Source organism: Rhodococcoides fascians A25f (genome assembly GCF_000760935.2).
GTDB lineage: Bacteria > Actinomycetota > Actinomycetes > Mycobacteriales > Mycobacteriaceae > Rhodococcoides.
This window is the reverse complement of sequence record NZ_CP049744.1, coordinates 5342871-5400541: the sequence shown is the minus strand read 5'-3', so window position 1 is coordinate 5400541 and position 57671 is coordinate 5342871. Positions and strand designations below refer to the sequence as shown.

At 65.2% G+C, this 57671-nt stretch carries 49 protein-coding genes (2 of these 49 cut by a window edge); 24 read left to right on the top strand and 25 right to left on the bottom strand.

Annotated elements, in window-relative coordinates; genetic code table 11:
- From nhaA to BH93_RS25310, 5 genes are all read right to left on the bottom strand, one after another.
- Positions 1-660 carry the 5' portion of a Na+/H+ antiporter NhaA gene (nhaA, locus tag BH93_RS25330; protein WP_037171096.1) on the bottom strand. The gene continues 657 nt to the left of window position 1, outside the view, so only the first 660 of its 1317 coding nucleotides appear in the window; its start codon is at positions 658-660; the stop codon falls past the left edge of the window.
- A gap of 150 nt (positions 661-810) precedes the next feature.
- Entirely contained in the window at positions 811-1140 is a 330-nt protein-coding gene (locus BH93_RS25325; protein WP_052064776.1) for a DUF3054 domain-containing protein, read from the bottom strand.
- Positions 1141-1344: 204 nt separating this feature from the next.
- Complete coding sequence (locus tag BH93_RS25320; protein ID WP_037171099.1) at positions 1345-1896, bottom strand: YceI family protein; 552 nt, start codon at positions 1894-1896, stop codon at positions 1345-1347.
- Positions 1897-2005: 109 nt separating this feature from the next.
- Complete coding sequence (locus BH93_RS25315; RefSeq protein WP_032405260.1) at positions 2006-3136, bottom strand: lysylphosphatidylglycerol synthase transmembrane domain-containing protein; 1131 nt, start codon at positions 3134-3136, stop codon at positions 2006-2008.
- 9 nt (positions 3137-3145) lie between these two features.
- Positions 3146-4621: an adenylate/guanylate cyclase domain-containing protein gene (locus BH93_RS25310; protein WP_032378364.1), complete on the bottom strand. Its 1476-nt coding sequence runs from the start codon at positions 4619-4621 to the stop codon at positions 3146-3148.
- A 73-nt stretch (positions 4622-4694) separates the two neighbouring features.
- Here BH93_RS25310 and BH93_RS25305 point away from each other — a divergent pair, with 73 nt between their 5' ends.
- Genes BH93_RS25305 through BH93_RS25290 form a run of 4 tightly spaced genes read left to right on the top strand, consistent with a single transcriptional unit; the run spans position 4695 to position 8010 of the window.
- A complete protein-coding gene (locus BH93_RS25305; RefSeq protein WP_052064771.1) occupies positions 4695-5942 on the top strand; it encodes an AI-2E family transporter in 1248 nt (415 codons plus the stop codon).
- Positions 5929-7098: a MacS family sensor histidine kinase gene (gene macS, locus BH93_RS25300; protein ID WP_037171101.1), complete on the top strand. Its 1170-nt coding sequence runs from the start codon at positions 5929-5931 to the stop codon at positions 7096-7098. The genes BH93_RS25305 and macS overlap by 14 nt, the downstream gene beginning before the upstream one ends.
- A complete protein-coding gene (locus BH93_RS25295; RefSeq protein ID WP_037171103.1) occupies positions 7095-7754 on the top strand; it encodes a response regulator in 660 nt (219 codons plus the stop codon). The genes macS and BH93_RS25295 overlap by 4 nt, the downstream gene beginning before the upstream one ends.
- A 37-nt stretch (positions 7755-7791) precedes the next feature.
- Positions 7792-8010, top strand: coding sequence for a hypothetical protein (locus BH93_RS25290; RefSeq protein WP_032405263.1), 219 nt, complete (start codon positions 7792-7794; stop codon positions 8008-8010).
- Between the two features lie 2 nt (positions 8011-8012).
- Here the strand turns inward: BH93_RS25290 and BH93_RS25285 are convergent, their stop codons facing one another.
- Positions 8013-8402, bottom strand: coding sequence for a hypothetical protein (locus BH93_RS25285; RefSeq protein WP_032378365.1), 390 nt, complete (start codon positions 8400-8402; stop codon positions 8013-8015).
- Between the two features lie 110 nt (positions 8403-8512).
- Here BH93_RS25285 and BH93_RS25280 point away from each other — a divergent pair, with 110 nt between their 5' ends.
- The 5 genes from BH93_RS25280 (at position 8513) to BH93_RS25260 (ending at position 13784) form a co-directional block, all read left to right on the top strand.
- On the top strand, positions 8513-9625 hold the full coding sequence (locus BH93_RS25280) for a glycosyltransferase (RefSeq protein ID WP_037171171.1): 1113 nt from the start codon (positions 8513-8515) through the stop codon (positions 9623-9625).
- A gap of 21 nt (positions 9626-9646) precedes the next feature.
- Entirely contained in the window at positions 9647-10297 is a 651-nt protein-coding gene (locus tag BH93_RS25275; RefSeq protein WP_037171105.1) for a DUF1707 SHOCT-like domain-containing protein, read from the top strand.
- A gap of 78 nt (positions 10298-10375) precedes the next feature.
- Positions 10376-12322 (top strand): DUF2339 domain-containing protein, encoded by a 1947-nt coding sequence (locus tag BH93_RS25270; protein ID WP_197914493.1) that lies wholly within the window; start codon positions 10376-10378, stop codon positions 12320-12322.
- 122 nt (positions 12323-12444) lie between these two features.
- The gene (locus BH93_RS25265) at positions 12445-12933 is read left to right on the top strand and encodes a helix-turn-helix domain-containing protein (protein ID WP_037171107.1); all 489 of its coding nucleotides are present in this window, start codon (positions 12445-12447) and stop codon (positions 12931-12933) included.
- On the top strand, positions 12930-13784 hold the full coding sequence (locus BH93_RS25260) for an IS3 family transposase (RefSeq protein WP_037171110.1): 855 nt from the start codon (positions 12930-12932) through the stop codon (positions 13782-13784). Before BH93_RS25265 ends, BH93_RS25260 begins: the two co-directional genes overlap by 4 nt.
- Positions 13785-13869: 85 nt before the next feature.
- Here BH93_RS25260 and BH93_RS25255 read toward each other — a convergent pair whose 3' ends face one another.
- The 4 genes from BH93_RS25255 to trmB form a co-directional block, all read right to left on the bottom strand.
- Complete coding sequence (locus tag BH93_RS25255; RefSeq protein WP_037173247.1) at positions 13870-16023, bottom strand: MMPL family transporter; 2154 nt, start codon at positions 16021-16023, stop codon at positions 13870-13872.
- A gap of 133 nt (positions 16024-16156) precedes the next feature.
- On the bottom strand, positions 16157-19375 hold the full coding sequence (locus tag BH93_RS25250) for an MMPL family transporter (protein WP_037173246.1): 3219 nt from the start codon (positions 19373-19375) through the stop codon (positions 16157-16159).
- Positions 19376-20062: an NYN domain-containing protein gene (locus BH93_RS25245; protein WP_230592732.1), complete on the bottom strand. Its 687-nt coding sequence runs from the start codon at positions 20060-20062 to the stop codon at positions 19376-19378.
- A gap of 14 nt (positions 20063-20076) precedes the next feature.
- The gene (trmB, locus tag BH93_RS25240; protein WP_032377552.1) at positions 20077-20835 is read right to left on the bottom strand and encodes a tRNA (guanosine(46)-N7)-methyltransferase TrmB; all 759 of its coding nucleotides are present in this window, start codon (positions 20833-20835) and stop codon (positions 20077-20079) included.
- 209 nt (positions 20836-21044) lie between these two features.
- Between trmB and BH93_RS25235 the strand changes: the two genes are divergently transcribed.
- From BH93_RS25235 to BH93_RS25220, 4 genes are all read left to right on the top strand, one after another.
- On the top strand, positions 21045-22094 hold the full coding sequence (locus BH93_RS25235; RefSeq protein WP_037173245.1) for a hypothetical protein: 1050 nt from the start codon (positions 21045-21047) through the stop codon (positions 22092-22094).
- Complete coding sequence (locus BH93_RS25230; RefSeq protein WP_155290923.1) at positions 22091-23569, top strand: hypothetical protein; 1479 nt, start codon at positions 22091-22093, stop codon at positions 23567-23569. The genes BH93_RS25235 and BH93_RS25230 overlap by 4 nt, the downstream gene beginning before the upstream one ends.
- Positions 23570-23603: 34 nt before the next feature.
- The gene (locus BH93_RS25225) at positions 23604-23906 is read left to right on the top strand and encodes a DUF6802 family protein (protein ID WP_052065037.1); all 303 of its coding nucleotides are present in this window, start codon (positions 23604-23606) and stop codon (positions 23904-23906) included.
- A 309-nt stretch (positions 23907-24215) separates the two neighbouring features.
- Positions 24216-26045, top strand: coding sequence for a phosphoenolpyruvate carboxykinase (GTP) (locus BH93_RS25220; RefSeq protein WP_037173241.1), 1830 nt, complete (start codon positions 24216-24218; stop codon positions 26043-26045).
- Positions 26046-26102: 57 nt separating this feature from the next.
- Here BH93_RS25220 and BH93_RS25215 read toward each other — a convergent pair whose 3' ends face one another.
- Entirely contained in the window at positions 26103-26981 is an 879-nt protein-coding gene (locus BH93_RS25215; protein ID WP_037173239.1) for an ROK family protein, read from the bottom strand.
- A 9-nt stretch (positions 26982-26990) separates the two neighbouring features.
- Entirely contained in the window at positions 26991-27749 is a 759-nt protein-coding gene (locus BH93_RS25210; protein ID WP_037173238.1) for a class I SAM-dependent methyltransferase, read from the bottom strand.
- Positions 27750-27843: 94 nt separating this feature from the next.
- Here BH93_RS25210 and BH93_RS25205 point away from each other — a divergent pair, with 94 nt between their 5' ends.
- Positions 27844-29085: a glycosyltransferase family 4 protein gene (locus BH93_RS25205; RefSeq protein ID WP_037173561.1), complete on the top strand. Its 1242-nt coding sequence runs from the start codon at positions 27844-27846 to the stop codon at positions 29083-29085.
- On the opposite strand, the gene BH93_RS25200 is transcribed toward BH93_RS25205, so the two are convergent.
- The gene (locus tag BH93_RS25200) at positions 29005-30768 is read right to left on the bottom strand and encodes a hypothetical protein (protein ID WP_037173559.1); all 1764 of its coding nucleotides are present in this window, start codon (positions 30766-30768) and stop codon (positions 29005-29007) included. The genes BH93_RS25205 and BH93_RS25200 overlap by 81 nt on opposite strands.
- Before the next feature lie 25 nt (positions 30769-30793).
- On the opposite strand from BH93_RS25200, the gene BH93_RS25195 reads away from it, so the two are divergent.
- Positions 30794-32017 (top strand): lipopolysaccharide biosynthesis protein, encoded by a 1224-nt coding sequence (locus BH93_RS25195; RefSeq protein ID WP_197914491.1) that lies wholly within the window; start codon positions 30794-30796, stop codon positions 32015-32017.
- Here the strand turns inward: BH93_RS25195 and BH93_RS25190 are convergent.
- Complete coding sequence (locus BH93_RS25190) at positions 31989-33065, bottom strand: substrate-binding domain-containing protein (protein ID WP_037173237.1); 1077 nt, start codon at positions 33063-33065, stop codon at positions 31989-31991. The genes BH93_RS25195 and BH93_RS25190 overlap by 29 nt on opposite strands.
- A gap of 104 nt (positions 33066-33169) precedes the next feature.
- On the opposite strand from BH93_RS25190, the gene BH93_RS25185 reads away from it, so the two are divergent.
- The 3 genes from BH93_RS25185 to BH93_RS25175 all read left to right on the top strand — a co-directional run bounded on the left by BH93_RS25185 (position 33170) and on the right by BH93_RS25175 (position 36933).
- Positions 33170-33607 (top strand): MarR family winged helix-turn-helix transcriptional regulator, encoded by a 438-nt coding sequence (locus BH93_RS25185; protein ID WP_032377561.1) that lies wholly within the window; start codon positions 33170-33172, stop codon positions 33605-33607.
- A gap of 168 nt (positions 33608-33775) precedes the next feature.
- Positions 33776-35218: a purine-cytosine permease family protein gene (locus BH93_RS25180; RefSeq protein ID WP_052065036.1), complete on the top strand. Its 1443-nt coding sequence runs from the start codon at positions 33776-33778 to the stop codon at positions 35216-35218.
- Positions 35215-36933: a nitrilase-related carbon-nitrogen hydrolase gene (locus BH93_RS25175; RefSeq protein WP_037173236.1), complete on the top strand. Its 1719-nt coding sequence runs from the start codon at positions 35215-35217 to the stop codon at positions 36931-36933. The genes BH93_RS25180 and BH93_RS25175 overlap by 4 nt, the downstream gene beginning before the upstream one ends.
- Positions 36934-37029: 96 nt before the next feature.
- Here BH93_RS25175 and BH93_RS25170 read toward each other — a convergent pair whose 3' ends face one another.
- A complete protein-coding gene (locus tag BH93_RS25170) occupies positions 37030-38151 on the bottom strand; it encodes a DUF3068 domain-containing protein (protein WP_037173235.1) in 1122 nt (373 codons plus the stop codon).
- Between the two features lie 167 nt (positions 38152-38318).
- On the opposite strand from BH93_RS25170, the gene BH93_RS25165 reads away from it, so the two are divergent.
- On the top strand, positions 38319-39467 hold the full coding sequence (locus BH93_RS25165) for an acyltransferase family protein (protein WP_037173234.1): 1149 nt from the start codon (positions 38319-38321) through the stop codon (positions 39465-39467).
- On the opposite strand, the gene BH93_RS25160 is transcribed toward BH93_RS25165, so the two are convergent.
- The 3 genes from BH93_RS25160 to BH93_RS25150 all read right to left on the bottom strand — a co-directional run bounded on the left by BH93_RS25160 (position 39445) and on the right by BH93_RS25150 (position 44456).
- A complete protein-coding gene (locus BH93_RS25160; protein WP_037173233.1) occupies positions 39445-43692 on the bottom strand; it encodes an alpha-(1->3)-arabinofuranosyltransferase domain-containing protein in 4248 nt (1415 codons plus the stop codon). The genes BH93_RS25165 and BH93_RS25160 overlap by 23 nt on opposite strands.
- Before the next feature lie 22 nt (positions 43693-43714).
- The gene (locus tag BH93_RS25155) at positions 43715-43885 is read right to left on the bottom strand and encodes a DUF2613 domain-containing protein (protein ID WP_080730504.1); all 171 of its coding nucleotides are present in this window, start codon (positions 43883-43885) and stop codon (positions 43715-43717) included.
- Positions 43886-43988: 103 nt separating this feature from the next.
- The gene (locus BH93_RS25150) at positions 43989-44456 is read right to left on the bottom strand and encodes a universal stress protein (RefSeq protein ID WP_032377566.1); all 468 of its coding nucleotides are present in this window, start codon (positions 44454-44456) and stop codon (positions 43989-43991) included.
- 154 nt (positions 44457-44610) lie between these two features.
- Here BH93_RS25150 and BH93_RS25145 point away from each other — a divergent pair, with 154 nt between their 5' ends.
- Together BH93_RS25145 and BH93_RS25140 are read left to right on the top strand one after the other, a co-directional pair.
- A complete protein-coding gene (locus BH93_RS25145; protein ID WP_037173232.1) occupies positions 44611-45786 on the top strand; it encodes a glycoside hydrolase family 3 N-terminal domain-containing protein in 1176 nt (391 codons plus the stop codon).
- 62 nt (positions 45787-45848) lie between these two features.
- Positions 45849-46451 carry a TetR/AcrR family transcriptional regulator gene (locus tag BH93_RS25140; protein ID WP_032377568.1) on the top strand — a complete coding sequence of 201 codons (603 nt, stop codon included), beginning with the start codon at positions 45849-45851 and terminating at the stop codon, positions 46449-46451.
- Positions 46452-46528: 77 nt separating this feature from the next.
- Here BH93_RS25140 and BH93_RS25135 read toward each other — a convergent pair whose 3' ends face one another.
- Both BH93_RS25135 and BH93_RS25130 read right to left on the bottom strand, forming a co-directional pair.
- On the bottom strand, positions 46529-47386 hold the full coding sequence (locus tag BH93_RS25135) for a MaoC/PaaZ C-terminal domain-containing protein (RefSeq protein ID WP_032405280.1): 858 nt from the start codon (positions 47384-47386) through the stop codon (positions 46529-46531).
- Positions 47383-48729, bottom strand: a complete 1347-nt coding sequence (locus BH93_RS25130) for a 3-oxoacyl-ACP reductase (protein ID WP_032378373.1) — start codon at positions 48727-48729, stop codon at positions 47383-47385. Before BH93_RS25130 ends, BH93_RS25135 begins: the two co-directional genes overlap by 4 nt.
- An 83-nt stretch (positions 48730-48812) precedes the next feature.
- Between BH93_RS25130 and BH93_RS25125 the strand changes: the two genes are divergently transcribed.
- On the top strand, positions 48813-50156 hold the full coding sequence (locus tag BH93_RS25125) for an acetyl-CoA C-acetyltransferase (RefSeq protein WP_052065035.1): 1344 nt from the start codon (positions 48813-48815) through the stop codon (positions 50154-50156).
- Positions 50157-50292: 136 nt separating this feature from the next.
- Here BH93_RS25125 and BH93_RS25120 read toward each other — a convergent pair whose 3' ends face one another.
- The 5 genes from BH93_RS25120 to BH93_RS25100 are packed head-to-tail and all read right to left on the bottom strand — an operon-like array spanning position 50293 to position 55092.
- Positions 50293-51612: an ABC transporter substrate-binding protein gene (locus BH93_RS25120; protein WP_032377571.1), complete on the bottom strand. Its 1320-nt coding sequence runs from the start codon at positions 51610-51612 to the stop codon at positions 50293-50295.
- Positions 51609-52652, bottom strand: coding sequence for a branched-chain amino acid ABC transporter permease (locus tag BH93_RS25115; RefSeq protein WP_037173231.1), 1044 nt, complete (start codon positions 52650-52652; stop codon positions 51609-51611). The genes BH93_RS25120 and BH93_RS25115 overlap by 4 nt, the downstream gene beginning before the upstream one ends.
- A 1-nt stretch (position 52653) precedes the next feature.
- Positions 52654-53532: a branched-chain amino acid ABC transporter permease gene (locus tag BH93_RS25110; RefSeq protein WP_032405283.1), complete on the bottom strand. Its 879-nt coding sequence runs from the start codon at positions 53530-53532 to the stop codon at positions 52654-52656.
- A 26-nt stretch (positions 53533-53558) separates the two neighbouring features.
- Entirely contained in the window at positions 53559-54281 is a 723-nt protein-coding gene (locus BH93_RS25105; RefSeq protein ID WP_032377574.1) for an ABC transporter ATP-binding protein, read from the bottom strand.
- Positions 54271-55092, bottom strand: a complete 822-nt coding sequence (locus BH93_RS25100; protein ID WP_242459067.1) for an ABC transporter ATP-binding protein — start codon at positions 55090-55092, stop codon at positions 54271-54273. Before BH93_RS25100 ends, BH93_RS25105 begins: the two co-directional genes overlap by 11 nt.
- A gap of 148 nt (positions 55093-55240) precedes the next feature.
- Here BH93_RS25100 and BH93_RS25095 point away from each other — a divergent pair, with 148 nt between their 5' ends.
- Together BH93_RS25095 and BH93_RS25090 are read left to right on the top strand one after the other, a co-directional pair.
- Positions 55241-56563: a PucR family transcriptional regulator gene (locus BH93_RS25095; RefSeq protein ID WP_155290922.1), complete on the top strand. Its 1323-nt coding sequence runs from the start codon at positions 55241-55243 to the stop codon at positions 56561-56563.
- 232 nt (positions 56564-56795) lie between these two features.
- Positions 56796-57671, top strand: the 5' end (the start) of a protein-coding gene (locus tag BH93_RS25090; RefSeq protein WP_037173228.1) for a VanW family protein. It continues 1314 nt past the right edge of the window; only the first 876 of its 2190 coding nucleotides appear in the window; its start codon is at positions 56796-56798; the stop codon falls past the right edge of the window.

Here is a 57671-nt window from a genome sequence, read left to right as displayed (position 1 = left end):
GCGCATCTGCACGGCAACGGCGAACAGGGCAAGCGGAATCAGCGTCAGTCCGAGCGCGACGAAGTTGATGTCGTCGGTGTAGAAGATCGCGATGACACTGACGGCCAGGAGGTCGTCGACTACAGCCAGGGTCAGCAGAAAGGTGCGCAACGCGGTCGGAAGATGCGTGCTGATCACCGCGAGGACGGCGACGGCGAACGCGATGTCGGTTGCGGTGGGAATGGCCCAGCCGAGGAGAGCGCCGTCCCCGGTGCCTAGGTTGAACAACACGAAAATAACTGCGGGAACGATCATTCCGCCGACAGCCGCGGCCACCGGCAATGCGGCGCGTGCCGGATCGCGCAGATCACCGGCAACGAATTCGCGTTTGAGCTCGAGTCCGACGACGAAGAAGAAGATGGCCAACAACCCGTCGGCGGCCCACGTCGACAGCGTCAGATCGAGATGCAGTGCCGAGGGCCCGACGCGGGTGCTCATCAGCGAGTCGTATGCCGCGGACCACGGTGAGTTGGCCCAGATCAACGCGACAAGAGTGGCGACGAGGAGCAATGCGCCACCGACGGTTTCCTTGCGGAGAATCTGCGCGACGCGGTCGGCCTCGGACCAGGAGCCGCGAGAGAACAGCGGCAATCGCGTCTTGGAACTGGATGAATCTGTCACGGTGACAACGCCTTTCGGTAGCTTCGTCGCGTTGCGAACCGACCGAACCTTATATGGCAGGTACGCAGCACAAAGTTGTTGCCGACCAGACTTCCCGGCGCACCGTGGATGATCCTATCGCGCCGAGGCCGATCTCGACGAACTCTTCATTCAGCGGACGCTGGGTACGAACTTCGCCAGCGCGCGCCAGCCGAGCAGCAGAACGGCGGTGGACAGGGTTGCCACGACGATGAACGACCCAGCTGTTCCTTGCCCGGTCACCGCCCGCAGGACCATGCCGAGAGCGACCGTCATCACCCATACGACGATGCCCGTCGGGACGATGAGGAACGCGTCGAACTTGTTGCGGTACAGCGCGAATGTGACGATCCAGCCGATGGCCGCACCGACGACGAACGGCCAGGCGGTGTGGAACAGGCCGGACAGCGCGGTGGCCTCGGCGTGGCTGCGACGGCCGATCGCGGCGAAGAGCAAGACCATCAGCAGGTCGAGGACGGCAGCAACTGCGGGGGATCGAAACTTCACGCGCCCCACTGTAGACACCGACAGCGAACGGCCCGTACCGCGAATGCGATACGGGCCGTTCGGTGGGCCTCCCGGCATGGATCAATGCGGGTTTCAGTCGCTTGGACTGCAACAAAGCCGCATTGATCCGAAGGGGGAGGGGTGTGAAGCGGGGCAGAATTACGCCTGCAGTCCGGCTTCGATTTCCAGGTTCAGCGTGATCTTGTCGCCGACGACTGCGCCGCCGCCTTCGAGGGGCATGTCGATGCTGATGCCGAAGTCCTTGCGGTTGATGACGGTGCTGGCCTCGAAGCCGGCAACCGGTCCGTTGCCCATGCCGGCGTTGACGCCGTTGAACTCGAGCTTGAGATCGATGGAGTTGGTGACGCCGTGGAGGGTGAAGTCACCGGTGACGATGAAGTCTCCGCCGTCGGCCTTGACCGAGGTGGACTTGAACGTTGCGGTGGGGAACTTCTCGACCTCGAAGAAGTCGGCGGTCTTGAGGTGGCCGTCGCGCTGGGCGTTGTCGGTCGTGATCGAGGTGACGTCGATCTCGGCGTCGACGGACGGGGTGCCGTCGGCAGCGACGGTGATGGTGCCGGTGAAGGCCTGGAAACGGCCGCGGACCTTGCTGACCACCAGGTGGCGGACGGTGAATCCGACGGTGGAGTGGGTTGCGTCGATGGCCCAGGTGCCTGCGGTGAGCTCGGGAAGTGCAATGGCGGTGGTCATGGTGACTCCTAGTGGGTTGAAGTTTCAATGCTCATAGTACACAAGCGGACCAGGGTCCGTATATATTCCGGGTGAACGGAAAGTGACGAACGCCACTGAACGTCTGCGTTTATGCCGGTTCCGGATCGCCCTTCGCGTCCCGGCTGTTCTCGGTGCGCCGCAGCTCGGCGGTCTCCTGCTGTTCGAGCGCAATATCGAATTCGAGATCGGCGTGCTGATGCTTACGAAAGAGCACCAGAAACACGATCCACCCGACGATGGCGACAAGGATGAAACTGACCCCGCGATAGACCAGCGCCGACGCGACCGCCTGCGATGCGGTGATCGATGCAGCGCTGGTCAAGAACGCGATGAGGGTGGCGTCGACGACAACCAGGCCGCCCGGCGCGAGTGGAACGGATCCGACGGCTTTGCCGGCCGCGAAGGCGATGAGCAAACCGGACAGTCGTGGATCCGCGCCGACGGCGAAGCACGCGAACGCCAGGCACGCCACGTCGCCGAGTCGATGTACCGCCGACCACGACAGCGTGAGCGCCCCGTCGCGTTTGCCGAGTTGGACGGACTGAATCTGACCGATGATCTTGTCGATGCCCTCGGCCCCGGCATCGAGCTCGTGGTTTCGGAACGCGTTGTAGCGACGCAGTCCCCAGCGCGCGACGGTCTTGATCGACTGGGGGTGATTCGAGATGTAGCGGACGGCGACGACGATCGCGATGACTCCGGCGATCGGCAGCACCACGGTGAACGTGTTGAACGAACTGCCGACGACCAATCCTCCGGCCACCCCGAGGACGGCCAGTCCAGCTGCGGCGATGACGCCGGAGATGGCCAACTGCCATGACGCCACCACCGGGCTCGCGCCCCAGCGACGGGTCTCGCGATAGGTGAACGCCGTCGAGAAGACCTGCCCGGCGGGGAGGGTGAGCGCCATCGCGGTACTGCCGTAGATGACGGCCACGGACTTTCGCTGACGTACTTTCACGCCGCCTGCGTCGAGTAGTTGTTTCTGTACTCGGCCGAATGCGCTCAGCGACACTGCCTGCGCGAGGATGCAGGCCGCCAGCCAACCCCAGTGGATTTCGCGAACGGCGGTCCAGGATTCGTGCAGCCGTGGCCACAGGTAGATCGCCTCGCCCACCAGCAGCGCAACCAGGGCGATTCCAGCGATCCACTTGAGCCACCGGAGCCGGTTTCGCGGACGCCGCACTCCGGGTCCGCGGGTGGAGCTGGGGTCGGGCACCTTGTCAGACTAACCGTCGCCGGGTGTGGCGTCGGGATACTCGACCGGCCAGGCCAGGTGGGTGGCTCGTCGTCGACCACGCAGTTGAACCTGGTCTCCCAACTCCCACTGTTCCTGTTCCTCGTCGTCGGCGAAGTACAGGGCCGAGGTCGACGCCAGGACGCGTCCAGGGCGCAGTTTCGCCAGCTCGGTGAGTCGCGATGCCTCGTTGACCGGGTCTCCGATGACGGTGTACTCGAAGCGTTCCGAGGCTCCGATGTTGCCGGCGACGGCAAGACCCGCCGAGACGCCGATGCCGATGTCGAGGCCGGTGATCTCGTTCAGTGCGAATCGCAGTTCACGGGCGGCGGCGAGCGCGGCGGTGGGGGCGTCCGGACGATCGAGTGGGGCTCCGAATATCGCGAGGGCCGCGTCGCCCATGAATTTGTTGACGAAGCCGTGATGACGCCCGACGACATCGACCACGACGCGGAAGAACTCGTTGAGCAACACCACGACCTCGCTCGGTGGGCGCTCGGAGGCGGTGGCGGTGGAGCCGACCATGTCCACGAACAGCACCGCGACGAATCGTGTCTCGCCGCCGAGTTCGGTTCCGAACTGCAATGCGCGACGCGCCACGTCCTCGCCGACGTGCTGGCCGAACAGCTCCCGCAGGACGCGTCGTTCGGCGGATTCCTCCATCATGCGGTTGAAGCCGACCTGCAGGCGCCCGATCTCGCTGCCGTCGAACACGTCGACCTCGACGTCGGTCTCGCCGCGCTGAACGCGTTCGATGGCGCTGTGCAGCTGGCTGATGGGGTCCGAGATCTGGCTCGCGGTGAGCATCGACAGTACGAACGCCTGCACGATGGCGAGAACACTGAGCAGGATGATGGCGACGGCGAGGGCGTTGGGGGAGAACACCAGATCGGTGGTCAGCTGGGTGGCGCACAGCAGGATGATCCCGATGACGGGCATCAACGTTCCCAGCCCCCACGTCATGGCCATGCGGGTACCGACGCCGGGCGTCATCGTGCGATCGAAGCGGCCCTCGCTCAGAGCCATCGCCGCGACCGGCCGCAGGATGCGCTCGCCGAGCATGTAGGTGAATCCGAAGGTGACCGTCGCGGCCATTCCGACGGTGACGATGACCGCGATCGACAGCGACGGCATCTCTGCGATGGTCAGCAACACGAAGATGATGCCGCCGATGATCCACAGAATCAGGTGCACGATCGCCTGACGCAACGGCGCGTGCAGCGTCGTCATCTGTTCCTTGCGGGTGGGCGGACCACCGCGGAGCTGCCACCTGATGACCGAGCGCAGCAGTGTGTATGCGTAGATCAGGCTGACCACCAGGGCGACACCCAGATAGGCACCGAAGATGTACACGTTGCGGACACGATCGGCGACGATCGATTGCGATTCGGGGATGGGCAGGCCGTAGCGCACGAACGCGAACACGAGCACGGCCCCGAAGACATTGGCGATGAGCATCGAGAACATATAGAGCGGCCAGCGACTCTTCAGAGTGAGCGAGACCGCTCGGAAAGATGCCAGCACAGGTTAAATTTAGCGGGTGAGCACCGACGAGTTGCGGGCGCAAGGTACGGGGGCGTCCCCGGGCCCCACTTCGGCGGCAGATTCGGTGCACCCGCTGGTGCGGATCGGGGCGGAATGGACGTGGCGAATACTTGTCCTGTTCGCCGGATTCATCACTTTTGCGTACGTGGTGGCGAAGCTGAGCACGGTCGTCATACCGTTGGGTCTTGCACTGTTGGCGTCGGCGATGCTCGTGCCGGTCGTCGACTGGATGCATCGACGCGGAGTGCCGCGGGCCGTCGCCGTGATCATCGTGATCATTGCCAGCATCGGCGTCGTCGCCGGGATCATGACCTTCATCGTCGAGCAGTTCATCGAAGGTCTGCCGCAGGTGGGCGATCAGTTCACCCAATCGATCAACGGCGTCGAGGAATGGCTCAGCAGCGGACCGCTGCACATCAGCGAGGACCAGATTCGGCAGGCCACCGACAACCTCGTCAAGGTCATTCAGGACAACCAGGAAGCCGTCACCAGCGGAGCACTGACGACCGCCGCGGTGATCGGTGAGATTCTCACCGGCGCACTGTTGACACTGTTCACGCTCATCTTCTTCCTGTACGGCGGCGATCAGATCTGGCAGTTCGTCACCCGGCTCGCGCCGACCGGAGCTCGCAGGAAGATCCGCACCGCGGGCATTCAAGGTTTCGGGTCGCTGGTGGGATACGTCCGCGCGACGGTTGCCGTCGCGGCCGCGGATGCCATCGGCATCGGCGCCGGTCTCGCCATTCTCGGTGTACCACTGGCTCTCCCACTGGCCTCGTTGGTGTTCATCGGCGCGTTCATCCCGATCATCGGTGCCGTGCTGACCGGATTCGTCGCCGTGTTCATCGCCCTGGTGACCAAGGGCCTGATCACCGCCGTCATCACCCTCGGCATCGTGGTCGCCGTCATGCAGCTCGAAGGGCATGTGCTGCAACCACTTCTGCTCGGACGCGCGGTACGGCTGCATCCACTGGCGGTGGTGCTGTCCATCACCGTCGGAATTCTGCTCGCCGGCATCGTCGGTGGCCTGCTCGCAGTACCGATCGTCGCAGTGCTCAACACCGCTGTGCGGTCGCTGCTCGCCGACGATCCGGAGGAGGTCTACGAAGAACTCGAACCGACCGACCCGCTGTACGCAGCCGAAGCGAGTGATCCGCACACACCTCCCGGTGCCGACGAGCCCGATCGACTTGCCAAGGGAGAACTGAAGATTCCGGGCCAGAACACCGATGCGGACGGCTGATCGGGTGCGGACCACGCTCACCTCGTCCGATCCCGACACCCCGCTGTGGCGGGCCTCGCAGGCCTTTCGCCTGATCACCCTCGTCTACGCCGTCAGCTACCAGGTCGCCACCGTCGACAACTACACCAATCCCCGCTTGAGCTGGGTGTTCGTTTCCCTGATGGCCGTGTGGTCCGGGGCATCGGCGTTGATGCTCGCGCGCGCATCGCTGCCACGGTGGCAGGTGGTGCTCGCCGATCAGGTGATCGTCATCGCACTGATGGCCTCGACGCGGCTGGTGGCCGATTACGACTGGTACAGCACCCGCCAAACCCTGCCCACCACGCTGTGGGCCACCAATGCCGTCATCTCCGCGGCAATCCTGTTGGGCCCCAAGGGAGGGATTGCATCCGGTGTCGTGATGTCGGTGGTCAGCGCGCTCGTTCGCGATCGCTTCGACTCCGACCTCTGGTCCGACGCCACCGCTCCGGTATTGCTCTCGGCCGGGCTGGCGCTGGGAATGGCGTCGAACACTGCCCGGCGCGCTCACGAAGAACTGCGTCGCGCAGCTCGATCGGCCGCGATCACCGAGGAACGTGAACGACTCGCCCGGCAGGTGCACGACGGGGTACTGCAGGTACTGGCCCTCGTGCGCCGGCGAGGGCTCGAAATAGGCGGGCCTGCTGCAGAACTCGCGAATCTGGCCGCTGAGCAGGAAGTCGCGCTGCGCGTGTTGATCTCGGAACAGGCCGCTCCGCGCGGTGATCACACCGGTTCGATCGTGGACGTGCGCGCGTTGCTGCGCACGCAGGCCGGTACTGCTGTCTCCGTCTCCACTCCGGCCGATCCGGTGCTCGTCGAATCCGAAGTGGCCGAGGAACTCGCCGCGGTGGTGGCGACGGCGCTGTCCAACGTCGAACTCCACGCCGGGTCCGAGGCCAAGGCGTACGTGTTGCTCGAGGACGTAGACGGAGAGCTGATCGTCAGTATTCGAGACGACGGCCACGGAATCCCGGACGGACGGCTCGCCGCCGCCGAAGCCGAGGGCCGGATGGGTGTGTCGAAATCCATTCTGGGCCGCGTCGAATCCCTCGGTGGCACAGCACTGCTCGATACCGCCGACGGCGAGGGGACCGAATGGGAGATTCGTCTTCCGAGAACGAAGGGACTTCGATGACAGAGGAAACGAATTCCGAGATCGCGGTGATGGTCGTCGACGATCACCCGATGTGGCGTGACGGCGTCGCCCGAGATCTCGAGGCCGCCGGATTCGGGGTCGTCGCTACCGCGGACGGCGTCGCCGCTGCCGGACGCCGCGCCCGAGCCACCACTCCCGACGTTGTGCTGATGGACATGCACCTGCCAGACGGCAACGGGGCCGACGCCACCGTCGCTGTCCTGGAGGCGTCGCCCGAGACCAAGATCCTGGTGCTCTCGGCCTCTGCCGAACGCAGCGACGTGCTCGACGCGATCAAGGCGGGCGCGACGGGTTACCTGGTCAAGAGTGCATCGGCGGAGGAGCTGTTCGACGCCGTCCGCGCCACCGCAGCCGGGCAAGCGGTGTTCACTCCCGGTCTCGCGGGCCTGGTCCTCGGGGAGTTCCGGCGGATGTCGTCGTCGCCCGAACCGGAATCCGATACGCGCCCCACGCTCACGGACCGGGAAACCGAGGTATTGCGACTGGTGGCAAAGGGTCTGAGCGCCAAGCAGATTGCGACGCGATTGACGCTCAGTCACCGCACCGTCGAGAACCATGTGCAGGCGACGTTGCGGAAATTGCAGCTGGCCAACCGTGTCGAACTGACTCGCTACGCCATCGAGAAGGGCCTGTAGGGGTTTGCGTCTCGGGCCGACGGGCACTCTTGACCCCATGACCGACAACAAAGCAGTGGACACCACCGTCGACCCGGCGAAGCACTCGAAGGGCGTCGACGCCGATCTCGATCAGACCGGTGCCGAGCGCGACGAGGCGGTCGACGAGTTCGACGGCCATCTCGACGGATCGGGTGACGAGCCTTCGCTACCGACCCCCGAGCCGACCCACGTGGCCGACAAATCCGACGAGAAGACCGTCACGCGCTCCGAGTAGCGCTACGGCGCACACAGTTTGCCGAGCGCGAACTTGGCGACCGGTACGTACGGCAGGACGAGGGGCATCGGACCGTCGATCGTCAGCCAAGCCCTGGTCCCGTTGGGCCGTGAGACGACGCCGTGCGTCAGGTCGACTCCGATGGCCTGGTTCTGGAACCACGCCGACCATGCCCAGGTCCACGAGCGCTCGTCGACCGAATGCACCCGAAAGTCGATCGGCAACCCTAGCGGCCCCAGCACCCTGCCGGTGCTGTCCGCAGTGAGTCGCTCGCCACGATATTCGACGCCGATGATCTGGGGAGCCCAGGTCTTCCATGCCGTCGGCTCCATGTAGCGCTCCCAGACCTCGGGCGCTGCGGCGTTTCCGGTGGATTGCAGTGTCACTCGCATCTGTTCCACCTACCCGCTGGTAGCGATCCCCACACAGAAATTTCGCGAGGGTTCGGCCACTGTCCATCGCTGCGGTGCCCGGTGGACGCGCGGATGAGAAGACTGGTCGGGTGCGCATCGTGCAGGTGGCCAACTTCTACGGACCGCGGTCCGGCGGTTTGCGGACGGCCGTCGACCAGCTGGGATCGGGCTACGTCGCAGGCGGCCACGAGGTGACGCTGATCGTGCCGGGAGCGCAGTGGAGCGAGGAACTGCTGCCCTCGGGGGTGGTGCGCATCGAGGTGCCCGCCCCGCAGATCCCGTGCACCGGCGGCTACCGGGTTGCCGACCCACGCCGAGTGTCGGCGGTGGCGTCCGGGCTGCGGCCGGACGTGATCGAGGTATCGGACCGGCTGACGCTGCGCGGCATGGGTAGCTGGGCCGCGCGGCGGGATGTACGCAGCGTGATGATCTCGCACGAACGCCTCGACCGGCTGCTGGCACAGACGATGCCGATGCGTTGTGCGCGTCCCATTGCCGATCTGGCCAATCGCCGCACCGCCGAGCAGTACGACGCCGTTGTGTGTACCACCGAGTTCGCGCAACAGGAGTTCGAGCGCATCGGGGTTCAGAACGTGCATCGGGTGCCACTCGGGGTGGATCTCGACCTGTTTCATCCGCGGCGTCGGCACGTGGGTGATCGGTCGGCATGGTTGGGCAACGCGGATCGTCTGCTGGTGCACTGCGGCCGGTTGTCGGTGGAGAAGCACGTCGAGCGAAGTATCGATTCGCTTGCTGCACTCAATGATTCGGGCATACGTGCTCGATTGGTCATTGCCGGGGACGGTCCCCGCCGGGCCGGCCTGGAACGACGCGCCCGAGGCCTCCCGGTGGACTTCCTGGGCTTCGTCACCGGCCGGTCGACCGTCGCCGCGCTGTTGGCCTCGGCCGATATCGCTCTTGCCCCCGGCCCACACGAGACGTTCGGACTCGCCGCGCTGGAATCACTGGCAGCAGGTACACCCGTCGTCGTCTCCGAGACCTCGGCGCTGGCGCAGATCGTCACCCCGCACTGCGGAGGATCCTCGAAGAACACTGCCGACGGGTTCGCTGCGGAGATCGAGCGAGTACTCGAACTACCGGTGGACGGCCGTCGTATCGCCGCCAGGTTGCGTGCCGAGGAGTTCGGCTGGCCCGCATCGGTGTCCGGAATGCTGTCGGTTCTCGGCGGTCGCGCAGCCTGAGATCTTCGCTACCCTGAGTGCATGGAGGCAAGGGATCTGCGAGTGTCCGATGCCGAACGTGAACACGTCGGGCAGTTGCTGCAACGCGCCGTGGGGCAGGGCATGCTCTCGCTCGGTGAGTTCACCGAGCGAATGGACACCGCCCTGGCGTCGAAGACCCGCGGTGAGCTGAACTCGGTTCTCGTCGACCTGCCCGGTATGCACCTGGCCGAGGAGCATGGCCCGGCACCGAAACCCGTCGCCGCGCCGACCCCGCATCAGCCTCCACGCCGTGTTGTTCAGGAGCATTGGGGGCACGGCGGCGGCGCGTCGGACACACTGCGCGGCACCATGTCCACCATCACCCGCAAGGGACCGTGGAACGTGCCGCCGAGCCTGCGCGTCTCCACTCGCATGTCCACGGTGACGCTCGACTTCACCCAGGCAGTCATGTCGACGCAGGTGGTCGAGATACACGTCGACGACTACTGCAGCACCGTGACACTGATCGTGCCCACCGAAGCGACCGTCGACCTCAACGGTGTCGACACGGTGGCGGGCAGCGCCACCAACAAGGTCCGTACCGGACCGCCCTACGGGCCGCTGCATCTTGTCGTGTCGGGCAAGGTTCGGTTGGGCTCGGTGACCGCAAAACATCCCTTCGGCAGCTCGATCCGCAGGATGTTCGGCTAGAGATTCGGCTGTTCTACTCGAGAGAACCGAGTAGCACTACTCACGCTTTTCGGCGGCAATGCTCGCAGTATCTAACCCATGACTTCTTCCCAGAACTCCGGGCTGGATCCGCAACTCGTCGCGCGACTGTCCAGTCGCTTCGATTCCCTGGGCGACCATATGCGTCAGGTGGCCGTCGATCTGCAGACCCTGCAGTCGCAACTCGGTGCCGCTCCCCAGGCTCCTGCTCGTGCTCCTCAGGCCCCTGCCCCGGTGCCGCCCGCTCCCGTTGCGCTGTCCTATGCGCCGCCTTTCGTGCCGCAGCAGCTCCCACCGCAGAACTACGGTCAGCCGACGTATCGGACCATGGGGCAACCCGCGGGTCAGCCTGCGGGTCAGCCGGTGGGCCAGCCGGTGGGTCGCACTCAGCCGGCCGCCCCTGGTCCGGTTGCAGCGCCACGTGGGCCGGTGGTTGCGCCGCGTCCGCCCGCTCCGCCGAGGGAGCCCTGGTGGCAGCGCGACGGGGTCATCAGTCGTCTGCTGGCCGTCGCCGGGGCCGGCGTCACCCTCGTCGGTGTCGTGATGCTGTTGGTGCTCGCGGCGCAGGCCGGGTGGTTCGGCCCACCGCTGCGGGTCGCGGCCGGAGCCGTCTTCTCCCTCGCGCTGATCGGTGCGGGCGTTCGGGTGTTCGGGCGCTCCGGTGGACGCGTCGGCGGAATTGCTCTCGCTGCCACCGGCATCGCGGGCCTGTACCTCGACGTGCTTGCGACGTCCGTTCTGTACGGCTGGCTCGATCCCGTGATCGGGCTGATCGTTGCATTCGGAATTGCAGCTGCCGGAACAGCTCTGGCGGTGCAGTGGAAGTCGCAGCCGATGGCAGTATTGATTCTGGCCGGCGTCGCGGTGTGCGGCCCGGTACTGACCGAGGGCCTCACCCTGGCGTTGATCGCATTCTTCATCGCCACCTATGTCGCCGGCTTCCCCGCCCAGATCGGTCGGAATTGGCAGATCCTGCAGGTTGTTCGGACCGTTCCCCTCGTCGGCGCGGTGTTGACTGCGGTCGCCACTGCCGACATGAACGGCTCGACCGATAACTACTGGCTGCTCCTGGCCATCGTGCTCACGGCGGTACTCGGTATCGGAATGTCGCTGGAGCTGTTGCGCCGCAACGTCTCCGATGTGGTTGCGACCGTGATGATCGCTCTGCCGGCGCTGCCGGTCCTGCTCTCCGTCGACATCTTCGACCGCGGTGTTGCCGTCACCCTTCAACTGGTTCTCGCTGCTGCCGCGGTGGCGATCGTGGCTGTGGTGAGCTGGTTGCCGGGACACGCTCGCATCACGGTCGCGGTGATCGGTGCCCTGGCCACGTTGCAGGCTGCAGTCGAGTCGACGACCCTCGAAATCCGTCCGGTCGTGCTGTTCGCTGTCGCCCTCGCTCTGCTCGCAGTGGCGCACAGCACTCGCTCGACACTTGCGTACCTGATCGGCAGCGGATTCGGCGTGATCAGTGCACTGATGTTCGTATCGGTCTGCCCGCCCCGGGCGCTGTTGGACTCCGATTTCGCCGTCGGCAGTGCAGGCATCGTGATCGGTGGAATCCTGCTCGCGGCAACGGCCTTCGCCTTCGCCTATGTACTGGCCGAGTTGAACCTGGTCGACGACGGAATGCAGACCCTGGCCATCGTCTCCGGTGTACTCGCGCTCTACGGACTGACGGCGGCAACGGTCACGCTCGGTATCGGAATCGGCGGCGAAACAACAGGATTCACGGCAGGTCACACTGCCGCGACCATCGAGTGGATGATCGCAGCCTTCGCGCTCCTGGCCTTCGGGCTGCGTAGCGTCACGCACGCCCATGCGGCACTCGTGGCCGGACTGGCCCTGACGGCGGCGGCCATCGCGAAACTGTTCCTCTTCGACCTCGTCGCGCTGGACGGACTGTTCCGCGTCATCGCCTTCATCGCAGTAGGGCTGCTGCTGCTGATCGCGGGCACCCGATACGCCAAGGTGTTCGCCGATCGCGAGAGTGCGGCAGTTTCGTCCTGATCCCCGTCCGACCTGGGCCGGCTACACCGCGTGAATGGACCATTGCATACGTCTCGACGGTGTGCACCGCTCCCCAGAAGTTGGACTGAGTAATTCAGTTCCGACTACTGGGGAGCGTGTGTATGCGTGTACGAAGTTCACTTACCGAGGATCAGCGGGTCGCGGCGGTAGCGTTGTTCGAGGACGGGCTGGGTGCGGTCTCGGCGGCTGCGAAGGTCGGTGGCGGTAGGTGCGCTGTGGTCTTGCTGTACGACCGGTGGCGGGTTCGAGGGAGACATGCATTGGTGGAGAAACCGGATCGACAACACTTCTCGTTCGAGTTCAAACTCGCTGTGGTGCAACGTGTTCTGGCTGGGGAGAACAAGATCGAGCTCGCCCGCGAGTACGGTCTGTCGTCGGCGAGAATCATCGATCCGTGGGTGCGTGGATACCGCCGCGACGGCGACGAGGCGCTTCGCCCGAAGCGGGCGGGACGTCGACCTGCGGCGTCGGGAGCGGATCTCGGGGAGGCCAGCGAGCTCGACCGGCTCCGTGAGGAGAACGAGCGGCTGCGCACTCAGGTGGCGTACCTGGGAAAATTGCGGGCCTTGAGGGAACAGGGACGACGGTGAAGGTTCTCGCTGTCATCGCCCTCAAGGCCCAGTACCGACTCGATGTGCTGCTCGACGTCGCCGGCCTGGCTCGGTCGACGTTCTTCTACCGTCAAGCACAGTTGCGCAGACCCGATCCGAAGGCCGCATTGAAAGCGGCGGTGAGCAGGGCGTTCGAGAAAAACCACCGACGCTACGGGCATCGACGCGTGCACCGAGTCCTCGTCGAGGCGGGGTGGCGGGTGGCGAAGAAGACGGTGTTGGCGTTGATGCGTGAACTCGGGTTGGCCTGCCCTGTGCGGCGCCGTCGACGGTATGTCTCGTATCGGGGACAGGTCGGGGCGGTCGCTGCGAACATCCTCGGCCGCGACTTCTCGGCGGAGGCCCCGAATCAGAAGTGGGTCACCGATGTCACCGAGTTCCGGGTTGGGGAGGCGAAGTTGTATCTGTCTCCGGTGATGGACTTGTTCGATCGTCAGATCATCTCGTATTCGATCGGTCGGTCTCCGACGACGGAGTTCACCAACCGTTCTCTACGGGACGCGTTGAGTACCCTCGGTGGCGGTGAGTGTCCAATTGTGCACTCGGATCAGGGATTTCACTACCAGCATCACTCGTGGAGTCGGTTGCTCACCGATGCGGGAGCGATCCAATCGATGTCACGCAAAGCCAACTGTTACGACAACGCGATCATCGAGAACTTCTTCGGTCACCTCAAAGAAGAGATGTTTCATCACACCCGATACCTGAACCTCGGCGCCTTGCACACCGCGATCGAGGACTACATCGACTGGTTCAACAACGACCGCATCTCGCTACGCCTCGACGGCCTGAGCCCGGTGCGATACCGAGCCCAGGCCCTCGCGGCCTAGGCTTTGCATTAGCAGTCCAACCCACGGGGTCCAGTGCAGTGCAGTGGTCCATTCACGCGTTGCGGTGGGGTGGGGGACAGGCGCGTCAGTCGTCTTTGGGGACGGTCTCGCCGAGTCCGAGCTTGCGCTGCATTCGTTTCATTCCGGCCGGTGCCCACCAGCTGGCGTCGCCGAGCAGTTTCATCGTCGCGGGCACCAGGAACATGCGGATGACGGTCGCGTCGATGATCAGAGCGGCGATCATGCCGTACGCGATGTACTTCATCATCACCAGATCGGAGAACGCGAACGCCCCCGTGACGACGATGAGGATCAAGGCCGCGGCGGTGATGATGCGACCGGTGTGCGAGGAGCCGATATGGATGGCTTCGCTTGTACTGGAGCCCTTTTCGCGAGCCTCGACCATCCGGGACAGGAGGAACACCTCGTAGTCGGTGGAGAGTCCGAAGACGATAGCCGCGATCAGCAACAGAATCATTGCCATGATCGGTCCGGGGGTGAAATTCATCCAACCGGCTCCGTGGCCGTCGATGAAGATCCACGTCAGGATGCCCATCGTGGAACCGAGCCCGAGCGTCGTCATCAGTACCGCCTTGATGGGCAACACCAGCGATCCGAACGTCAGGAACATCAGTACGGTGACAACGATGACGACCAGTGCCGCCATCAGAGGTAGGCGGTCCACCATCGCATCGATCGAATCCCGTTCGATCGCAGGCGTTCCCGTCACCTGCATCGTCGTGCCGTCCGGAGTGTCGATGCTGCGGAGGAATTCGATGGCGGGCGCGCTGTCGTTCCGATCGATCAACCCGGCCTTGAAGACGATGATGCCGTCCTTGCCGGCACCGACCGGGGTGAATTGCTCGATCAGGCCGGGTGCGTTGTTCGCCTGGGTGGTGATGGCTGCGAGTGTGGGACCCTGCGCGTTCTGGATGACCAGCTTGATGGGCTCGGTGCGTTGGCCGGGGAACAACTCGTCGAACTGTTCCTGAGCCACTCGCGTCGGATTGTCCGGTGGTAGATACGTTTCGTTGATTCCGCCGAACGCGAGATTGCCGATGGGCAGCGTCAGGGCGAGCAGTCCGAGAACGATGGTGACGACCACTTTGATGGGGTTGCGCATCACCCAGTGCGTGAGCTTGCCCCACCTGCCGTTCTCGATCTCTTCCGAGGACTTCGTCTTGCGCATGAACGCGAGGCCGAGGGCATCGACGCGTGGGCCGAGAATCGACAGAATGGCGGGCAGGATGGTGATCGCGTTCAATGCCGCGAGAGCAACCGTCGCAATCGAACCCAGGGCGACCGATCGCAGAAACCCGTGCGGAAACAGCAACAGGCCACCGAGGCACGCGACGATGATCGTCGCCGAGAATGCCACCGTGCGACCGGCAGTCATGACTGTTCGACGGACCGCATCGGGCGTCGATCTGCCGTCGCCCAGCTCCTCTCGGAAACGGGAGACGATGAACAGGCCGTAGTCGATGGCCAGGCCGAGCCCCACCAGCGACACCACCGGTGCGACGAAGGTGTTGACCTCGGTGACGTGGGTGAACAGTTTTACGATGCCGTTGGCTCCGATGACCGTCAGCGCGCCGACGATGAGGGGAAGCGCGGCAGCAACAACGCCGCCGAAGACGAAGAACAGCAACACCGCGACGGCGGGGATGGCGAGGACCTCCATGCGATGAATGTCGTCGGTCATCGTCGACTGCAGAGAGGCCGCCACCGCCTGCTGTCCGGCGACCTGCACATCGATACCGTCGATGTAGAAGGCGTTCTGTACGGCCTCGAAGTTCTCGGTCAGTTCGGTGTCGTTGCTTCCGACGATCGCGATGCTGGCGATGGCATGCTGCTTGTCGGCGGTGCCGAGGGCCGCGAGCACCGGTGCTTCCGCAGTTCTGAAGTAGCTGCCGTTGATCTTCGCGATGCGGTCCGGGTGGTCGGCGACCAGCGAATCGAGATTCTGGATGATCGCTGCATCGAACGACGGATCATCGATGTTCGAGCCCTCGGGAGCGGTGTAGAGCACGATGACATCGCCCTCGGTGTCACGCCCGAACGTCTCGTCCGCAAGATTGCTGGCCGCGGCCGACTGCGACGTCGGATCGTCGAATCCGCTCTGGCTCAGGTGGTCCGGTAGATCCCAGCCGTACGCCGCCAAGATCGCCAGCCCGGCCACCATCACCCCGAGAACGCTGTACCGAAGGCGGTGGACGAAGTTTCCCCATCGAACGAACACGTGTGTAACTCCCCCTCGGTGCACGCGGCGTCACCGCCTCGTGAATGAAACTTCGACCCCCACTACGAGGCAGGAGTGTAGCCTGCGCAACGACCTATGCAGGTGAGCCGCTCACCTGCATAGCAGCGCTCCGTCAACGTGAACGGTTGCGTTCCCTCGCAAGCAATTCGCTGACACTGAGTACCTGCCCGTTCTCACCGCCGCGATGACGGCCACTGTCGCCACCCTCGGTTGCCGGTGCCGCACGACGGCCCGACGGCCTGTCCGACTCGGATCCGTTGGTGCCGTTGTGCTCGGACCCTGTGCGTTCGGATCCGTTACGTTCGGAGCCACGGTGTTCGGAGCCGTTGCTGCCGTTGTGCTCGGTGTCGTTGCCGGCGCGATGCTCGGTGCCATTGCTGCCGTTACTGGCGTTGTGGTCGGATCCGTTGCTGCTGTTGCCGTTTCGATTCGAGCCGCTTCCGGTGGACCCGTTCGATGCAGAGCCGTTGTCAGCAGAGCCGTTTCGAGTAGAGCCGTTCTCGCCGTGACCGTTCCGATCGGATCCGTTGACGGTCGCGTTCGGTCGACTCGGCGGCGACGCACTGGGTGCCCGCAGATCGGCGAGCCAACTCTCGATGGACCGTGAATCCGGTTCCTCGGCTCGAGGTGCTCGAGCAGGGCGGGGTCGACTGGGCGGTGCGACCGGCGGACGGGGTGTGCTCGGTGTGTGCGGCGGCTCGACCGACGGAGAATCCGCAACCGGATCGGCCGAGGGCGCGGGTCGAAATACCTCTGCGGCCTGGGTCGGTTCCGGCTCGACGGCCGGGCGTGGCCCTGCAGTAGGACGCGGCGCTGCAGTAGGACGTGGTCCTGCAGTAGGACGCGGCCCAGCGTTCGGATGCGGCTCCACGGTCGGACGTGGACGTGGTGGTGTCGGCTGACTCGGGGCAGAGCGCGGAGCGTGCTGTGCCGGGGGAGCGGCCGGAGTTTCGCGTGTCGGCTCGGGTGGTGTTGCCGGCCGTCCCGTCACACTGCGCCGTGACTCTTCCTTCGCGGCGTGGGTCGCCCGGATGGGGCCGGAACCATGGGGCGCGACAACAGGAATGGGCTCGGTGAGCGGTTCGCTGCGGCGTGGTGCCGGACGTAGCGGTGGTGCGACCGTGGTGGACGGTGCACCTCCGGCGAGGGCGAGCTCTGGCACATCGGCGATGGGGAGGAGTTCGTCCTCGAGGATGGTCTCGCCGAGTCCGAGCTTGCGCTGAATTCGCTTCATCCACTGCGGGGCCCACCAGCAATCGTCGCCGAGCAGTTTCATCGTGGCGGGCACGAGGAACATGCGGATGAGGGTGGCGTCGATGATGAGTGCGGCGATCATGCCGTACGCGATGTACTTCATCATCACCAGATCGGAGAACGCGAACGCTCCGGTCACGACGATGAGGATCAGGGCCGCGGCGGTGATGATGCGACCGGTGTGCGAGGTTCCGATTCGGATGGCTTCGCTTGTGCTGGCACCCTTTTCGCGAGCCTCCACCATTCGGGAGAGTAGGAACACCTCGTAGTCGGTGGACAAGCCGAACACAATCGAGATGATCAGCACCAACACCGGAGCCATGATCGGACCAGGGGTGAAATTCATCAGCCCCGCACCGTTGCCGTCGATGAATATCCACGTCAGAATGCCCATGGTGGCACCGAGACCGAGGACGGTCATGAGCACCGCCTTGATCGGCAACACCAACGATCCGAACGTCAGGAACATCAGCAGCGTCACGATGAACACCACGAGGACGGCCATCAACGGAAGTTTGTCGATGAGCGCGCTGATCGAGTCCTGCTCGATGGCAGGTGTGCCGCCGACGAGAACCGACGCTCCGTCCGGCACGTCGATGCTGCGGAGGAAGTCGATGGCGGGTTTGGAATCGTTACGATCGACCAGACCGGCCTTGAAGACGATGATGCCGTCCTTGCTGGCACCCACCGGGGAGAACTGTTCGACCAACCCGGGAGCGTTGTTCGCCTGGTTGGTGATCGCGGCGAGGTTGGCACCCTGCGCGTTGCTGATCACGAGTTTGATCGGCTCGGTGCGCTGACCGGGGAACAGCGTGTCGAACTCGCCCTGCGCGACGCGGGTGACGTTGTCGGGAGGCAGGTAGGTCTCGTTGATGCCGCCGAACTTGATGTTGCCGACGGGCAGGGTCAGCAACACCAGACCGAGCACGATGGGCACGGTGACCTTGACGGGGTTGCGCATCACCCAGCGGGTGAGGCGGCCCCACATGCCGTTCTCGATTTCCTCGCTCGACTTGGTCTTGCGCATGAACTTCAGACCGAGCGCGTCCACGCGTGGGCCGAGGATCGCCAGCATGGCGGGCAGGATCGTGATGGCCGTCAGTGCCGCGAGCGCGACAGTGGCGATGGAGCCGTAGGCCACCGACTTCAGGAAGCCTTGCGGGAACAGCAGCAGTCCACCGAGGGACGCGACGATCATCGTCGCCGAGAACACCACGGTGCGACCGGCCGTCATGACGGTCCGGCGCACGGCCTGTGGCGTCGTATAGCCGTCGCCGAGTTCTTCTCGGAATCTCGACACGATGAACAGCCCGTAGTCGATGGCCAGGCCGAGTCCGACCAGTGAGACCACGGGCGCAACGAAGGAGTTGACCTCGGTGAAGTTGGTGAACACCTTCACGATGCCGTTGGCTCCGACGACCGTCAGGCCACCGATGATCAGCGGAAGCGCGGCTGCGACCACGCCACCGAAGATGAAGAACAGCAGCACCGCGACGGCGGGGATCGCCAGTAGCTCCATGCGGTGGATGTCGCCGGCCATCGTCGACTGCAGTGCGCCCGCCACGGCTTGCAGTCCGGTCACCTGCACGTCGACGCCGTCGATGTAGAAGACGTCCTTGACAGCTTGGAAGTTGTTGGTCAGCTCGGTGTCGTTGGCACCGGCGATGGCCACGCTGGCAATGGCGTGTTGCTTGTCGGTGGTGCCGAGCGCGGCGAGGTTCGGAGCAGTCGCCGTCCGGAAGTAGCTCCCGTTGACCTTCTCGATCTGATCGGGGTGGTCGGCGGCGAGGGAGTCGAGATTGGCGACGATCTTGGACTGGAAATCCGGGTCGTCGATGGTCGATCCCGCAGGGGCTGTGTAGAGCAGGATGACGTCACCCTGCTTGTCGCGACCGAACGTGTTGTCCGCCAGACGGGCAGCCTGGGCCGATTCCGAGGTCGGATCGTCCCAACCGCTCTGACTGAGATGGCTGTTGAGATCGAGACCGTAGGCTGCGAAGCCCAACAGCCCGGCCACCATGACACCGATAACGGTGTACCGCAGCCGGTAGACGATGTCTCCCCATCTGGCGAACACTTAAGAAACTCCTTGGCGCCCGACGAGCAGGGCGGACAGCGGTCGGAAGGGCTGCAGCCACGCGCCCTCGTCGGGGAGGGAGTCGAGACTCACCCGTGGCAGTGGCTCACGGAAGACGCCGGGAATGTCCTCGAGATCGAGAAATTCCAGGATGTCCGACGTGACAGCCCAGCTTGCGTGCTCCCGGAAACCCAGTACCTGGACCGGCACTCCGGTTGCTGCGATGGCCTCCAGCGGGCCCTTGAACGCTTGACCGTCGGCGGACGCGACCATGACCCCGGCGAGGCCGCCGTCACGGTTGCGGAAATCGATGTGGTCGAGCATGTCGGCGTCGACATCGCTGTCTTCGTCGACCTTGGGCTTGGCGAACACCGCGAAGCCCACGTTACGCAATGCTTCGACCCAGGGTCGGACGACATCGGCGCTACCGGGAGCAATATTGGTGAACACCGTCGCCTCGGGTTCGAGCGTTGCGGTGCCCGAGGTGGAGAGTTCGGCGGTGCGGCTGAGCAGCCAACGGCCCAGTGCATCGAACCGTGGGCGGTAGGCGGCGGTGGGTCTGCCACCGAGAATTGCGCCCAGTCCCATGTCCAGGTTGGGGGCGTCCCAGACCAGCAGGACGCGTTTGCTGTGGCGCGATTCACCGATCGCGCCGAGTTCGGAGGGGTCGATCACGGTGTCGGGCATGTCCGTACTGACGCTCATGCTGTCTTCTTTCCCCAGATCAATTCCGTCACCGAGCTGCCGACCAGCTGTGCCTTGCCCTCGAACTTGGTCACCGGCCGCTCGTGCGTCATGGGCGATTCCCAATCGAGAACGGTCAAACCGGGTTCGGCGTTCCCGGCTTCGGCGATCCACTCAGCGTATTCGGCATGATCGGTGGCCACGTGCAGAACGCCGCCCGGCTTCAGTCGATCCGCGATCATCGCGAAGGTCGGCCCCTGGAGTAGGCGACGCTTGTGGTGGCGAACCTTGGGCCAGGGATCGGGAAAGAAGACCCGGACGCCGGTCAACGACTCCGACGACAGCATGTTCTCGAGCACGTCCATGGCGTCACCGCGAAGCAATCGGATGTTCTCGATGCCTTCTCGTTCGATCTGCTGCAGCGTCTGCGCCAGGCCGGGGCGGTAGACCTCGACGGCCATGAGGTTGACGTGCGGCTCGGCCGAGGCCATCGCCGTGGTGGCCGTGCCGGTACCCGACCCGATCTCGAGAATCGCCGGTCCGCTGCGGCCGAACCAGGCGTCGATGTCGATCTGCTCGTCGGCGACATCTCGGCCGATGCGCGGCCACAGGCTGTCCCAGGTGGTCTGTTGAGCCTCGGTCAGCGCTCCGCGCCGAGAGCGGAAACTCGTCACTCGTGGGTACAGCCGTGAGCCCCGTTCGTGGGTGCGCGCTGCGTTCTCCTCGGTGTCGACGGAGGTGTCCTGAGACTCGTTCACGGGTCCATTGTCGCGCATCGACGGGGCGTGTGACACGTGGGTCTCGAGTTGAAGTTGAGACTTGGCGTCCTGCCGCTGATCAGGGGCAGGAAGGGCGGGACTAATTACAACGGTGCAATTCTTCGGGGCGGGTCGTGCAGCTCACCGATGTGCCAGAATCGGTGCCGCAGCAGGGGGCTGTGCGCCGCGTCCGGGGGCAGACGGCGGTCGTTCTGGGGGGATCGAATATGAGCGTGGCGGGTTTCGGACGACTGCGTGACCGCACCGCTGTGAGCTCGATCGGGGTGACTGCCGACGACGGTGCTCGGGAGGCCGTCGACATCGCGCTGCAGGATCGACTACGGCCGCTGATCGTGCGGGTGACGGGTCGAACCGGGGTGGGCAAGTCTGCGATCCTCGCCATCCTCGAGTCGGTGCGCATCGACGCGGACGGCCTCGATGTGCGGGTGCGCGAAGACAGCGGCACCGACAACACGGACTTCGACGTTCTCGTCTACGTCATCGCAGGCGCGGTGTCACCGGTCGACACTGCGTTCCTGAGTTCGTCTCCCGGCGGCGCGCCCGACGGGACCGTCGTTGTGCTCACCAAGGCGGACACCCTCGACGATCCAACGGCAGCGGCTGCGGCGGCCTCCCACCAGCTCGCGCGGACGGTGCTGCCGGTGATGGGTGCGACCGCAGCGGGACTGGGTGGCACGGGTCGGTCCGGGGTTTCGCTCGTCATGGCCGACGTTCGCGCCGTCGCTGCGAGCGAGGTGAGCCCAGCAGACCTGTTGACCGTGGATCGCTTCCTCGCCGCCGACATCACCGTCTCGACGCGTCGCCGAGAGGCACTGATCGAGTGCATCGAACTGCGCGGCGTCGCCCTGCTGATCGACGTGCTGCGGCAGAGAACCGCTGTTTCCGACGGTGATGCGCTGCGTGAGCTGGCCGATGCCACCGGTGTCGACGCGGTGCTGGCCGCGGTGTCGACGGCGGTGTCGGTTTCCGCAGCGAACCGCGACGCACACCTGCACCGGAGCCTGCAGCAGATCTCGGCTCGGCATCGGCAGGTGCGCGGTGCCGTCGAGTCGTATCTGGCGTCGGACGAGGCCGTGGCGGCGGAAATGCGCTGCGCTGCTCTGCATTTGGGGGTGCCGATCGAGACCGGTTCCGAGCAGGTCGTAGTGGAGCAGGTAGCCAGGTGGAAGCACCGCGCGGCCGCGTCCGAGGACTCGGGAGTGCGTCGGTCGGCGCTCGTGCTGTGTCGGGGCTACGTGCGGATGCTGCGGCGATGACGCCGTTGTCGGAGGACATGAAAAGCGTTCTTCGGCGCTGGAACTCGGATGCACTCGACCGAATCGCCCGGGCGCGGGAGAGCCGACCCGCCGGGGTTCACCTCACCGGCACGGCCGGATCGGGGAAGTCGGAGCTGCGCCGCGAGCTGTCCCGGCTCGGTGGCATCGAATTCACGGATTCGGTAGCCGACGCAGCCGTCGTGCTGATCGTGGTCGACGCGTCGGCTCCGGTCGATCGTGTCGAGATCGAGCGATGGCGAGGGGCGCTCGAATCCACGCCGGTCGTGTTCGTGGTGAACAAGATCGACGTGCACAGGCACTGGCGTGAGGTGGTGATCGCCGACGGTGACCTGGTGGCCGAGTGTGTTCCGCGAGCGGTAGAGTGCACCTTTCATCCGGTCTCGGTCCGATTGGCACGGGCGGGGAGGGACAGTGGCGACGCGGCGGTGTGCGTCGAATCCGGCCTCGGGGCTGTGACGGATCGGCTCGGTGTGCTGCTGCTGGACGCCACAGCTCTCGGAGCGCAGCGCAAATACGCTGCGGCGGTGCATGGCTGCGCCGCCGGCGCCAAAGCGTCGATCGTAGCGAGAGCTCGCGCAGTGACCGGGGGGAGCGACTCCGTTCCACTTCGCGCGCGACGAGCCGCACTCGTCGGCGAACGAGAGAGCCTCGGTGGTGATCGACGTGCGCTGTTGCACAATCGGATTCAGCGGCTTCGGGTGGAGTCGCTCCATGAGGCCGCCGAGGACCTTCGCGAACTGGGCGTCGAGGTGAGGCGGTCGATCGACGGGGCCCGGCGGGCCGAGCTGAAGCACTTGCCCGCGCATGTCGCCGAGTCGGCGCGAGGTGCGCAGAGTCGAGCCGACGCTGCGCTCACCGCGGGACTGCGAGCGGTGGAGTCCGATCTGGGGCTCGGCCAGACGGTGGCCCAGGCGAGCGCGGAGGACGCGTCGCTCGACATCGGGTCACCGTCTCGGCGTCGCGGTATCGAGGACGCCATCATGATCGTGGTCGGGGCATCGGCGGGAGTCGGCCTCGGACGCCTGATCGTCTCTCCGATGGCGCTGGTGCAGGCGTGGGCGGTGGCCAACACCGTGATCACTCTCGTTCTCGGCGGCGCGCTCGCGTGGTGGTTGACGCGGTCGCGGGCGTTGGTGTCGGATCGGTCGCACATGCGGAGCTGGACGCAGGAATGTCTGGCCCGAGTGAAGTCCGCGGTGGAGCAGCGGCTGCTCTCGCGCATCCTCGAAGCCGAGTCCGCTCTCGCGGCCGCCCTCGCGGTGGCGGACCGGGAAGCCGCGGCCCGTATCGACGTCGCGCTCGCCGAGGTGGATGCCGAACTGCGCAGGCTTGCCGACCACCGATCGGCGTTGCTGTCGGCGTGCGATCGGGATCTCTCTGCACTCGAACGGGGGCTGGAGCGATTCCGGGGCCCGGTGGAACCGTTCGATCTGTCCGTGCGTCGGAGTCAGTAGGTGCAGTGTCGGTCGAACTGGGTGAGGGGCGTCGATGATCGGGGTGGATGGCTTGGCAGCGGAGGGTTTTCCCACGGATGACGTGGCGCAACACGAGTTCGACGCGGGTGCGCCCGTCGTCTCGGCCGACCTTCTCGATCTCGACGGCGACGGTCACTACGAGACCACCGTGCGGCATACCGATGCCGGGATCACGGTGGCGACCGACGTCGACGGGGATGGTGTGACAGACAAGTTCACCGCCTTCGGACGTGACGGCCAATACCGAAGCTGGGAGATTTTTCGCGAGGCGAATGGTATTGGCAGGGGTGAAATGTCCGAATCGGGCGAGCTGTGACGCCACGGCACGGACACCGCATCGCCCCTGGTGGAGGGCTTCTTGCGCCGATCTTTCCCAATCTGAATCGGTCTTGTGACCAATCGGACAACACCCTGTTTCTGGATTCACGTCGCTCGGCGTTAACCTGATGAACAGGACATCCGGCGCTCGGTCCTCGGCTTGCCGTACCCAGTAACATGGTGTACTGCAGCTCGAACGGCCGAGCAGCGCCCCGCCGAGAGGGGAAAACCGAGATCTATTCGTGCGTGCTTGCCCACAGCGATCGTGCGAATTCTTCCCGGTTCCGGCTAACCCCAGGAGAGTTAGATGACCTCAGCGACCATTCCCGGTTTGAGCGGCACCGACAGCGTGCCGACTCGACACAAAGAACTGCTTGCCTGGGTTGCTCAGGTAGCCGAACTGACCGAACCGGACTCCGTGGTGTTCGCTGACGGATCCGACGCCGAATGGGAGCGCCTCACCGACAAGCTGGTCGAGGCAGGCACCTTCACTCGTCTCAACGACGAGAAGAAGCCCAACTCGTTCCTCGGCAACTCCGATCCGTCGGACGTCGCCCGTGTCGAATCGCGCACGTACATCTGTTCCAAGGAAGAGATCGACGCCGGTCCCACCAACAACTGGATGGACCCGTCCGAGATGCGGACGCTGATGACCGATCTCTACCGCGGCTGCATGCGCGGACGCACCATGTACGTCGTTCCGTTCTGCATGGGCCCGCTCGACGCCGCCGATCCGAAGCTGGGCGTCGAGCTCACCGATTCCGAATACGTCGTCATCTCCATGCGCGTGATGACCCGCATGGGCCAGGCTGCGTTGGACAAGATCGGCGAGGACGGGTTCTACGTCAAGGCGCTGCACTCGCTCGGCGCACCGCTCGCGGATGGCCAGGCCGACGTGCCGTGGCCGTGCAACGACACCAAATACATCACGCACTTCCCCGAGGATCGCGAGATCTGGAGCTACGGATCCGGTTACGGCGGAAACGCTCTGCTGGGCAAGAAGTGCTACTCGCTGCGTATCGCCTCGGCGATGGCCCACGACGAGGGCTGGCTCGCCGAGCACATGCTGATCCTCAAGCTGATCTCGCCCGAGGACAAGGCCTACTACATCGCGGCGGCATTCCCGTCCGCGTGCGGCAAGACCAACCTCGCGATGATTCAGCCGACCATTCCGGGCTGGCGCGCCGAGACCATCGGCGACGACATCGCGTGGATGCGCTTCGGTGAGGACGGTCGTCTCTACGCCGTGAACCCCGAGTTCGGTTTCTTCGGCGTCGCGCCCGGCACCAACTGGGACTCGAACCCGAACGCGATGAAGACCATCGATCAGGGCAACTCGGTGTTCACCAACGTCGGCCTCACCGATGACGGCGACGTGTGGTGGGAAGGCCTCGAAGGCAAGCCCGATCACCTCATCGACTGGAAGGGCAACGACTGGACCCCCGAGTCCGGAACCGATGCCGCACATCCCAATTCGCGTTACTGCGTGCCGATGGCCCAGTGCCCGTCCATGGCTCCCGAGTGGGACGACCCGCAGGGCGTACCGATCTCGGCAATCCTGTTCGGCGGACGTCGCAAGACCACCGTTCCGCTGGTGACCGAGGCCCGCGACTGGCAGCACGGCGTGTTCATGGGAGCCACCGTCGGCTCCGAGCAGACCGCGGCCGCCGAGGGCACCGTCGGTACCGTCCGACGCGACCCGATGGCGATGCTGCCGTTCCTCGGCTACAACGTGGGCGATTACTTCCAGCACTGGATCGACCTCGGCAAGAACGCCGACGAGTCGAAGCTGCCGAAGGTGTTCTACGTCAACTGGTTCCGCCGCGGCGACGACAAGCGCTTCCTGTGGCCCGGATTCGGTGAGAACTCGCGCGTGCTCAAGTGGATCGTCGAGCGCATCGAGCACAAGGCAGCAGGCGTCGAGACTCCGATCGGCGTGGTCCCCACCGCCGAGGCACTCGACATCGACGGTCTCGACACCACCGTCGAGGATGTGGCCGAGGCACTCGCGGTGAACACCGAGGAGTGGAAGGCCGAGATCCCGCTGATCCAGGACTGGTTCGACTTCGTCGGCGAGAAACTGCCCACCGGAATTCAGGACGAATTCGACTCCCTGAAGCAGCGTTTGGGCGCGTAGTATTCACGACACGGAACGGGGCTCACCGAGGGGTGGGCCCCGTTCTGGCTGTGTGGGTCAGGCAGTGAGTGCAGCTGCCCCAGACAGGGTTCCCAGGCCACCGAGTGCAGCGGGCACTACTTGCAGGCCGTCGAGGAATGTCAACCGGGCGTGCAAGGCGATCGACTCCTGTATCGGGTCCCACAGCGGCGGGCCGGCCTGAGCGAAGCCGCCGCCTATCACCACCATGCGAACGTCCGTCAGTGCGACGGCCGAGGCAATCGCCTGACCGAGCGCCACTCCGGCGCGTTGCAGTGCGGTGATGGCGCGCGGTTCGCCTGCGGCGGCGTCTGCGGCCAGTTCGACACCGGTACTACCCGGCCACCCTTGCTCACGTGCCCACCGCACCGCCGAGGGCCCACTCGACACCGTTTCCACGCACCCGATTCCGCCGCACGCGCAGGGCGTCGTCGAACCGGGAACGACGATGTGGCCGATGTGACCGGCATTGCCGCTGGCCCCGGCGACGATCTTTCCGCCCAGCACCAACCCACCGCCGATGCCGGTCGACACGACCAGGCTCAGTACGTCGGGAACACCCACGGCGGCACCGAAGCGATACTCACCCAGTGCCGCTGCGCTGCCGTCCATCGCCAGACGTATTTCGGCATCCGGAAGCACGGCGGAGATGTGCTCGCCCAGACCGAATCCGTTCTTCCACTCGTCGATGTTGATCGGTGCGACCGATCCGGTCTCGAGGTTCACCGGCCCGGAGCAGGCGACGCCGATGCGGTCGATGTGCTGTCCAGGAGCGATCTTCCGAAGTAACGACGCGCATGCAGGCCACACCCCGGAGTCGGGAGTCGGCACCGTCGCCGGGTTCTGCGGCCGACCGTCCTCGCCGACGAGTGCCGCTGTCATCTTGGTGCCGCCGATGTCGAGCGCGAGTGCCGTCATCGATCCAGGCTAAGCGGTGGGCCGCATGACAAGCACCAGGTTGCTGCCGAAGAACTCGCGAAGTACGGGTACACGCATCATCCACCATGCCCAGCGCGGGTGGTAGCGCGGAAAAGCGGCAAGTAGCCTGGCGTTGGGAGTGCTTCGTGCCCAACGCAATCCGTCCGAAGCGCTGATGTCGAACAGTGATTCGCCGAAGCGATTCTTCGGTTCGTGTCCGGTGGTGCGGGCGTAGCGGCGGGCCGCGTATTCGCCGCCGAGGTAGTGCCAGGGCCGGGTCTCGTGACCGCCGAACGGGCCGAACCAGATGGTGTACGAGAGAACCGTGAGTCCGCCGGGTTTGGTGACACGGAGCATTTCCTCGGCCATGGTCCAGGGCTCGCGCACGTGTTCGGCCACGTTGGAGGAGAAGCAGATGTCGACGCTGTCGTCGCGAAAGGGCAGTGCCATGCCGGAGCCGCGCACCGAACCGGGAATCTGCAGACCCGCCGCGTGCATCTCGGAGGCATCGGGTTCGACGGGCAGGTAGCGCGCGCAACTCGCACCGAACACCTCGGCGAAGTAACCGGGTCCGCCGCCGACGTCCAACACCGTTGCCGCCGACATGTCGGTGCCGGTCAGGCCCCGATACAAATCACCGATCAGCTCGACGGAATCGCGCGCCAGGGCCCCGTAGAAGATGTCCGGGGCGCTCTGCTCGTGGCCGAAGTCCTTCAGCAGCTTCACCGAGCGGCGCAGTGTCGCGCGGGAGGCGAACAGACGTGTCACGGCGGAAGTCACGAAAACGAACCCTAGCGGTTACTGTGGCAGCGGTAATCGACGGCGGTCGAGACGAGCATGCGGAAATTGGGTGAAGCGAGCTGTGCGCGAGGTTCTGTTGCTGTGCTGGCGCGATACCGGGCACCCGCAGGGCGGCGGCAGCGAGCGTTACCTCGAGCAGGTAGGCGCAGGTCTGGCGCGACGCGGTGTCCGCGTCACGCTGAGGACGGCGTCGTACCCCGGAGCTCCCGCCGAGGAGATCGTCGACGGCATCCGCATCAGTCGCGGCGGTGGTCGCCTGTCGGTGTATCCCCGCGCATTGGCCGCCATCGCAGCCGGGCGACTCGGCTTCGGCCCGCTCAAGGGCATCGCACCCGACGCGGTGATCGATACCCAGAACGGCATTCCCTTCTTCTCACGTGCCGCGCTCGGCGTCCCCGTCACGTTGCTGGTGCACCACTGCCATCGCGAGCAGTGGCCGGTCGCCGGGCCGATGATGGCCAAGCTCGGCTGGTGGCTCGAATCGACGGTGTCTCCCCGAGTGCACCGTCGTAATCAGTACTTGACGGTGTCTCTGCCGTCCGCGGACGAGCTGATCGCCCTCGGCGTCGACCGCGAGCGCATCGCCGTGGTCCGCAACGGAGCCGACGAGATCCCGCAGTCGGTAGCCGAGGGTGACGACAGCACCCGCACCGCGTACCCGTCGCTGACCGTGCTGTCCCGGTTGGTTCCGCACAAACAGATCGAGGACGCTCTCGACGTCGTCGCGGCGCTGCGTGGCCGGATCCCCGACATCCACCTCGACGTCATCGGTGGCGGCTGGTGGGAGCAGAATCTCCGCGACTACGTGGGCGAACTGGGGATCGAGCAGTACGTCACCTTCCACGGCCACGTCGACGAGGAGCGCAAGCACGAGTTGCTCGGCCGTTCGTGGGTCCATGTCATGCCCTCGCGCAAGGAGGGTTGGGGCCTCGCGGTCGTCGAAGCCGCTCAGCACGGCGTTCCCACGGTCGGCTACCGCAGCTCCAAAGGGCTCACCGATTCGGTCATCGACGGCGTGACCGGCATTCTGGTGGGCGGACAGTCGGTCGAGGACCGGGACGTTTCCGGCCTCACCCAGGCTGTCTCGGAGTTGCTGCAGGACGCCGAAGCCCGCACTCGCCTGGGCGAGAAGGCGCGAGTGCGCGCAGGAGAGTTCTCCTGGGAACAGTGCGCGCAGGGTGTGTACTCGGTGCTCGACGCGACGACGCGTGGCGCGTGGTCGTCAGGGCTGGTTGGAGCGTCCGACGTTGTGTCGCAAGCTGATTCGGCCAGCGCGTTGAAGGCGTCCCAGACCTATCACTAGGCCCCCGAGAAGCAGCAGTGCCCAGGCCAGGTGGGCGACGACGACGGCCGTGTTCGAGCGGCTCTCGGTGATCACGGGATCGGGTACCCGGTAGAGCGCGAGCTGCTCGTCCTCGTACACGGCGTGCAACCGGTTCAGCGTCTGCGCGGAGTCGCCGAGCTCGCCGGGGGTGGTGTTCTCCACCAACACCCACCCGACTCCCAATTCTGCGAGTGTCTCGGCGGATTCGCCTGCGAGCAGAGCGTTCTGGACGTCGGTGGCGCGAGTGCCCTCGCCCCGCACCGTGCCGCCCGCGACGATGAGCTCGCCGGTCTGCAACACGTCCAGTGGCAGCATGCGCGGTGCGGGATCGAGAACGGGAGCAGTGCCGCTGTAGGGAAAGCGGCGGAACATCCCGGCCGGTAGTACCGCGACATCGCCGGCGCTGCCCTGCAATTGGGCTGCGACCGCCTGCCAGGACGCCGGATACACCACGGGCCGCATCGAGTTCCCGACGCCCCAGCCCAGGTCGGGTAGTGCGATCAGCAGGGCCAGTACTGCAACGGCGCTGCCGAATCGGGTGCGCTGGACCGCGCTCAGCGCGGTTGGTTGCACCGGATTCGGTCGACGCAGGGGAGTGAACGCAGCCGCGGCGGCCAACGCATAGATCGGCATCGCCAGCGCGACCCATTTCTGAGAGTCCCGAAGCAACCCGGCACCGGGCACCGTCTCGCCCACGGCTCGGGCGACTGCCAGACCCGGTCCCGTTGCTGCCAGCGCAGGGGCTGCAATGGCAAGCAACGCAACGACAGCGAGTCCCAGGATCACCGGATTTTTTCGACGCCTGATGAGCGGCCGCACACCGAATGCAACCACGGTCAGCAGCAGCGCCGTGCCCACGAATGCGAAAAGCCCTGTCCGAGAAACGGGTATGGCATCGGAGTTCCAGATTCCGCCGAGGCCGGCCAGGGAGCCGAGCGTGCCGAGGCCCGGCTCGGCCCGCGCCGCGAACGCCGCCCATCCCGCCGGATCCGCCTGCTCGACGCCACTGCCGGACACGGCTGTCGCCACCAGCCACGGCGCCGACGCCACCGCCGCGATCACCAGGGTGATGACCACGCGTAGGCCGCGTCGGGCACCCCCGGGGAGGGCGAGAATCACCGACGCGAGAGTGGCGGCAAGCAGTGCGCCGGTGGGGGTGAGGCCGGCGGCAGCGAGACAGACGGCAAGGGCCCACCAGGAACGACCCTGTCTGACAGCGAGTGCGGCGACCACGGTCCAGGGGAGGGCGGCGTAGCCGACGAGCAGACTCCAATGTCCTTGTAGCAGGCGCTCGGCGACGTACGGGTTCCACATCGCCACGGTCGAGGCGACGAGCAGCGCGGGCAGGGGAGCGGTCGGTAACACCGCACGAGCCATGACGGCCGCGCCCCAACCGGCCAGCCACAGCGCCAGCAGCAGGATGGTCTTGACGACGAGGCCACCGTCGAACACCGTCGTCAGCGCTGCGATTGCGGCGTCCTGCGGGACGGCTCGCGCGGCCGCGTCGGCGATTCCCCAGGCGGAGTCGGTGAAGTAGGAACGGGGAGTACTGACGGCGTCGCGCAGCAGGAGGTATCCGGGGCCGAGAAGTGGTCCGAGAATCACCAGCGTCAGCAGCAGAGTGTAGAGCGGCGGTGTCCACCTCGACCTCGACCGCGCCATGATCGGCACCCTATACCGTGGGCTCATGTCTTTCCGCGCCTCGTCCGAGGCAGACCACACGCCGGGTGCGTCGGTCGCCGGGATGGGGATGGTGACGGCCGGTTCGATGTTCGCGAACGTTGCGGCGTATCTGCTGCAGGTGCTCGCGAGTCGGATGCTCGGCGTGGAGGGGTACGGCGAGTTCGCGAGTCTGCTTGCTGCGCAACTGGTTCTCGCAGTTCCGGCGTTGGCGTTGCAGTCCGTCGTCGCGCGTGAAGTGGTGCGCGGGCGCAGTTCGCGGGAGTTGCGGACCGTCGGGTACCGGTGTGCTGCGGTCGTGGGTGTGCTGGCGGTGGCGCTCGCTCCCGCTCTGTCCGCTGCCATGGACATCTCGATGGCAGCAACCGTGTCGGCGGTCATTGCTGCGCCGGTGTTGGTATTGCTGGCCGCCGAACAAGGCTTGTTGCAGGGGCGGGGGCGCTTCGGGGCTCTGAGCCTCGTGCTGGCTGCGGCCGGTTTCGGCAAGGTGGCACCCGCAGTGGTGGTGCTCGCGCTCGGCGGCGGACCCGGTTCGGTTCTGCTGGCCACGGCTGTCGGAATCGGCGCAGTGGCCGTCGGTGCGCGATGGACCGCAGGCGCGCCGGTGAGCTCGGTGTCGGAAACCAAGGTCACCGTCCTGGCCGTACTGCAGGCATCGCAGGTGCAATTGGTGCTGATCGCGATGTCGGCGCTGGATCTGGTTCTTGCGCGCACTCTGCTCAGTAGCAACGAGGCCGGGCTGTACGCCGTCGGTGCCGTCGCGTCCAAGGCGGCGTTCTGGTTGCCGCAGGCCGTGGGGGTGGTGCTGTACCCGCGGATGGCGAATCCCCTGCATTCTGCTGCCGCGGTGCGCTCGGCTCTGGCCGTCGTCGCCGGTCTGGGCACGGTGCTGGTGATCGGCGGGGCACTGGCGTCGCCGTTGCTGCCGTTGGTGGTGGGCGATACGTATTCCGGTGTGCAGAACTATGTCTGGCTGTTCGTGTTGCAGGGCGCGTGCCTGGCCGTGCTGCAGAGCGCGTTGCTGTGGGCCATCGCGGGTGAGCGCACCCATCTTGCCTTCGTCGCCTGGTTCGCCCTCGCCGCCGAGGTAGTTCTGCTGCTGTTCGTGGCCTCGACGCTGGCGCAGTTCGTCGTTGTCGCTGCGGCCACTGCCGCAGTGACGATGGTGGCGGTGTGTGCGCTGGTGTTGTGGGGCGGAGGCGTCAGTCGGCAGAGGGGCGGATCTCGCTGAGAATCTCGAAATCGACTGCCCCGGCCAGCGCCAGGTAGATCGGTTGCGAGACATGGCCGTCGGAGAGAAACAAGTGCCCGCGCGCTCCGGTGAACGACACCGAATCCGATACGGCCTCGATGATGCGGACATCGACGGTGCCCGCCCTGTTCACCAACGCTCCCAACAGTTTGATGCCCTCGTAGCACGACTGTCCGAGGGCACCGACGATCGGCGCGTCGACCCCGAAGGTGCGGGCGAATCGAGCCGAGAATCCCAAACTGGCTTCGGTGGCCAGTGTCTCGAAGTATCCGGACGCGACGTACAGGCCATGTGTGTTCTCGCCACCGGCAGCGAGCAGCATGTTCTCGTCCATCAGTGGGCTGAGACGAATGCAGTGGACGTCGAGTCCTGCTGCCGCGAACTGCTGATGGAAGTAGACCGCGTCGTCGCCGATGAGGAGCACCACGGTTGCGTCGGCTCCTGATCGTTCGAGTTCGGTCACGGTCGTGGCGAAATCGATGGTGCCGACCGGCGCGAACTCGGCGTGCACTACCGACGCGCCGAGCCCACGCAGCCGAGTCGCGGTGATGGCCGCGCTCTTTCGTGGCCAGACGTAGTCGTTGCCGACGATGGCCCAGCGTCGCCGACCGAATTCGCGGACGAGAAACTCCAGGGCCGGAACGAGTTGGTTGGCGGGCGTCTCCCCGGTGATGAAGAGTCCCGGGTAGCGATCGCCGCCCTCGTACAGGGACGTGTAGACGTAGGGAATGCGGTTCAGTGTCACCGGAATGACGGCTCGGCGCACCGCGGAGGTGTGCATGCCGGCAACCGCGTCGAGGGCACCGGCATCGAGCAGCGTGGCCACTTCACGGGCCACGTGTGAGGGGTCGCGGCCGCCGTCGATCGAGATCAGCTCCACCCGGCGGCCCAGCACTCCGTCCGAGGCGTTGAGTTCGTCCCTGGCCAGCTGGGCGGACAGCTCGCTGGATGGACCCACGATGCCGAACGGTCCGGACATCGGGAAGATCAGGCCGACGCGAAATGTGCCGAACCGATCGTTGTTCATAGTGCCGTCCGTCCGATCCGTGTCGATTCGTCGTTCGCTTCGCCATAGAATCGCTGACAGCAGACTGTAGCGCCGACGGCGGAACCGAGCAGGGGGACGATCGCATGGATCACGACGAGGCTGCGTCGGCAGCGCGTTTGCTCACCGTGGTCGAGCGGGCTGTGTCGGATCGGTTGCGTGCTGCACTCGTTCCCTGGGAGCTCGACCTCGAAGAATGGCGAGTGCTGTCGTTGTTGTCCGACGGCGAGGGACACACGATGGCCGAGACGGCCGAGTTCGCGCTCCTGGCTCCGCCGACGTTGACCAAAGCGGTCAACCGGCTGGTGTCCAACAATCTTGTGCACCGTCGTACCGGCACCGTCGATCGTCGGCAGGTGCTCATTCGATCCACGGTGCGTGGGCAGGCCAAGTACGACGAGGCGTCCCCGGTCATGGACGCCGCCGCGGCTGCAGTGTTTCCGTCGGCGTCCGATCGTGAGCTGTTGCAAACGCTGCTGCGCGCTCTCGAGACCAACGCGAAGGCGTCCTCGGTCTCGCTCTGATCACCGCCGGTGGTGTCCGGCAAGCCCGTTTTCCCGGCTTCCTTCCAGGTCGGGAAGTTTCGTGATCTCCAATTAACATGTTTCACGTTGCAATAGTGTCCACGGAAAGTATTGTTCCGTTGCAGCGCAATCAGCGCTACAACTTCGAACCGAAGTGGACACCCGTTCATGAACATGAAGAAGTACTTCGAGGGGCCGGCAACGAGCCTCGACGACCAGATCGAAAGCTACGCAACCTCCCGCGTGCCCGACGACCAACGGTGGCGACGGCCGGCGATCCTGCTGGTCCTCACCGGCAACGTGACAGCGATGTTCTGGTTCGCCCTCGGCGGCCAGATCGGGTTCCTGGTGGGATGGCCGATGTTCCTGATTCCCGTCGCCTACATGGTCATCGGTGCGACGCTCGTCGGCAGCCTGATCATGCGCATCGCCAGCCAGGAGGGCCTGTCGCTGCCGTTGCTCACTCGCGGACTCGGATTCGGCACCAAAGGCTCGGCCGTGGCCTCGCTCGTCTACGCCGTGAACTACGTCTTCTACTTCATCTTCGAGGGCAGCATCGTCTCGCACGGCCTCAGCGAGCTCGCCGGGATAGATATCAACTCTGCCTGGGCCACAGTCGTATTCGCATTGGTTGCCCTCGTCGCGCTGTTCTTCTCCTGGCGCGGAATGCACTCGATGAACATCCTGCAGCGATTCGGGATGCCCATCTTCCTGGTCCTGTTCGCCGTCGGCATGTACATGCTGGCCAGCGGCTACGTGCTCGTCGGACCCGGTGAATGGGAAGCGACAGGTGGATTCACCGCCACTGCGATGTGGCAGGCCTTCAGTCTCGCCAACGGGCAGGTGGTGTTCCAAGCGCTCATCGCCACCGACTACGGGCGGTTCGTCAAGAAGAGCGTGAGCTACGTCGGAACGGCCGGACTGATGCTGGCCGAGCTCCTGATGATCGTCGTCGTGATGATTCTAGGTGTGTTCCTCGGCTTCACCATGCTGCGCCACTTCACCGGAAGCACTGCAACACCCGAACTTTCGGCCACCGATCCGGGACTGTACTTCGCGATCGTCATGGGTCTGCTCGGCGTGATCTTCGCCGTCGTCACCCAGGTGCGCATCAACGTGATGAACCTGTACTCCGGGTCGCTGGCGCTCTCCAACGCCTGGGACGTGCTCTCGCCCCGCAAGGTCGGCCGCCAGTGGTGGATGGTGGCGCTGCTCGTCGTCGGCGTGCTCTGCTACCCGGTCAACATCCTGCAGTACACCGACAAGTTCCTGGCCGTCACCGGGATCATGACCAACACCTGGATCTTCATTCTGCTCGCCGACTACTTCGTGTGCAGGCGGATGCTCGGCCTTGCACCGCGGAACAACATCGAGTTTCGCGAAGGGCGAGTGCGTAATTGGAATCCCTGCGGCATCGTGGCCATGGCCGCGGGTGTGGCCGTGGGCGGACTCGGCGTGTTCGGTCTCTACCCGTCGTACTACGCATCGTTCATCGCGATGCTCCTCGGGCCGATCATCTACATCCCGCTGACGATGGCAACCCGGGGGAAGTTCTACGAACCGCCGGTCACCACCGAAGCCCCGACAATCGAAAGGACTGTGGCGTCATGACATTCACCGCAGCGGCCATCCAGTTCGAGCCCACACTGTTCGCCAAGGATGCGAATGTCGCCGCGTTGGCAGAGCTGGTCGACAAGGCTGCATCCGACGGGGCCGAGTTGATCACCACACCCGAAATGGCCACCACGGGTTACTGTTTCCATGATCCCGAGGAGGCATCTACCGTCGTCGAGCAGATCCCCGGACCCACCACCGATACTTTCGTCGAGATCGCGTCCCGTCGCGACTGCTACATCGTCCTGGGCATGCCGGAAGTCGACCCGACAAGCGGATTGTTCTACAACAGTGCGATTCTCATCGGACCCCAGGGAATCATCGGTACCCATCGCAAGACGCACCCGTACATCGCCGAGCCCAAGTGGGCAGCGTCGGGGAACCTTGGCCATCAGGTGTTCGAGACCAGGCTCGGCCGAATCGCGTTGCTGATCTGCATGGATCTGCACTTCGTGGAGACCGCTCGAGTGGTCGCGCTACAGGGCGCGGACGTGATCTGCCACATCAGCAACTGGCTCGCCGAACGAACGCCGGCTCCCTACTGGATCAGTCGAGCCTTCGAGAACAACTGCTACGTCATCGAGAGCAACCGATGGGGACTCGAACGGACGGTCCAATTCAGCGGCGGCACATGCATCATCGAGCCCGACGGGGCCGTCTCCGGCCGGATCGACGTCGGCAACGGGATCGTCGCCGCAGAGATCGACATTCGGCGCACCCGCGAGGGGGGTCCGACGCGTCGACCCGAGCTGTATCGGGAGCTGCAGACGAACACGTACACCTGGAATCCTCTCGACTTCTTCACTCTGTACGGACATTCGCCGCTGCCGTCCGGTGCCACGTCTGCAGTGAGCGTGGTCCAGTGCACTCCGGGTACGTCGATCGAGAGCAACCTCGCCGACATCGAGGCCTGGGTCCAACAGGTCTCCGGCACAGCCGATCTCGTCGTCTTTCCCGAACTGTCGATCACCGGTCCGGTCTCCGAGGATCGACCACCTCGTGACGTTGCCGAAACCGTCGACGGGCCCTCGCTCACGCGGATCGCCGACCTCGCGGTCCGGCACGGCGTGTCGATCGTCGTCGGCATCGCCGAGCGCGACGCCGATACCGATCGGGTGTACAACTCGGCGGTGCTGATCGAGCAGGACGGAAAGTGCACGGCATACCGCCAGATCCATCTGTCCGCGGAACACACGTCGCTGTTCGATGCGGGTGATCGATGGATGGTCGTCGACCTGCCTCTGGGACGAGTCGGTCTCCTCGTCGGCAACGATGCCCTGCTCCCGGAATCGGGCCGGGTGCTCGCGCTGCGCGGGTGCGACCTCATCGTCTGCCCATCCGCACTGGCGGGTGTTTTTGTCGGATCGCACCCAGGAACCGAGATTCCGTTCGCCGCCGAGGTTCTCACCGGGCCCGACGCCACCCACTGGCACCACATGCGCGTGCGCGCCGGCGAGAACAACGTCTACTTCGCGTTCGCCAACGCCGTCGACCCCAGCCGCGGTATCGCTGGACACAGCGGAGTGTTCGGGCCGGACACGTTCGCGTTCCCGCGCACCGAAGCTCTCGTCGACGGCGACGAACCGGGCATCGCGACGAGCGTCGTCGACACCACCAACCTCGGCGGGGCGTACCCCACCAATGTGGTGCGACGCAAAGACCTCGTCCTGATGCGGCAACCCCACCACTACGAGATTCTCTCGACCGCCTGAGAAAACGCCAGTGGCGTGGTTATGTGCCCCCACGAGCACATAACCACGCCACTGACCACCGGGTCGTTCCGCAGGCTCCACTCCTGCGTAGCGCACCTACTCCTTGCTGAGGTTCGTCCTCGGAATTTCTTCCGTGCGATCCGTCGTCCAGTCGCGGTTCGGTGCGGTTCCGCCACTCGGGGTCGGGCGCGGAGCAGCGTCGGTACGGGCAGGCTGACTGTGTCCACCGTTTCCGCCGCGCAGGAGCAGGAACGCTCCGGCGATCAGCGAGATGACGCCCAGGATGCCGGCGACGATCGGAACCGTGCGGCCGAAGAGCGAGAGCTTGTCCTGGCCGTCCTTGGCCTGCTGGATCTGGTATTCGACGGTGTTCTCGTCGAACGTGATCGGTGCGTTGAGCACGTCGACCTCGGGCTTGCCTGCCTCACGTCCGTAGTACTGGTGAATCTGCTCTTCACCCTTGACGACGACACCGGTCTCGGGCTCGACCCACAGGGTGCGGGTGTTCTCGTACCAGCGGGTCATCGTCACCGGTGCGGTTCCGCCTTCGACACCCCATGTGTCGGCGGGCAGGGTCACCTTGTTGGTCGGCAGGTTGACCACCGTCGACAGGTCTACCGGGCCGACCGTCTGCTGGTACTGGTACACCGGCGTGCCGTTGATCTCGGTGGCCTCGACGAAGTCGATGTCCTTGGACGCGCGAGCGTTGACGTCGAAGTACGGGTAGCTCTTCTGCTCGGAGTTGAACGGGAACTTGTACTGCAGACCGGTGTGGGCAACTTCCTCGGCGGGCTTGTCGCCGGCCACCTGGATGGTGCCGATCGGGCTCTCGACGGGCATCGAGGTCTTGCGGTCGATGGTGACGCGGTCGACGCTGGCGGTCAGCAGTCCGGTGTCGGCCTGCTTGTCGCTACGTCGCAGGGTCTGACCGGCCTGCAGCGTCATGATGTCGGCGTCGGAGGGATCCTCGACGGTGACGAATCGCTGTGAGACGAGCGGAACGTTCTGGTCGACGACCGCGCGACCGGCGGCGAGGGAGCTCGCGTTCAGCACACTGCCTTCGCCGGTCGAGACGGTGGTGACCTCGAGGTCCAGCGGCGTCTTCTCGAGCGCCGAGACCGTATAGGTGGGAATGAGGATGGCGGCGACCACCAGAAATGCACCCAAGCCGATGAGTACAAGAGCCAAGATCCGGCTCGGCCCTGAGCGCTCCGCCATGCTGATTCTCCTTGTTCGACCGCTTCACTGGAAGACACCGCAGGCGGGACCAACGTTCGCCCCCGACCAGATGCCCGATTTCTTACGACACGTCGCAGGTGACAGTAACAGTCGACAGTGGTGCCGGTCTCGTCCGAGCCGGTTCGACACGGCACACTTGAGCCACCATGAGTACTCGAGTCGATTCGGCATCCGTCGTACCGCTGCGTGCGTTCGTCCCGGCACTCGAGGGAATGCGCGCGCTGGCCGCGATCGGCATCGTGGTCACCCACGTGGCCTTCCAGACCGGTGCCGCCGAATCCCCGCTCATGGGTCGGATCTGGGGCAGGTTCGATCTCACCGTGGCGATCTTCTTCGCGCTCTCGGGGTTTCTGCTGTGGCGTCCCCATGCCGCGCAGGCCAGGGGGCTCACGCAGGCGCAGTCCGCTCGCCGCTACTTCTGGTCGCGCGCGGTGCGCATCCTGCCCGCGTATTGGGTCGTCGTCGTGCTGGTGCTGCTGTTTCTGCCGCATGCGGGCGGCGACTACCGGGTGTGGTTGGCCAATCTCTCGCTGACGCAGGTGTTCGTGCCGTTGACGCTGACCGAGGGCATGACGCAGATGTGGTCGCTGTCGGTGGAGGTGGCCTTCTATCTACTGCTGCCTGTCCTCGCGTGGCTGATGGTCCGATTGCGCGGAGCCTCGGCCCGATACCGAATCTCGGTGCTGCTCGGTGCATCCGCGGTGACGCTGTCCTGGGGGTTTCTACCGATCAAGACTGCCGACGCCATTCACCACGACAACTGGCTACCCGGCTACCTCCCCTGGTTCGCGGCCGGGATGGTGTTGGCCGAGGTGTCCGTCGGACCGCAGACCTGGGTCCATCGGTGGGCTCGGCGCAGTTGGGTGATGCCGTCGATCGCCGTGACTGCTTTCGTGCTGTCGGCGACTCCACTGGCGGGCCCACAGGGATTGGTTCGGCCCGAGCCGTGGCAGTTCGAGCTCAAGATCGTTTTCGGTGCGGTTCTCGCATTCGCGATGCTCTCGCCCCTGGTACTCGCCGACACCGGCCGCAGACACCGAGTGTTCGAGCATCCGGTGATGCTCACGCTGGGTCGGTGGTCGTACGGAATCTTCATCTGGCACTTGGCCGTTCTGGCCGTGGTGTTCCCGGTGTTCGGCATCATCCCGTTCTCGGGCGGAATGTGGTTCGTGTTGACGGTGACTCTTGCGCTGTCGATCCCGGTGGCCGCGGCCAGTTACGCGCTGGTGGAGGAACCTGCTCGACGGCGATTCGCGCCGAAGAAGACACCTCTCACGGACGCCGTATCGCACTGATCGCCAGCGCGACGATCCCGATCAACGCTGCCAGCTGAACTACGTAGGATCCGCCCACGTACCCGTCGGACGATCGCCACGGACCGAGCGACAGCAGCGCTGGGCCGAGCATGGCGAATCCGCCTGCGATGCAGACCAATACACGCGAGGACAACACGCGATCGAAACGGCGATCCAGATACACCGCACCGACTCCGATCACGGCAACAGTGACCGCGCCGGCAATCCCGGCCAGGACGACGGTCGCTGCGAGCAGTGCCACGAATGCGGCCGTGCTGCTGCGCCACGGGCGCGGCGGCGGGCCCGGATTCGGTACCGTGCGGGGCGCGCGGATCGCCGCGAACAGCAACGGGATCAACAGCAGTAGCCCACCGAAGATGCCCAGTCGGTACCAGCGATCGGTGGTGAAATCCAACGAGATCGTGCCCGACGCCCCCGCCGGAACCATCCAGGCCTGCTGCCACCCGTCGACGACCACAGGGGACAGCTCCACACCTCCGGGCATCGTTGCGTGCCAACCGATGTTGTTGCTCTCCGGGATCACCAGTAGTCGATCCTCCGTTGCGGAGGTGAGCGTCACCTCGCGGTGATCGGGGCTCCAGGCCGTGGTTCTTGCCGCCTGCGGTGCCGAGCTCGTCGGCCAGTCGGCTGGAATAGGCATGGTGCGCAGTCGAATACCGTCGACGAAGAACGACGCTCCGGGCTCCACCACCACGTCCTGACGGCCCTCGGGCAACGACACCGGGTTGACGAAGTTCTCGTTCACCGGAGTGTCGGCGTCGCACACCGACGCCTTCAGCGGTTCGCCGGAACGGAATTGGTCGGCGGTAGCGGTCACCGACGTACGCACCGTCTGCCCGGCAATGGAGACGATGGGACCGTTGAAGCAGTCCACCGTGATCTCACGATCACCGTCGTACAGGGCACCGATCGGCTCGCCCGCGGACAGCGGCGTCACTTCGGCGAAACCCGGTGGTTGAGATTGGATGAAGCCCAACGAGTTTCGATCCAAGACGCCGTCCCAGTCCACGATGGACAGCACGATCTTGTCGGTCACATACGGTGCCAGCTGGACTGTCGTCGAACCGTCGGTGTCGACGTCGCGGACCATCGGGCCGTTGCCGAGATTGACCGCGACCCGGGTCGGATGGGCCGGAAGTGCGCCGAGGCTCGGGCTGAGCTTCAGCCCGTCCACCAGTGTGGGAGCGGGCAATTGGATGGTCAGAGTGGGGTTGGTGCCGGCCCGGTCGGTGATCGACTTCTCCGGTGCGGTCCAGGATGTGCGCGGGTCACCGTCGGTGGCGGCGAAGGCGGAACCCTCGAGATCTGCGACGTCCGACGCCCCGCTCGCCAGCGGTCGACCCGTCTGCGCCAACAGTGCCTCGAGTTCGGGCGACTGCCGTGTGCGCACCGTCAGATCGGGGATGACCGCGGTACCCATCGGCACCTCGATCGTGCGCGAGAAACGCCCCAGTTCCTCGGGGGATTTGGACAATCCACTGCTGCAACGGATTCGATCCTCGGTATCGAGGCATCCGGACCGCCCAGGAAATTCCTGGCCGAGTTCCCACGCGTCCACGCTCGCCCCGGCCGGAGTGTCCGGCAACACGGCACGGTGCACGATCGGCACCGGCTTCGGGTCGTCTCGATCGGAGTAGTCGTCCACCGAGACCTCGCTGATGCCGAATTGGCTTCCTCGGGTTCCATCGACCGTCGACTTCGCGGTGATCCGCAGCCACGGCGTTTCGCCACCCGGCAGGGACACCGTCATCGGGTCCCCTGGCTTGTCCACCCGCGCCGCGGTCGAACCGTTCGGGGTGGTGACCTCGACCCATTTCACCGGGTCACCGATCGTTCCAGGACTGGTGCGCAGATGCAGCAGTCCGCCGCGCACCGGAGTATCGAAGTCGAGTTGAAGCCATTGCCCCACAGCACGTTCGATACCGTTGCTGATCCAACTGGTGGCCAGATCGCCGTCCACTGCGGCCGCGACACCGCTGCCGGGTGCGCTGCCACCGATCTGCGTTGCGTCCGATGCCGAACTCGACGCCGTCAGCGTTGCACCCTCCCATTCGGCGTCCACGGTCTCCGCCCCGTACACCGGGTAGTCGGGAACCTCGTTCAGCGATCGCCGGGGCTCGTCCGCGGCCCGCAGTGCAGAGTTGTGATTGTCGACCTGGCCGAAGTCGGTCTCCCGGTTCATCGGGGTGTCCGTCACCGTCACCGAGTCGACGGGGATGCCTGCGGCAGCTGCATCCGACGCCAGCAGTGTCGGTCCGGCCGGCACGGGAGTACGAATCCCGTTGTTGCGCAATTCGTTCGAGCGTAGGATCGACTCCGGTCCGCCCTGTACCACCGGGACCCGATCGAGATCGACCGTGTAGGGGCCGGACGCAGGAGTATCGGCTGAGCCGTTCACCGAATAGATCTCGACAGCGGGATACGGCGGCCGCAGATCACCGTCGAGCACAACGCCGTCGACCTGACCGGGAGCAACGTCCTCACCGAATTCGGCCACCCGGGCCAACCCCGGCGAACCGTCGAGCACCTGGTGCACCGATGCCGGACGGGTGGACCGAGAATTCTCGGGATCGAGGTCGTTGCGCACTACGACGTAGCTGATGCCCTGTCCTTCGAGGGTGTCGGCCAGTCCGCTGGACGGACGGCCGTCGGCGAAGAGTCGCTGCACGGAATCCAGTGCGCGAATGGCCCCGGGTGGGGTGAGCGGCACGGCGTCGCGAACGGCCCAGGGCGTCGTGGCGAGAGCCTGCAACGGCTCGTCGCGGGTCAGTCCCCAGGTCTGCAATGCGAACGGGGCACCGGGCACGATCAGTGCGCGCTGCGCGTCGGAACCGTCGGGACTCGACCCGGATGCGTGGGCGGTGAGCCAGTCCGCGGCGTCGTGCCAGTACTGCGGAACGGCTTCGTACGCACCTCGTGGCGCAAGCTTGCCCGTCCACGCCAGCGAGGTGGACAGCGCCAATGCCACCAACACCAGTGCGGTCACCGCCATCATCGGATTCTTTTCCGGATGCGCGACGGCCGATCGCCACTGCGGCCGCGGGACCGACCCGGGCAGCGGAACACGGCCCAACAGGTGAGCCAGGCCCAGTACCAACGGGATTCGAATGACCGGCTCGAGTTTGTGAATGTTGCGCAGCGGCGCGCCCGCAGAATCGAGGAACACTCGCACCGTTGCTGCGAACGGACCGTCCAGATCGCCGACGAACCCGGCACCGAGCCCGACGAGACCGACGAACAACATGATCGTCAGCCGGCCTCGGGCCGGCATCGATCGCATCGCCAAGCCTGCGATTCCGGCAGCCGCGATCAAGCCCGTTGCGATGACCGCGGCAGGCTGGGTCACCAGAACCGCACCGGCCACCCGCTCGGGTGACACGAACGGCGTCCAGCTGCCGGTGCCGCGCAACACTTCCGTCAACGACGTCCACTGGGTGGTGGTGCCGGACGATTCGATGTAATCGAGAAACGGCGGAGAGACTTTGCCCAACAACAGCAATGGCACAATCCACCACAGTGTTGCGAGCACGAGGAAGCCGGCCCACCAGGCGCTGAACACAAGCCAGCGCCTGTTCGGCCGATGCGACAGCATCCAGATCACTGCCACCAGAACGGCGGCGGCAGTGGCGACGGCATTGACCGCACCCATCAACGCCACTGCGAGCGCAGACTGCGCCGCGGCCCGGCGAGCCGTCTGCTTCGCGTTGTCGCCGGTGAGACATCGCACGATGGGGATCAGCACCCACGGCGCGAGCATCATCGGCATCGTCTCCGAGGAAATCGACGCGAGGGTGGTGATAACTCGAGGAGACAGGACGAAGGCCGTTGCCGCTATCAGGCGAGAACTGCGGCTGCCGATTCCGAGGGCCTCGGCGAGTCGGATGATTCCCCAGAACCCGGCGATGAGTAGCAGCGCCCACCAGATGCGCTGCGTGATCCAGGGTGGGATGGAGAGGAGGTCACCGCCGGCGAAGAACGCTCCGTGCGGGAAGAAGTAGCCGTAGGCCTGGTTCTGCACCTGGCCCAACGGTGCCGCGCTGTTCCACTGATGCGAGGCACGTTCGAGAAATCCGAGGGGGTTCTGCGCCAGGTCGTATTTGGTGTCGGCGACGGTGAAGCCGGGGACCTGCAGAAAAGTGAGAAGAAATGCCAGAGCCGAGACGCCGAGAAGCCATTTACGGCCGAGCGGCTCGGCCGAGATCATCGATCCACGAATGCGACCAGCGTCAGCGGCTGCCGTACTCAACCTGGTTCAGCAAGGACGAGTCGGCGTTTCCCGTGCGATCGATATCCGGACGAGAGTTGTCGGCTGCAGCGGCGGTGACTCCGAACACGACGCCTGCACCCAGTACGGCTCCGACGACGGCGGCAATGACACCCGGGACAGCGAACTTCATCTCGGTTCTCCAGTCAGTCGGCTCACAGATAAAAAGGGTGAGGTGGACCCCCACGCGGGCATCACGGTATCACCTGCGCCTCTGAAAACAGTCGTCGGACGCTTTACTTGCCGGGGGGAACGATCAGGACAGGGCGGTGACTGTGTCGCAGCACGTGCTCGGCCACCGAACTCTGCAGTAGTGCACGCAGACCGGTGGTGCCTCGGGTGCCGGTCACGATGATGTCGACGTCCATCTCGTCGGCTTTCTCCACGATCGCGCTCCAGATGGCGGTGGTGCATTCGGTGCACTGACCTTCCACCTTCAGGCCTGCGGCCTCGGCCAGCGCGACGCCTTCGCTGTTGGTCACTTTCGCGTCGGTGAGCGCAACGTCCTCGGCCTCGTCGTCGGGCACCCATTCGGGCTGCATGACGCCGGACAGGCCGGACATTCGAGCTGCCTGACGCACCATCGGCTCCCATGCCGTGACAACGATCGCGCGGGAGGTGGTGAGAAACCGGCCGGCGTAGTCGATGGCTCGCTTGGCGTTGTCGGAGCCGTCGTAGGCAATCAGGATGAGGTCTGCGGTCATGGTCGAGCTCCTCCTCATGTCGCGTTCGTCCAGATTACCCCCACCCCCTTCGGGATCAATGTGGGTTTCAGTCGCTCAGAATGCAACAAAGGCGCATTGATCCCCAACCGGAGGGGCGGCAGCGACACCCACGATCTCGACTACCGTCGTGGTCATGCGATTTCGGTACTCGGTTCGGTCCGCTGCGGTGATGACGGTCGGTGTGGGGTTGTTGGTCTCGTGCTCGAGTGAGTCCACCCAGGTCGCGTCGACGCAGGCAGCGCCCCCTGCTTCTACGACGACAGCAGCCGACACGACCGTCCCGCTACCTGTGCCGCCGGTCGACGATTGCGCGGCGTTCGTCGGCGGATTGTCGGAGCGGCAGCGACTGGCTCAGTTGCTCACCGTCGGAGTCACCGGCACTGCGGACGCGGTGCAGATCATGTCCACCGAGCAGGTCGGTGGCCTCTTCGTCGGCAGTTGGACCGACGAGTCGATGCTCGGCAATCGGGAGGTACCGCAGGTGCTCGACGCGTCCGCGGTGGCCCCGATGATCACGATCGACGAGGAGGGTGGACGGGTTTCGCGGGTCGCGGATCTGCTGGGGGAGGCACCGTCGGCGCGGGTGTTGGCGCAGACGATGACAGTGGACGATGCGTATCAGGAGGCGTTGACGCGGGGCCGGGGTCTGAAGGATCTCGGGGTCACCGTCGACTTCGCTCCGGTGGTCGATGTGAGTGCGCAACCCGATGATTCCGTCATCGGCGATCGGTCGTTCTCCGATGATCCGCAGGTCGTCATCGAGTACGCGGGGGCCTACGCGCGAGGTCTGGAAGACGCGGGAATCAAGCCCGTCATCAAGCACTTTCCCGGGCACGGCTCGGGTTCGGGCGATTCGCACACCGGTGCCGTCACCACTCCGTCGCTCGACGAGCTGAAGACCAAGGATCTGCTGCCGTTCGCGGCATTGAACAACAGCGGCGTCGGCGTCATGGTGGGGCACCTCGACGTGCCCGGACTCACCGAGCCCGGGGTGCCGGCGAGCATCAGTCCGGCGGCGATGGCGTTGCTGCGCGATGGCGTCGGATACGGGGCGGCGCCGTTCGACGGTCCGATCTTCACCGACGATCTGAGCGGCATGGCGGCGATCACTGCGCGACTCGGAATCGTCGACGCGGTGGAGGCGGCACTGGTTGCGGGTGCCGATGTGGCGTTGTGGCTCACCACCGATCAGGTGCCCGCAGTGTTGGACAATCTCGAAGATGCAGTGGCCACGGGACGCCTCGCCGCGGCGCAGGTGGACGAGGCCGCGGCGACGGTTGCTCGGTTCAAGGGGGCGTGCGGGGCCTGATTGCGCGGTACTCGACCTTACTGTGGAGTAACGTCTAGTACTTCGTACGTATTGGAGGGTCCATGGCTGGCGGCACCAAGAGATTGCCCCGCGCCGTCCGCGAGCAGCAGATGCTCGACGCGGCGGTGGATGTGTTCTCCGACAACGGTTTTCACGAGACATCGATGGATTCGATCGCCAAGAAGGCGGCCATCTCCAAACCGATGCTGTACCTGTACTACGGGTCGAAGGACGAGCTGTTCGCCGCATGCATCCATCGCGAGGGCGTCAAGTTCGTCGAAGCGCTGACGCCGGCCGCAGACCCGACTCTGACGCCGCGCGAGCAGTTGCGCAAAGCGCTGATCGGCTTCCTCGGATTCGTCGGTGAGAACCGGAAGTCGTGGATGGTGCTCTACCGTCAGGCCATCGGGCAGCAGGCATTCGCCTCACAGGTGCAGAGCAGCCGCGATCGGTTGATCGAATTGACGGCAGGTTTGCTGGCGATGAGCACCAGGGACCCGGAGCAGTCACAGAATTTCGGGCTGATGGCCGTCGCGTTGGTCGGTGCAGGCGAGGCCGTGGCCGACAGGGTGGCGGGCGGCGAAATCGAGGTCGACGCTGCAGCCGACCTCCTGGAAAATCTGGCGTGGCGTGGCCTGGCCGGCAAGAAGACCGCCGCAACCTAGGCTCCACTCCTGCTGCCGAACTCGAAGTTATGGACGGAAGTCCGGGGAAATCCGTCCACAACTTCGAGTTCGAGCAGTCAGCGCAGAGTTCCCGTCAGATGCGGGTAGCCCTTCTTCGGGTTCTTCAGCGACAGGTCCCAGCCGGTACCGACGGCGTCGGCGTAGGCGTTGATCGTCGCGGGCAGGATGATCGGCTTGCCGAAGCGGATGCTGTAGTTCACCGCCTCCGGGATTCGGCCCTCGACGGTCTGCAGTACGGCTGCCGCGCTCCACATTCCGTGCGCGATGGTCTTCGGGAATCCGAATGCCTTTGCGCCGAGCGAGGATACGTGGATCGGATTGCGGTCTCCGGAGATGGCCGCGTACCGGCTGATGATCCGCTGGTCGACGCGCAGGGTGCGGGTCGGGGGCGGCGGAACCTCGTCGGCAGGCGGTGTTTCACGAGGTCCACCCGACAGTGAGGTCTTCTGCAGGCTCAGGAAGCTGGAGGTCTGCTTCCAGACCAGCTCGCGTCCTACCTTGACCTCACTGATCAGGTCCACCAACAAGCCCTTGCGGTGCTCGCGCAGGTTCTCCGCGTGCACTCGGATGTCCAGCGGCTCCGATGCCGAGATGCCGCGGAACTGCTCGATGACGTTCTCGGCGTGGACCGAACCGATGGCGGCAAACGGAAAGCCTTTGGAGACCATCAGTTTCATCACCGTCGGGAACACCAGCGTGAACGGGTAGGTCACCGGCAGCTGATCGCCGAATCGCAGCCCCGTTGCGCGGCAGTACCCGGCGAGGTTGTCGGGGTCCACTCGAAGACCCTTGAGCTCGTACACCGTGCTGGGTACCGAAGACGACCTGGATCCGAAGAACGGCAGCGCGCCGAGCGCAGCCGAGGTGTAGATGTCGGATGTCTTCGGCTGCGCGGTGAGCGTGACGGTGCTCATGCGCCGAGCAGGCTCTGGCCGCACACGCGCACGACCTGGCCGGTGACGGCATTGGATGCGGGAGAAGCGAAGTACGAGACCAACTCTGCGACGTCGACGGTCTCGCCGCCCTGCAGCAGCGAGCTCATGCGTCGTCCGGCCTCGCGGGTGGCGAACGGGATCGCTGCGGTCATCGCGGTTTCGATGAAGCCGGGAGCAACGGCGTTGATCGTGATGTTCTTCTTCGCCAGCACCGGCGCGGAAGCGTGCACCAAGCCGATGACACCGGCCTTGGAGGTGCCGTAGTTGGTCTGGCCGCGGTTGCCCGCGATGCCGGCGATCGAGGAGACGTCGACGACGCGGCCGCCGTCCTTGAGTGCGCCGGAGGCAACGAGCTCGTCGGTGATGCGCTGCGGCGCAGCAAGGTTGACGCCGATGACCGAGTTCCAGCGGGCGTCGTCCATGTTGGCGAGAGTCTTGTCGCGGGTGATGCCTGCGTTGTGCACGATGATGTCGGCCCCGCCGTGACGCTCGAGGAGGTGCTTCGAGAGGACCTCTCCGGCGTCGGGCGAGGTGACGTCGAGTGCGAGCGAGGTGCCACCGACCTTGTTGGCCGTCTGCGAGAGTGCTTCTCCGGCAGCAGGAATGTCGGCTGCGATGACGGTGGCTCCGTCGCGGGCGAGGACCTCGGCAATGGTGGCACCGATGCCGCGGGCGGCTCCGGTGACGACGGCTACCTTGCCGGCCAGAGGCTTGTCCCACGAGGCAGGGGCCTGTGAATCGGCGTCACCTACGGCGATCACCTGGCCGTCGACGAATGCGGACTTGGCCGACAGGAGGAAGCGGAGAGTGGATTCGAGGCCGGACAGGCCGGTCGAGGCGTTGGGGGAGATGTAGACGAGTTGCGCCGTGGCACCGCGCTTGACCTCTTTGCCGACGCTGCGCGTGAAGCCTTCGAGGGCGCGCTGAGCGATGTGCTCGTCGACGCTGGAGGTCTCTTCGGGGGTGGTGCCGATGACGACGACGCGAGCCGACGGTGCCAGGTTGCGGATGACCGGCTGGAAGAACTTGAAGAGCTGCTCGAGCTCGGCGACGTTGCTGATGCCGGTGGCGTCGAAGACGAGACCGCCGTGCTTGTCGTCGTGCGGCTGCGACTGCGGGTAGTCCGAGAGCAGCTCACGCAGTGGTTCGACGAGGCGGCCGCTGCCACCGATCAGGACCGGGCCGGCCAGTGCGGGCTCGCCTGCCTTGTAGCGGCGCAGCTTCTCTGGCTGCGGCAGGCCTGCCTGCTTGGCGATGAAGGCTCCCGGCGCGGACGCGAGGAACGTTGAGTAGAGATCTGGGGCTCCCTTGGAGGCTGCCACTGTCGTACCTTTCATTCAGCGCTGCTCGCTCGAGGAGCGAGGCGCACGACCGGGTGTCGACAACCAACTTACTCGCCAGTAAGATGAAACTCCACCAGGGCCTTTTTCCACGATGTTTGGAGACGTCAGTGACAAGCAAGCAGCTACGACCGGTCGCAATCGTCGGTGGCAACCGCATTCCGTTCGCGCGTTCGGACAAGAAGTACGCGCTGGCGTCCAACCAGGACATGCTCACTGCCACCATCGACGGTCTCGTGTCCCGATTCGGTCTGCAGGGCGAGCGCCTCGGCCTCGTGGCCGCCGGTGCCGTGCTCAAGCATTCGCGCGATTTCAACCTCACCCGAGAGGTCGTGCTCGGCAGCGCGCTGAGCCCGTACACCCCGGCCTTCGACATCCAGCAGGCCTGCGGTACCGGCCTGCAGTCGATCATCGCGGTCGGCGACGCCATCGCGTCGGGCCGGATCGATGCCGGTATCGGCGGCGGTGTCGACACCACGTCCGACGCCCCGATCGGCGTCAACGACGAACTGCGCGAGTTCCTGCTCTCCCTGAACCGGGCCAAGAGCACCGGCGATCGCATCAAGCTTCTCGGCAACGTCCGTCCCGGCATGCTCGGCATCGAGATCCCGCGCAACGGCGAGCCGCGGACCGGCTTGTCCATGGGTGACCACGCCGCCATCACCGCCAAGGAATTCGGCGTCCGCCGCGAGGACCAGGACGAACTGGCCGCAGCGAGCCACAAGAACATGGCAGCCGCCTACGATCGCGGATTCTTCGACGATCTGGTGACGCCGTTCCTCGGTCTCACGCGCGACGACAACCTGCGTCCGGGATCGACCGTCGAGAAGCTGGCCACGCTCAAGCCGGTCTTCGGCACCAAGCTGGGCGACGCCACCATGACGGCCGGTAACTCGACGCCGCTCACCGACGGTGCGTCGGCTGCACTGCTGTCGAGCGACGAGTGGGCTGCCGAGCGCAACCTTCCGGTGCTCGCGCACCTGGTCGATTCCGAGACCGCAGCGGTCGATTACGTGCACGGCAACGGCTCGTTCAAGGACGGTCTGCTGATGGCTCCGACCTACGCGATTCCGCGTCTGCTCGCGCGCAACGGCCTGACGTTGCAGGATTTCGACTACTACGAGATCCACGAGGCGTTCGCTTCGGTTGTACTCGCAACTCTGCAGGCATTCGAGAGCGACGAGTACTGCAAGGAGCGTCTGGGTCTCGACTCCGCACTCGGTTCCATCGATCGCAGCAAGCTCAACGTCAACGGATCCTCGCTCGCCGCGGGCCACCCGTTCGCCGCGACCGGCGGACGCATCGTGGCGTCGTTGGCGAAGATGCTGGCCGAGAAGGGCTCGGGCCGTGGCCTGATCTCGATCTGCGCGGCCGGTGGCCAGGGCGTCACGGCCATCATCGAGCGCTGATCACTGCAGCTTCGGCTGCTCTCCGACCGGGGGTCATAGGGTCGGTGGATCCGGTAATCGAGGGGTTCTCGGATCTGCCGACCGCTACGTGAAAAAGGGCACGCAGAGTTTTCTCTGCGTGCCCTTTCTCGTCGGATCAGCCGGGTATGCCACTTTCCGGCGGGGTCGATTCGGCCCCGGTGTATTCCTCGACGGCCGAGTCGCCGATGTCGGTCTGCAGCACCGGAGTCAGGTACTCGGGAACTCCGCCGCGAATCTGGAAGACACTGGCACCGGAGATTCCGAGGTGACTCGAATCCGAGTACCGGAACGGAGCCAGCTGCGGTCCCTCGAAGTCCATCCCGCCGTCCTGAATTGCCGCGACGATGCCTTCACGAGTGGGATTCTCGCCTGCCGCCTCCAGCGCCTGCACGAATGCGTATGCTTGGCTCAGACCGTAGATGCGGTAGTTGGTCAGTGGGTCACCGGTTCCGTTCTCCGCCCAGACCTTCTGCCACAGTTGCGTCCACGGATTCTCCGGGGAGTCGACGCCCGGGATGTACTCCAGCGAGATCATGCCTTCGAGCGACTGCGCGCCGTCGGTGACGGCACCCTGGGAGAAGCGTCCGAGCAGGGAGCCGACGAGGTCCACGTCGGAACCGATCGAGCTGTAGAACCACTCGGGGTCGTAGTTGAGCCGCATGGCGGTCAGTTGGCTCAGTGCGGTGTACGAGGGCACGTTGAAGCCGAGAATCAGATCGGCTCCGGCACCTTGCAGGGCGGCGATCTGAGGTGCGACGTCGGTGTTGCCCGAGGTGTAGCGCACGACCTCGACGATCTGGTCGTCGAGATACTGGCGCACCGCCTCCTCGCTGTCTCGGCCGAGGTCGTCGTCCTGGAGGAACAGACCGACCTTGGCGTCGGGCCGGTTCTTCGTCACCCAGTCGCCGATGATCTTGCCCTCGACCTGGTAATCGGGCTGCCAGCCGAAGGTATTCGGGTACTTCTCCGGATCGTTGCCCCACATGATCGCGCCGGAGGAGACGAACAGATCCGGCACTCCCTCTTCGTTCAGAAAGTCGATGACCGCGCTGTGGGTCGCCGTGCCGAGTCCGCCCACGACGGCGAACACCTCGTCCTGCAACACGAGTTCGTTGACGACCTGGGTGGTGGTGGTCGGATCGTACGAGTCGTCTCGAACCACGTACTCGATCTGCCTACCGTTGATGCCACCCGCGGCGTTGACGTAGTCGAAGTACGCCTGTGCGCCCGTGGGGATTTCGCTGTAGCCGGGTGCTGCGACCCCGGTCAGCGGAAAGTGGGCACCGATCTTCACCGAGGTGTCGGTGATGCCGACCGTCGAGCCTTCCGAGGATTCCGTCGCCTCGTCTCTACCGCCTGCACCGCACGCTGCGGCCAACGAGACGACGGCGACGAGCGCGGTCGTTCTGACCGCCACCGATCCGAACTTCTTCATTTCATCTCTTTTCTGGTTGAACGCAACCTTCGATACGTGCCCACCAGGCCCAGTGGGGCGAACAGGATGACCAGGACGGTGAAGATTCCGGTCACCAGTGGTGCGAGTTCGGCGGATTGCAGACTGCTCAGCCCCAGATCGAGTCCGAGGTTGGTGACCACCGGCGGGATGTAGGTCAGCAGTATTGCCCCGATCAATGCCCCGGACAGGGTTCCGAGCCCGCCGATGACGACGGCCGAGAGCAGCGTCAGTGAGAGTGTCAGCGTGAATCCGCTCGGTGCCGCGATGCGGGCCGACATCGCCAGAACAGCACCGCCCGCGCCCGCACAGGCCGCGCTGACGACGAACGCCAGAATGCGTGCGCGTCCGAGGTCGATGCCGGCCAGTTCGGCGGCGACTTCGTCGTCCCGGACGGCCCGCCAGCGGCGTCCGATTCGGCTCGACGAGATGTTCGCCAAGAGGAAGAACACGAGGACGAGCAGTACCCAGCTGACGTAGGCGACGAATTTCGTTCCGCTGAGCTCGTTTCCGGTGACGAAGTACATCACGTCGTCGATCAGCTCCGGCACTTTCGGCGCCGGGACGACGAGGCCTTGTTCTCCGCCGAGGTAGTCCGAGAAGTACAGGGCCAGGCCCGGTACGGCGACGGCGAGTGCCAGCGTGGCACCGGCCAGGTACGGCCCGTGCAGCCGGGCGGCGGCCACTCCCACCACCACACCCACCACCGCCGAGATCACGGTGGCGGCAAGCAGAACCAGCGGCACCGACCACCCCGAATCGTTGGCCCGCAGCATCAATGCCGCGGTGTATGCGCCGACGGCCATGAACGCACCGTGTCCCAGGGAGAGCTGGCCGCTCAACCCGGTCAGCACGGTCAGGCCGCCGGCCGCGATCGCCAGGTAGGCAACCGAGGTGAGCTGGCTCTGGCGGAAGGTGCTCAGTGATTCGAGTGCGAGCACGATGACGACGAGTCCGATGACAGCGCAGAGGAAGTGACGTCGAACCGGAGTTGCAGCGAGACGGGTGAGAGTCGCGTTCATGTCACACCCTCCTGGCTGCTGCGCTGGCGAACAATCCGCTCGGGCGGACCAGAAGTACGACGATCAGGATCACCAATGCCGCACTGGACACCAGATCCTGGCCGAGGTAGCCGCTGACGAAGCTGAGTCCGATGCCCATCAGCAAGCCGCCGACCACGGCACCCGCCGGGCTGTCCAGGCCACCGAGAACTGCTGCGACGAAACCGAATACGACGATCGAGTCCATGTAACCCGGATGCACCAACGAACCTCCTGCGATGAGCAGGCCTGCCAATGATCCGACGACTGCGGCGAGAGCCCAACCGAGGGTGAGCATTCGGCTCACGCGTACTCCCAGGAGTTTGGCAACCTCCTGCTCGAAGGCGCTCGCTCGCATCTTCAGCCCCAGATCGGTGAAGCGGAACAGCAGGATGAGCAGGGCCAGTACCACCAGGACGGCGATGATCTTGAAGATGTCGTACCCGGTCAGCGCTACGTTGATCTCCCCGATTCGCTGGCCGGTGAGTCCGAACGGAGCTGGGAAGGAACGAAATTGGTTGCCGAAGATGATGGCTGCCACCGCGTGGATGATGATGAACAGTCCCAGCGTCAGAATCACCGGGTTGATGTGCGAGGAGCTGTCGACGAACCGGATGACGAGTCGTTCGATCAACGCTCCCAGCAGTAGGCCGCTGAGGAGTGCGACTCCGAACCCGATCCAGTACGAGTACCCGGCGTCGATGACGACGAGTGCGACGTAGGTGGTGATCATGGCCATCGGAGCCTGGGCGAAGTTGACGATGCGTGTCGATCGCCAGATGAGGACGAGAGCGAGCGCGAAGGCGGCATAGATCATGCCGGTCGTCACGCCGTTGATGAGGATGGTCAGCAGTTGTTGCACTGTGGCAGGCGTCCTTTCGGCTTGCTCTAGAACCCGAGGTAGGCGTGTCGGAGGGCGTCGTCCCCGGCCAGGGTTTCGGCGGGGCCTTCCATCGCGACCTTGCCCAGATCCAGGACTACGGCGTGTTCGGCGATCGACAGCGCGCTTCGTGCGTTCTGTTCCACGAGCACGACGGTCATCGATTCGGAATCGACGAGTGCACGGAGCGTCTCGAAGATCTGCGCGACGACTTTCGGAGCGAGTCCGAGAGACGGTTCGTCGAGAAGAAGGACCGACGGTGTCGCCATCAGAGCTCGGCCGATCACCAGCATCTGCCGTTCCCCGCCGGACAGGGTGTGCGCAGAAGACGCTCGGCGGTTGGTCAGGGGCGGGAACATCTCGTAGATCCGATCGAGAGTGACGGCGTCGTGACTTCTGTTGCGTCCCAACGCGCCGAGTCGAAGATTTTCGTCGACGGTGAGTTCGGCGATCACTCCACGGCCCTCGGGCACGTGCGCAAGTCCTTTGCGAGACATGCGATCCGGTGCCACGCCGACTACGTCGACACCTGCGAGATCGATGCGTCCCGATACCGGCCGAATGAGGCCGGAAACGGTGCGAAGCAGTGTCGTCTTTCCCGCTCCGTTGGCTCCGAGCACGGCGGTGATCGCCCCGGCCGCGACGGTCATCGACACCGAATCGAGGGCGGTGACCGGCCCGTAACGCACCGTGAGGTCGGTGATCTTCAGGTGTGCCGCGTCAGTCGTCATGTGCCACCTCGTTTCCGAGGTATGCAGCGAGCACGGCGGGGTCCTCGCGGATCTGATCGGGCGTCCCCTGGGCGATGACCTTGCCGAAATCGAGTACGTAGATCCGGTCGCACACACTCATCACGAGGTCCATGTGATGCTCGACGAGCATGACCGATGTTGCAGGTCTTTCCGGATCGGAATCGGTGGAAACTGCTGCCAAAGAACGAATCTCGTCGCCGAGCTCGCTCATTTCGTCGCTCGACAGGCCCGAGGCGGGTTCGTCGAGCAGAAGCAGTGTCGGTTCGCTGACGAGAGCACGCGCCAGCGCGACTCGCTTGCGCACCGCGTACGGCAGGCTCGGCGGCAAGCGGTGGGCGTGGTCGTCGATGCGCAATCGCTGCAGCATGGCCATCGCGGTCGAGCGGACCGCGGCGTCGTCGGAGGCGCTCGACGGCAGCCCGAGGAGGCCGGCCAGGACTCCGGTCCGAGCCGTTCGGTCGGCACCGATCATGACGTTGTCCAGTACGGTCATTCGATCGAACAACCCGAGTCCCTGCAGGGTTCTGCTCATGCCGAGTCGGGGGAGGTCGTGCGGTCGTAGTCCGGGCAGCGTTTTGCCGTGTCGGCCGAGTGTTCCCGATTGCGGTCGGACGAGTCCGCACGCAACGTTGAACAGGGTCGTCTTGCCTGCCCCGTTGGGCCCGATGACGCCGAGGACTTCGCCGGGGCGTACGTCGAGACTGACTCCGGAGAGCGCGACGATTCCGCCGAACGACACGTCGACGTCCTTCATGGTGAGAACCGGGTCCATCGTGTCGAGAGAGTTCAAGTGACGCACCTCACAATCTGTTGCGTTCACTATGGTGCGTCGCGCACAACGGGCGATATGGGCGCTACGCACAGAATCTTTGGGTCGCTGGGCACCAGTACCGGTCAAATCGCCCTGTGATGTGGGCTCTGTGCGCAAAACTGTGAGGGTGGGTGCTCCTGGTGATCGACATGCATCTGGTGATCGACATGCATCGACGCGATCCGCTGCCCGCGGCGCGGTGACGGCGGCGGATCAGGAGAAGATCCGGAGCGCATGGGCGGCCTTGACGCCGCGAGCCGACACGATCGCCGACTCCATCACGCTGGCGCTCATCGAGCAGGAACCCGCCTACTTGGCCAGCTCAGCTCCGGACATCGCCGGCGAGATCAGGCGCAGTACTCGCGAGCACATCGGTCAGGGTCTTCGCACGCTGTCCGGGCTGCCGGCCGCGAACGACAACACCCGTGAGGTGTGGCGTCGTACCGGGAGGGAACGCGCTCGCCAAGGCATTCCGATGGAGTTGGTACTCAAGGCGTACACGCTCGGTAGCCGAACGCTCTGGGAGGAGTTGATGCTCGAGCGAGAACAATGCCGATCCAGCATCGACGAGCATCTGCTTCTGGTGGCGGGTCAGCAGTTATGGCGTGCCCTGGACAGTCAGTACGAAACTCTCGTCGAGGCGTACCGGCAGGAGAGTGCCCGAATGCAGCAGCGGGACCTCGCCAACGTCCTGGAAATTCTCGACGGTCTTCGATCGGGGCGTGGTGGCGATCCAGCATTCGTCATCGAAGCTCGTGCCACACTTGGGCTTTCGGCGTCACAGCAAATTGCCTGTGTTGTCGGTCCACTCGACGATCAGGGATCGCCGCCGCTGCCTGCGCCCGAGGATGCGTTGGATCAGATAGGCGCGGTATCGCATTGGAACACCAGGGACGGCCATCAATTCGCGCTCGTGGCTCTCGGAACCGGATCGTGGAATTCCGTCGTCGATTCCCTCGCGGCGCAGGCCGTGGGGCCGGTCGGCGTCGCGCATTCACCCGAGGGCGTGTCTTCGTTCGCGGCGGCCTACCGGTTGGCGGCGTTGACGGCCGAGACCATCACCGAGGGCAGCGGCGTGGCGTTGGCGACGGAGCGTCTGCCTCGCGTGATCATGGCTGCCGACCATCAATCGTCGGAGTTGCTCGTGCGCCACGCTCTCGGCAGTTTGTGGACGCACCCGGAGCCGCATCGCGGAACGCTGCTCGACACTCTGGCGCACATGCTTGCCTCCGACGGTTCGCCGACCAATGCCGCGAAGGCGCTCTACTGCCACCGAAACACGGTGATCTACCGGGTTCGTCGGATCGAGGAGTTGACCGGGCACGACCTGACCGATCCGCGAGATCGGCTTCTGCTCACGCTCGCCCTGGTCAGGACGGGGCACTGGACCCGTGCCGTCGGGCAAGGCGACAGCTCGACGCCCCGTGGATCATTCAATCGAATGAATTGACGAGACAATTTTTTACTCGGTGTAACGCGCGGTCGAAGAGTGCATATATTCCAGGTGGCTCCGTGCTGCTGCCTGACCCCCGACCCGGCAGCAGCACGGAGCCTTTCTTCGTTCGGATACCGAACATCGCCGAGTGAGCGTCGCCGTTCGGTTTGCGTAAGCTCGTGCGAGGGGTACTCCGTGCCCACGGGTGGAACTTTCATCGAACGGTGGGGTCCTGGAAGGGTCGAACGTGAGCGAGGGCAAGAGTAGGTCGGGCGACGCGCCGAAGGGCGACGACACCCATCCCGACACACCGCCGTACGACGCTCCCACCGAGGCATTCGGGGCTGTCGGTGATGCCGTGCCGGAGCCAACGTCCGAAGCCGATCGCCTGTCCGACGACGTGACGGTCGACTCCCCGGCCGATGTCGAGCGCACGGACGCCACAGAATCACCTGTTCACGACGCCTCGACCACAGATTCCGTCACTACTGATTCCGCCACCACGGAGGTGGTCGAATCTGCCGGTCCCACGGACGGAGTCGAGTCCGATTCGTCGTCCTCGTCCCCGCAGCAGACGCCGGTCGCGGACGAATCTCCGACCGTGGCACAGCCCGTCGTCCCTGAGCAGCCCGAGTCTCCTGCGGAACCGCCCTCGATTCCTCCCGGCGACGGTAGCGCGCAGACAGATGGAGGAGGCGTCACGCCGCCGTGGCGGAAGATTGCCATCGGCACCGGTGCAGTGTTCGCCGTCTTCGCACTGCTGTATGCCGCGGATTGGTTCACGTCGAGTGACCGTGTGCCCCGCGGGGTTACCGTTGCCGGAATCGACGTCGGCGGCAAAGCTCACTCCGACGCCGAAGACACGTTGCGCTCCGAACTCGGCCCTCGCGCCGAGCAACCCGTTCAGGTCGACGTCGGCGATCGGCAGGTCGACGTGCTCCCTGCCGCTGCCGGTCTCGGGGTGGATTGGAATGCGACGCTGGACCGCGCGGGGTCTCAGCCGATCAATCCGATCACCCGGCTGACGTCGTTCTTCGGTAGCCGCGAGATCGGCGTCGTATCGACCACGGACGAGCAGGCATTGACCGTCGCCATCGACGGACTCCGCGCCGAGACCGATCGT

Bases quoted from the DNA above. Each gene is read 5' to 3' on its own strand.
- BH93_RS25325 (WP_052064776.1), bottom strand. From the start codon at position 1,140: ATGGTCTTGCTCTTCGCCGCGATCGGCCGTCGCAGCCACGCCGAGGCC.
- BH93_RS25320 (WP_037171099.1), bottom strand. From the start codon at position 1,896: ATGACCACCGCCATTGCACTTCCCGAGCTCACCGCAGGCACCTGGGCC.
- BH93_RS25310 (WP_032378364.1), bottom strand. From the start codon at position 4,621: ATGTTCTCGATGCTCATCGCCAATGTCTTCGGGGCCGTGCTCGTGTTC.
- macS (WP_037171101.1), top strand. From the start codon at position 5,929: ATGCGGACGGCTGATCGGGTGCGGACCACGCTCACCTCGTCCGATCCC.
- BH93_RS25295 (WP_037171103.1), top strand. From the start codon at position 7,095: ATGACAGAGGAAACGAATTCCGAGATCGCGGTGATGGTCGTCGACGAT.
- BH93_RS25290 (WP_032405263.1), top strand. From the start codon at position 7,792: ATGACCGACAACAAAGCAGTGGACACCACCGTCGACCCGGCGAAGCAC.
- BH93_RS25285 (WP_032378365.1), bottom strand. From the start codon at position 8,402: ATGCGAGTGACACTGCAATCCACCGGAAACGCCGCAGCGCCCGAGGTC.
- BH93_RS25275 (WP_037171105.1), top strand. From the start codon at position 9,647: ATGGAGGCAAGGGATCTGCGAGTGTCCGATGCCGAACGTGAACACGTC.
- BH93_RS25270 (WP_197914493.1), top strand. From the start codon at position 10,376: ATGACTTCTTCCCAGAACTCCGGGCTGGATCCGCAACTCGTCGCGCGA.
- BH93_RS25265 (WP_037171107.1), top strand. From the start codon at position 12,445: ATGCGTGTACGAAGTTCACTTACCGAGGATCAGCGGGTCGCGGCGGTA.
- BH93_RS25245 (WP_230592732.1), bottom strand. From the start codon at position 20,062: ATGCCCGACACCGTGATCGACCCCTCCGAACTCGGCGCGATCGGTGAA.
- trmB (WP_032377552.1), bottom strand. From the start codon at position 20,835: ATGCGCGACAATGGACCCGTGAACGAGTCTCAGGACACCTCCGTCGAC.
- BH93_RS25235 (WP_037173245.1), top strand. From the start codon at position 21,045: ATGAGCGTGGCGGGTTTCGGACGACTGCGTGACCGCACCGCTGTGAGC.
- BH93_RS25230 (WP_155290923.1), top strand. From the start codon at position 22,091: ATGACGCCGTTGTCGGAGGACATGAAAAGCGTTCTTCGGCGCTGGAAC.
- BH93_RS25225 (WP_052065037.1), top strand. From the start codon at position 23,604: ATGATCGGGGTGGATGGCTTGGCAGCGGAGGGTTTTCCCACGGATGAC.
- BH93_RS25220 (WP_037173241.1), top strand. From the start codon at position 24,216: ATGACCTCAGCGACCATTCCCGGTTTGAGCGGCACCGACAGCGTGCCG.
- BH93_RS25215 (WP_037173239.1), bottom strand. From the start codon at position 26,981: ATGACGGCACTCGCGCTCGACATCGGCGGCACCAAGATGACAGCGGCA.
- BH93_RS25200 (WP_037173559.1), bottom strand. From the start codon at position 30,768: ATGGCGCGGTCGAGGTCGAGGTGGACACCGCCGCTCTACACTCTGCTG.
- BH93_RS25195 (WP_197914491.1), top strand. From the start codon at position 30,794: ATGTCTTTCCGCGCCTCGTCCGAGGCAGACCACACGCCGGGTGCGTCG.
- BH93_RS25190 (WP_037173237.1), bottom strand. From the start codon at position 33,065: ATGAACAACGATCGGTTCGGCACATTTCGCGTCGGCCTGATCTTCCCG.
- BH93_RS25185 (WP_032377561.1), top strand. From the start codon at position 33,170: ATGGATCACGACGAGGCTGCGTCGGCAGCGCGTTTGCTCACCGTGGTC.
- BH93_RS25180 (WP_052065036.1), top strand. From the start codon at position 33,776: ATGAACATGAAGAAGTACTTCGAGGGGCCGGCAACGAGCCTCGACGAC.
- BH93_RS25175 (WP_037173236.1), top strand. From the start codon at position 35,215: ATGACATTCACCGCAGCGGCCATCCAGTTCGAGCCCACACTGTTCGCC.
- BH93_RS25170 (WP_037173235.1), bottom strand. From the start codon at position 38,151: ATGGCGGAGCGCTCAGGGCCGAGCCGGATCTTGGCTCTTGTACTCATC.
- BH93_RS25165 (WP_037173234.1), top strand. From the start codon at position 38,319: ATGAGTACTCGAGTCGATTCGGCATCCGTCGTACCGCTGCGTGCGTTC.
- BH93_RS25160 (WP_037173233.1), bottom strand. From the start codon at position 43,692: ATGATCTCGGCCGAGCCGCTCGGCCGTAAATGGCTTCTCGGCGTCTCG.
- BH93_RS25155 (WP_080730504.1), bottom strand. From the start codon at position 43,885: ATGAAGTTCGCTGTCCCGGGTGTCATTGCCGCCGTCGTCGGAGCCGTA.
- BH93_RS25150 (WP_032377566.1), bottom strand. From the start codon at position 44,456: ATGACCGCAGACCTCATCCTGATTGCCTACGACGGCTCCGACAACGCC.
- BH93_RS25145 (WP_037173232.1), top strand. From the start codon at position 44,611: ATGCGATTTCGGTACTCGGTTCGGTCCGCTGCGGTGATGACGGTCGGT.
- BH93_RS25140 (WP_032377568.1), top strand. From the start codon at position 45,849: ATGGCTGGCGGCACCAAGAGATTGCCCCGCGCCGTCCGCGAGCAGCAG.
- BH93_RS25135 (WP_032405280.1), bottom strand. From the start codon at position 47,386: ATGAGCACCGTCACGCTCACCGCGCAGCCGAAGACATCCGACATCTAC.
- BH93_RS25125 (WP_052065035.1), top strand. From the start codon at position 48,813: ATGAAACTCCACCAGGGCCTTTTTCCACGATGTTTGGAGACGTCAGTG.
- BH93_RS25120 (WP_032377571.1), bottom strand. From the start codon at position 51,612: ATGAAGAAGTTCGGATCGGTGGCGGTCAGAACGACCGCGCTCGTCGCC.
- BH93_RS25115 (WP_037173231.1), bottom strand. From the start codon at position 52,652: ATGAACGCGACTCTCACCCGTCTCGCTGCAACTCCGGTTCGACGTCAC.
- BH93_RS25105 (WP_032377574.1), bottom strand. From the start codon at position 54,281: ATGACGACTGACGCGGCACACCTGAAGATCACCGACCTCACGGTGCGT.